52 protein-coding genes (1 of these 52 running past the window's edge) are annotated in these 57,118 nt (G+C 63.4%); 14 read left to right on the top strand and 38 right to left on the bottom strand.

The annotated features are described in order from the left end of the window. Positions 1-35: 35 nt before the first annotated feature. The 8 genes from Harman_RS00520 to Harman_RS00485 form a co-directional block, all read right to left on the bottom strand. Positions 36-755, bottom strand: coding sequence for a DUF4013 domain-containing protein (locus Harman_RS00520; protein WP_137681876.1), 720 nt, complete (start codon positions 753-755; stop codon positions 36-38). A 117-nt stretch (positions 756-872) separates the two neighbouring features. Next, on the bottom strand, positions 873-1,574 hold the full coding sequence (locus Harman_RS00515) for a DUF4013 domain-containing protein (protein ID WP_137681875.1): 702 nt from the start codon (positions 1,572-1,574) through the stop codon (positions 873-875). Between the two features lie 161 nt (positions 1,575-1,735). Next, complete coding sequence (locus tag Harman_RS00510; protein WP_137681874.1) at positions 1,736-2,773, bottom strand: AIR synthase family protein; 1,038 nt, start codon at positions 2,771-2,773, stop codon at positions 1,736-1,738. A 42-nt stretch (positions 2,774-2,815) separates the two neighbouring features. Next, on the bottom strand, positions 2,816-4,969 hold the full coding sequence (gene rqcH / locus Harman_RS00505) for a ribosome rescue protein RqcH (RefSeq protein WP_137681873.1): 2,154 nt from the start codon (positions 4,967-4,969) through the stop codon (positions 2,816-2,818). Between the two features lie 36 nt (positions 4,970-5,005). Then, complete coding sequence (locus Harman_RS00500) at positions 5,006-6,040, bottom strand: NAD(P)/FAD-dependent oxidoreductase (protein ID WP_137681872.1); 1,035 nt, start codon at positions 6,038-6,040, stop codon at positions 5,006-5,008. A 71-nt stretch (positions 6,041-6,111) separates the two neighbouring features. After that, positions 6,112-7,488 (bottom strand): hypothetical protein, encoded by a 1,377-nt coding sequence (locus Harman_RS00495; protein ID WP_137681871.1) that lies wholly within the window; start codon positions 7,486-7,488, stop codon positions 6,112-6,114. 105 nt (positions 7,489-7,593) lie between these two features. Then, entirely contained in the window at positions 7,594-11,676 is a 4,083-nt protein-coding gene (locus Harman_RS00490; RefSeq protein ID WP_235007130.1) for a beta strand repeat-containing protein, read from the bottom strand. A 307-nt stretch (positions 11,677-11,983) separates the two neighbouring features. Beyond that, entirely contained in the window at positions 11,984-13,639 is a 1,656-nt protein-coding gene (locus tag Harman_RS00485) for a tRNA uridine(34) 5-carboxymethylaminomethyl modification radical SAM/GNAT enzyme Elp3 (RefSeq protein ID WP_137681870.1), read from the bottom strand. A 107-nt stretch (positions 13,640-13,746) separates the two neighbouring features. Here Harman_RS00485 and Harman_RS21895 point away from each other — a divergent pair, with 107 nt between their 5' ends. Both Harman_RS21895 and Harman_RS00480 read left to right on the top strand, forming a co-directional pair. After that, positions 13,747-13,881: a hypothetical protein gene (locus Harman_RS21895; protein WP_268812782.1), complete on the top strand. Its 135-nt coding sequence runs from the start codon at positions 13,747-13,749 to the stop codon at positions 13,879-13,881. A gap of 152 nt (positions 13,882-14,033) precedes the next feature. Then, a complete protein-coding gene (locus Harman_RS00480; RefSeq protein ID WP_137681869.1) occupies positions 14,034-15,914 on the top strand; it encodes a methyl-accepting chemotaxis protein in 1,881 nt (626 codons plus the stop codon). A 3-nt stretch (positions 15,915-15,917) separates the two neighbouring features. Here the strand turns inward: Harman_RS00480 and Harman_RS00475 are convergent, their stop codons facing one another. The 7 genes from Harman_RS00475 to glmS all read right to left on the bottom strand — a co-directional run bounded on the left by Harman_RS00475 (position 15,918) and on the right by glmS (position 21,121). Further along, entirely contained in the window at positions 15,918-16,406 is a 489-nt protein-coding gene (locus tag Harman_RS00475) for a cupin domain-containing protein (RefSeq protein ID WP_137681868.1), read from the bottom strand. Between the two features lie 40 nt (positions 16,407-16,446). Continuing rightward, positions 16,447-18,651, bottom strand: coding sequence for a DHH family phosphoesterase (locus Harman_RS00470; RefSeq protein ID WP_137681867.1), 2,205 nt, complete (start codon positions 18,649-18,651; stop codon positions 16,447-16,449). A 64-nt stretch (positions 18,652-18,715) separates the two neighbouring features. Next, positions 18,716-18,979 carry a hypothetical protein gene (locus tag Harman_RS00465; RefSeq protein ID WP_137681866.1) on the bottom strand — a complete coding sequence of 88 codons (264 nt, stop codon included), beginning with the start codon at positions 18,977-18,979 and terminating at the stop codon, positions 18,716-18,718. Positions 18,980-19,005: 26 nt separating this feature from the next. Continuing rightward, positions 19,006-19,638 carry a YIP1 family protein gene (locus tag Harman_RS00460; RefSeq protein WP_137681865.1) on the bottom strand — a complete coding sequence of 211 codons (633 nt, stop codon included), beginning with the start codon at positions 19,636-19,638 and terminating at the stop codon, positions 19,006-19,008. Between the two features lie 90 nt (positions 19,639-19,728). Continuing rightward, positions 19,729-20,307 (bottom strand): NADPH-dependent FMN reductase, encoded by a 579-nt coding sequence (locus Harman_RS00455; RefSeq protein WP_137681864.1) that lies wholly within the window; start codon positions 20,305-20,307, stop codon positions 19,729-19,731. Between the two features lie 109 nt (positions 20,308-20,416). Continuing rightward, positions 20,417-20,587, bottom strand: a complete 171-nt coding sequence (locus Harman_RS21325; RefSeq protein WP_004518074.1) for a hypothetical protein — start codon at positions 20,585-20,587, stop codon at positions 20,417-20,419. Between the two features lie 90 nt (positions 20,588-20,677). After that, the gene (gene glmS, locus Harman_RS00450) at positions 20,678-21,121 is read right to left on the bottom strand and encodes a methylaspartate mutase subunit S (RefSeq protein ID WP_137681863.1); all 444 of its coding nucleotides are present in this window, start codon (positions 21,119-21,121) and stop codon (positions 20,678-20,680) included. 180 nt (positions 21,122-21,301) lie between these two features. On the opposite strand from glmS, the gene Harman_RS00445 reads away from it, so the two are divergent. After that, complete coding sequence (locus Harman_RS00445; protein ID WP_137681862.1) at positions 21,302-21,838, top strand: GNAT family N-acetyltransferase; 537 nt, start codon at positions 21,302-21,304, stop codon at positions 21,836-21,838. Positions 21,839-21,860: 22 nt separating this feature from the next. On the opposite strand, the gene Harman_RS00440 is transcribed toward Harman_RS00445, so the two are convergent. Genes Harman_RS00440 through Harman_RS00430 form a run of 3 tightly spaced genes read right to left on the bottom strand, consistent with a single transcriptional unit; the run spans position 21,861 to position 25,751 of the window. Continuing rightward, positions 21,861-22,868 (bottom strand): sodium:calcium antiporter, encoded by a 1,008-nt coding sequence (locus tag Harman_RS00440; RefSeq protein WP_137681861.1) that lies wholly within the window; start codon positions 22,866-22,868, stop codon positions 21,861-21,863. A 47-nt stretch (positions 22,869-22,915) separates the two neighbouring features. Beyond that, entirely contained in the window at positions 22,916-23,851 is a 936-nt protein-coding gene (locus Harman_RS00435; RefSeq protein ID WP_137681860.1) for an A/G-specific adenine glycosylase, read from the bottom strand. A 37-nt stretch (positions 23,852-23,888) separates the two neighbouring features. Next, positions 23,889-25,751, bottom strand: coding sequence for a HAMP domain-containing sensor histidine kinase (locus tag Harman_RS00430; RefSeq protein ID WP_137681859.1), 1,863 nt, complete (start codon positions 25,749-25,751; stop codon positions 23,889-23,891). 158 nt (positions 25,752-25,909) lie between these two features. On the opposite strand from Harman_RS00430, the gene Harman_RS00425 reads away from it, so the two are divergent. Next, entirely contained in the window at positions 25,910-26,236 is a 327-nt protein-coding gene (locus tag Harman_RS00425) for a hypothetical protein (RefSeq protein WP_137681858.1), read from the top strand. Here Harman_RS00425 and Harman_RS00420 read toward each other — a convergent pair. Next, positions 26,233-27,507: an MgtC/SapB family protein gene (locus Harman_RS00420; RefSeq protein WP_200830803.1), complete on the bottom strand. Its 1,275-nt coding sequence runs from the start codon at positions 27,505-27,507 to the stop codon at positions 26,233-26,235. The two genes, Harman_RS00425 and Harman_RS00420, sit on opposite strands and share 4 nt — an antisense overlap. 117 nt (positions 27,508-27,624) lie before the next feature. Continuing rightward, positions 27,625-27,900, bottom strand: a complete 276-nt coding sequence (locus Harman_RS00415; RefSeq protein WP_004518082.1) for a PadR family transcriptional regulator — start codon at positions 27,898-27,900, stop codon at positions 27,625-27,627. A 211-nt stretch (positions 27,901-28,111) separates the two neighbouring features. Between Harman_RS00415 and Harman_RS00410 the strand changes: the two genes are divergently transcribed. Then, on the top strand, positions 28,112-28,384 hold the full coding sequence (locus Harman_RS00410) for an amphi-Trp domain-containing protein (protein WP_137681856.1): 273 nt from the start codon (positions 28,112-28,114) through the stop codon (positions 28,382-28,384). A 248-nt stretch (positions 28,385-28,632) separates the two neighbouring features. On the opposite strand, the gene Harman_RS21320 is transcribed toward Harman_RS00410, so the two are convergent. Further along, the gene (locus Harman_RS21320) at positions 28,633-28,779 is read right to left on the bottom strand and encodes a hypothetical protein (protein WP_200830802.1); all 147 of its coding nucleotides are present in this window, start codon (positions 28,777-28,779) and stop codon (positions 28,633-28,635) included. Between the two features lie 58 nt (positions 28,780-28,837). On the opposite strand from Harman_RS21320, the gene Harman_RS00405 reads away from it, so the two are divergent. Beyond that, positions 28,838-29,557, top strand: a complete 720-nt coding sequence (locus tag Harman_RS00405; RefSeq protein WP_137681855.1) for a DUF7117 family protein — start codon at positions 28,838-28,840, stop codon at positions 29,555-29,557. Here the strand turns inward: Harman_RS00405 and Harman_RS00400 are convergent. From Harman_RS00400 to glyA, 6 genes are all read right to left on the bottom strand, one after another. Next, positions 29,554-30,039, bottom strand: coding sequence for an NUDIX hydrolase (locus tag Harman_RS00400; RefSeq protein ID WP_137681854.1), 486 nt, complete (start codon positions 30,037-30,039; stop codon positions 29,554-29,556). The genes Harman_RS00405 and Harman_RS00400 overlap by 4 nt on opposite strands. After that, complete coding sequence (locus Harman_RS00395; RefSeq protein ID WP_137681853.1) at positions 30,040-30,933, bottom strand: bifunctional methylenetetrahydrofolate dehydrogenase/methenyltetrahydrofolate cyclohydrolase; 894 nt, start codon at positions 30,931-30,933, stop codon at positions 30,040-30,042. It lies immediately after the preceding gene. Between the two features lie 75 nt (positions 30,934-31,008). Further along, positions 31,009-31,602 (bottom strand): hypothetical protein, encoded by a 594-nt coding sequence (locus tag Harman_RS00390; RefSeq protein WP_137681852.1) that lies wholly within the window; start codon positions 31,600-31,602, stop codon positions 31,009-31,011. 104 nt (positions 31,603-31,706) lie between these two features. After that, complete coding sequence (locus tag Harman_RS00385; protein WP_137681851.1) at positions 31,707-32,075, bottom strand: DUF5615 family PIN-like protein; 369 nt, start codon at positions 32,073-32,075, stop codon at positions 31,707-31,709. Next, positions 32,072-32,347, bottom strand: a complete 276-nt coding sequence (locus Harman_RS00380) for a DUF433 domain-containing protein (RefSeq protein ID WP_137681850.1) — start codon at positions 32,345-32,347, stop codon at positions 32,072-32,074. Before Harman_RS00380 ends, Harman_RS00385 begins: the two co-directional genes overlap by 4 nt. Positions 32,348-32,441: 94 nt before the next feature. Further along, positions 32,442-33,689 (bottom strand): serine hydroxymethyltransferase, encoded by a 1,248-nt coding sequence (gene glyA, locus Harman_RS00375; protein WP_137681849.1) that lies wholly within the window; start codon positions 33,687-33,689, stop codon positions 32,442-32,444. Between the two features lie 153 nt (positions 33,690-33,842). Between glyA and Harman_RS00370 the strand changes: the two genes are divergently transcribed. The 3 genes from Harman_RS00370 (at position 33,843) to Harman_RS00360 (ending at position 38,699) form a co-directional block, all read left to right on the top strand. After that, the gene (locus Harman_RS00370; protein WP_137681848.1) at positions 33,843-35,927 is read left to right on the top strand and encodes a hypothetical protein; all 2,085 of its coding nucleotides are present in this window, start codon (positions 33,843-33,845) and stop codon (positions 35,925-35,927) included. A gap of 212 nt (positions 35,928-36,139) precedes the next feature. Next, positions 36,140-36,958, top strand: a complete 819-nt coding sequence (gene tbsP, locus Harman_RS00365) for a transcriptional regulator TbsP (RefSeq protein WP_137681847.1) — start codon at positions 36,140-36,142, stop codon at positions 36,956-36,958. Positions 36,959-36,989: 31 nt separating this feature from the next. Next, positions 36,990-38,699, top strand: a complete 1,710-nt coding sequence (locus Harman_RS00360; protein WP_137681846.1) for a YcaO-like family protein — start codon at positions 36,990-36,992, stop codon at positions 38,697-38,699. 26 nt (positions 38,700-38,725) lie between these two features. Here Harman_RS00360 and Harman_RS00355 read toward each other — a convergent pair whose 3' ends face one another. The 3 genes from Harman_RS00355 to Harman_RS00345 all read right to left on the bottom strand — a co-directional run bounded on the left by Harman_RS00355 (position 38,726) and on the right by Harman_RS00345 (position 41,098). After that, entirely contained in the window at positions 38,726-39,874 is a 1,149-nt protein-coding gene (locus Harman_RS00355; RefSeq protein ID WP_137681845.1) for a DUF63 family protein, read from the bottom strand. Positions 39,875-39,982: 108 nt separating this feature from the next. Then, entirely contained in the window at positions 39,983-40,825 is an 843-nt protein-coding gene (locus Harman_RS00350; RefSeq protein WP_137681844.1) for an inositol monophosphatase family protein, read from the bottom strand. A 72-nt stretch (positions 40,826-40,897) separates the two neighbouring features. Further along, positions 40,898-41,098, bottom strand: coding sequence for a hypothetical protein (locus Harman_RS00345; RefSeq protein ID WP_137681843.1), 201 nt, complete (start codon positions 41,096-41,098; stop codon positions 40,898-40,900). A gap of 119 nt (positions 41,099-41,217) precedes the next feature. Between Harman_RS00345 and Harman_RS00340 the strand changes: the two genes are divergently transcribed. Both Harman_RS00340 and Harman_RS00335 read left to right on the top strand, forming a co-directional pair. Beyond that, entirely contained in the window at positions 41,218-41,397 is a 180-nt protein-coding gene (locus tag Harman_RS00340) for a hypothetical protein (RefSeq protein ID WP_137681842.1), read from the top strand. A gap of 592 nt (positions 41,398-41,989) precedes the next feature. Continuing rightward, entirely contained in the window at positions 41,990-43,207 is a 1,218-nt protein-coding gene (locus Harman_RS00335; protein WP_137681841.1) for a glycosyltransferase family 2 protein, read from the top strand. A gap of 27 nt (positions 43,208-43,234) precedes the next feature. On the opposite strand, the gene Harman_RS00330 is transcribed toward Harman_RS00335, so the two are convergent. Beyond that, positions 43,235-44,074 (bottom strand): hypothetical protein, encoded by an 840-nt coding sequence (locus tag Harman_RS00330; protein ID WP_394347808.1) that lies wholly within the window; start codon positions 44,072-44,074, stop codon positions 43,235-43,237. Positions 44,075-44,449: 375 nt separating this feature from the next. Here Harman_RS00330 and Harman_RS00325 point away from each other — a divergent pair, with 375 nt between their 5' ends. Genes Harman_RS00325 through Harman_RS00315 form a run of 3 tightly spaced genes read left to right on the top strand, consistent with a single transcriptional unit; the run spans position 44,450 to position 47,345 of the window. After that, on the top strand, positions 44,450-45,889 hold the full coding sequence (locus tag Harman_RS00325) for a DUF58 domain-containing protein (protein WP_137681840.1): 1,440 nt from the start codon (positions 44,450-44,452) through the stop codon (positions 45,887-45,889). Beyond that, entirely contained in the window at positions 45,886-46,389 is a 504-nt protein-coding gene (locus Harman_RS00320) for a hypothetical protein (RefSeq protein ID WP_137681839.1), read from the top strand. The genes Harman_RS00325 and Harman_RS00320 overlap by 4 nt, the downstream gene beginning before the upstream one ends. After that, on the top strand, positions 46,386-47,345 hold the full coding sequence (locus Harman_RS00315) for a hypothetical protein (RefSeq protein WP_137681838.1): 960 nt from the start codon (positions 46,386-46,388) through the stop codon (positions 47,343-47,345). The genes Harman_RS00320 and Harman_RS00315 overlap by 4 nt, the downstream gene beginning before the upstream one ends. A 14-nt stretch (positions 47,346-47,359) precedes the next feature. Here Harman_RS00315 and Harman_RS00310 read toward each other — a convergent pair whose 3' ends face one another. The 7 genes from Harman_RS00310 to Harman_RS00280 all read right to left on the bottom strand — a co-directional run. Further along, on the bottom strand, positions 47,360-48,370 hold the full coding sequence (locus Harman_RS00310) for an AAA family ATPase (RefSeq protein WP_137681837.1): 1,011 nt from the start codon (positions 48,368-48,370) through the stop codon (positions 47,360-47,362). Beyond that, the gene (locus tag Harman_RS00305; RefSeq protein WP_137681836.1) at positions 48,363-49,457 is read right to left on the bottom strand and encodes a DUF4350 domain-containing protein; all 1,095 of its coding nucleotides are present in this window, start codon (positions 49,455-49,457) and stop codon (positions 48,363-48,365) included. The genes Harman_RS00310 and Harman_RS00305 overlap by 8 nt, the downstream gene beginning before the upstream one ends. Then, positions 49,457-49,732, bottom strand: a complete 276-nt coding sequence (locus tag Harman_RS00300; RefSeq protein WP_014040460.1) for a hypothetical protein — start codon at positions 49,730-49,732, stop codon at positions 49,457-49,459. The genes Harman_RS00305 and Harman_RS00300 overlap by 1 nt, the downstream gene beginning before the upstream one ends. A 98-nt stretch (positions 49,733-49,830) precedes the next feature. After that, positions 49,831-52,896 (bottom strand): ABC transporter permease, encoded by a 3,066-nt coding sequence (locus tag Harman_RS00295; protein WP_137681835.1) that lies wholly within the window; start codon positions 52,894-52,896, stop codon positions 49,831-49,833. 7 nt (positions 52,897-52,903) lie between these two features. Continuing rightward, complete coding sequence (locus Harman_RS00290) at positions 52,904-53,605, bottom strand: ABC transporter ATP-binding protein (RefSeq protein ID WP_137681834.1); 702 nt, start codon at positions 53,603-53,605, stop codon at positions 52,904-52,906. A gap of 80 nt (positions 53,606-53,685) precedes the next feature. Then, complete coding sequence (locus Harman_RS00285; RefSeq protein ID WP_137681833.1) at positions 53,686-55,374, bottom strand: sodium:phosphate symporter; 1,689 nt, start codon at positions 55,372-55,374, stop codon at positions 53,686-53,688. Positions 55,375-55,440: 66 nt separating this feature from the next. Beyond that, positions 55,441-57,118, bottom strand: the 3' portion of a protein-coding gene (locus Harman_RS00280) for a hypothetical protein (protein WP_137683102.1). 398 nt of this gene lie beyond the right edge of the window; 1,678 of the gene's 2,076 nt are visible here — the last part of the coding sequence; the start codon falls outside the window, past its right edge; it ends in the stop codon at positions 55,441-55,443.

The following is a 57,118-nucleotide window of genomic DNA, read 5'->3' as shown; positions in this document are numbered from 1 at the left end:
TGCGCTACCGAGGTGGGAAACAGAGACTGGGCCGGTCAAGCGACGGAGCGCGAAGTGTGTGTCTCAGATTCGAGACCGAGAGCTGGGACCTCCCGGACTGCTGTCCCGATAGCGTACGCGCCGGCAACGCTGCCGTAAAAGGAGATGAATGGAATCAGGACCGCGCCGATCACGGTGGCTGAAACGATGCCGCCGACCACCTGCGCGCCGATAGCGATAGCGACGGCGACCACCCACCCGACGGCGTACGTCCCTGAGCCGCCAATCGCACGCAGCGTGCCGGGCGAAAACGCCGCACCGACGCGCCCCGTCACTGCGTACGCGGCCACGGCTGCCGGGAGGAGATATACCGCCCCAAGCGAGACAGCGACGGTGACGACGATAGCGACGAGCGCGAGCAGGAGACCGCCGATGGCGAGACCCGATGCCGGGTCACCGTTGGTCGATGTGACTACAGAGAAGGGAAGGACGAGGGACGCGAACGCGAGACCGAGGACCACCAGCGGGACGAGCGAATACACCAGCGAAATCAGGAACGCGACCAGGCCCTCGACTAGCAGATCCCCCCACTCGTCGAACACCGGCGGGACCTCGTCGTCGCCGGCGTGTACTGCCCGGAGCGTCCGGATGAGATAGCCGTACACGAACAACACCGGGATGAAAAACACGCCCAGCAAACTCAACACGCCGCCGATCAGTATTGTTTCGACCTTCTGCTCGCCGTTCCAGGGGTACCGAAGTGCGTCTTCTAACATGGTGGGTTTCCGTCACTGTGCGGGAGCGGGGTCCGCTATTCCAACCAATTCAGTGACGAGGTAGCATTGTATAAGCAGTAATATAAATCCGCACCCGGTGAGCCGTCGGTGGCCGTATCAGGCTGCAGGCTGGACATCGGGCGTCTCGTCGCCCGCGTCGATGGCGGGCATGTCCCGCACGGCGGTCCCGATAGCATAGGTCCCCGCGACGTTTGCGTAGAACGTCACGAAGGGGGCCAGCACCGCACCGATGACGACGGCGTTCAACACGCCGATGACGACACCGGCCAGCAGGCTGATACCGAACGCGACCAGCCAGCCGGTGGCGTAGGTCCGGCTGAACGCGAACCGGCGGAGTTCACCCGGTGCGAACGCCGCGGCGACGCTGTCCGTGCGGACGTAGGCGACGACCGCCGCCGGAAGCACGTACGCCATGGCGAGCGAAATCACGGTCACCGCGAGCGCGGCGACGAGGACGATGAGGCCGACGGCCAGTCCGCTTCCGGACCCGCCTCCGCCGAGGCCCAACGTCGCGCCGCTGGCGAACACCGCGGCGACGGCGATAGCCGTCGGGACGAGCGAATAGACGACCCCGATGGCGAACACCTTCAGGCCGTCCATGCCGAGGTCACCCCAGTCGTCGAACACCGGCGGTTCGGCTTCGCCGTTCAGCACTGCCCGGAGCGTCCGGACGAGGTAGCCGAGGACGAAGAACGTCGGCACGACGAGGAAGCTCAGGAACAGCAGCACGCCCCCGATAGCGATGGTTTTCACTGCGCTGTCGCCGTCCCGCGGATACAGTAGTGCGTCTTGGAACATGGTGATACTCCGTGACATCGGTCTGACCGACGTGGGCTGGCCCACATCAGTCGCGACAAACAGTCACATCGACATATAGTACGTCTTACAAGTATATATACCAGTATGTGCGCCGTGCTGTCAGTTGCAGGTATCTCCAGAGACGGGCAGTGGACAGCGGGTCACTGCTGGTCGGACGCTTCGTCCGTGCTCGCGGCCGCTTGCAGTCTCGCGAACGCGTCCCACGACGGGTCAGCGCCGGGGTGTGGCTGTCGAGCGCCGTCGACGTACAGTCCCTCGCCATCGGTCACCTCGCCAACGACGGCGGCCGGCGTCCCGCGGTCACGGAGCGCACCGACAACGTCGTCGGCGTCGGCAGGGTCGACAGCGGCCAGCAGCGTCCCGCAACTGCTGACGTGCCAGGGGTCGATGTCAAGGGCGTCACAGACATCTTCGACGCCGTCGGCGACCGGCATCGCCTCGCTGTTCACGTCAAAGCGTGCGCCCGCGCCGTCGGCCATCTCGATGAACGCGCCAGTGATACCGCCCTCCGTGGCGTCGTGCATCGCCGTCACAGCGCCGGCGTTGGCCGCGGCCATCGCGTCCTCGACGAGTGCGGTGTCGGCCAATCGCTCCTGAGCGGTGGCGATACGGTCAGCCGAGAGTCCGATCTGTTCTGGAAAGAGGTTCGCGAACAGGCCCGTGACTTCCGCTCCGGGGCCGGTGCCGACGACCAGTTTGTCGCCCGGTCGTGCACCGTCCGGCCGGACGATGTCGTCGTGGGACCCGACGCCCAGCACCGTCGCACCGCCGACCCAGGAGTAGTCGACGCCAGAGTACCGGGCGGTGTGGCCGGTGACGACGCTCACGCCCACTTCTTCGGCCCGCCCGGCAAAGCCGCGCCACATCGCCGCCAGTTCGTCGTCGGTCATCTCCGGTGGGAGGGTGAACGTCACGGAGAGGTGCGAGGGCGGGATGCCGGAGACTGCCACGTCGGCCAGCACCACATCGAGCGCGAACCGGCCGGCCCGTTCGAACCCCAAATCAGGCAGGACCGACAGCGGGTCAGTCGCCGTGACGAGGGCTTCGCCCCCCACGTCGATGACGCCGAAGTCGATGCCGTGGGTCGGCCCGAGGACCACATCCTCGCGGTCCGCACCGAGGTCCGGATAGATGACAGTATCGAAAACCTCGCGGTCGATTTTCCCGAGGTCACTCATCCAGACAGCCACCTCCTGCCAAGCCGCGCTGTCCCCGCATCGTCAGTCATCGGTCATCCGGCTGCCGCCGGGCGGCAGGAACTCCTGAATCTGGTCCGGGCTGGCGACCTTGCGGACGAACGACTCGTCGGCGAACCGAGAGCGGAACTCCCGGTAGAGGCGCTTGGCGATGTCGTTCTGCGCGTACTGGCCCGGTTCAACAGTGATGCTGGTCGCGGCCTGGCCCTCGATAGCCGCCGGCGGACCGCCGATGACTCGCGTCTCGTCCTCACAGGTGATGCCGACGGCGACGCCGACCGGCGTCGATTCGAAATACGTCCGGTCGCCGCGGATGGCGAAGCCGCCTTTCTCTAGGTACTCGCCGCTTTCGGGCGTCTTCGATACCTGGTCAGGGTCGACCATGTACACGTCGCCGGCGAACTTCCCGTCCTTCCAGACCGAGGAGTACGAGACCGCGAACTGGGCAGCCTGGTCCAGCGAGGACTGCGGGAAGTCCACTTCTTTGGATGGTTCGCTGGGGCCGGTGGCTTTCAGCACCGTGACGGGGCCGCCGTGGGCCTGCGCGTGGAAGAACTTGTCACCGCCCTCCAGGTACTTCTTGACCAGTTCCTCGTTCTCGTCGGCGTCACGGCCGCCGATGACGAGGAAGCCATCCGAGGTGTGAAACCAGCGGAACTGCTCGTACCAGCGCTCGGTCGACCGTGTGGGGATGGACTGCATCGAGAGCCAATCGGTCGGTTCGTCCTCGGTCTCGTCCTCGTCGGTCTCGTCCTCGCCGTCGTCGGCTTCCCACTCCTCGCGGCGTTCCTTGACCGCTTCGAGGTCCTCGCGCGTGTTCTCGATAGCCGCCAGCGCGCCTTCCTTCTTCTCCTCGATCCGTTTGGCCTCCTTGTACAGTTCGTCGGCGTTCTTCTCGACGCCGGTGAAGGCGTCCACTGTAACACGTGTCCCCTCGATATCCAGCGTCACCGTTCCCTCACTTCCGTCGAGTGAGACGACCGCTTCGGCGGCCGCGATACCGCGATCGGCCCCCTCGTCGAACTTCGCCTCGATGTCGTCCCAGGACACGTCATCCTCGCGGGCGGCCCGGACCGTCGAGAGCACGTCGTCGACGAGGTCGTAGTTCGCGTACAGCAGTTCGGCCTTCTCGCGCTCGGCCTCGGCGTCAGCCTCGAAGTCCTCAATGGCCTGTTCCTGCTGCTGGATAATGCGTTGCTGTTTCTCGATTTCTGCCTCGAAGTCCGGGCGCTGCGTCTCGCCACCTTCCACTTCTTCCTCCCGCTGGAAATTGAAGAAGTAGTCATCGAGCGCACTGTTGAACTCGGTGAAAGACTCGCTGTAAAACTCTTCGTACTCTTCCAGCGGAATCGGCGTCACGTCGACGCGATGGCGGTCCGGGTCGTCGTCGCTCTCCGCGCTGCTTGCACCGCCATCGTCGTCTAGTGTCTCGTAATACACTCGCGGGTCGACGTTCCCCTCACGAAGCCGGGTCCCCATCTCGTCGACGAGTTCGTACAGCCGCTCGAAATCTGACTCATCAAGCTCGTCAACCGCGACGTTGTAATCGATGCCGGCGCGGGTACACAGCTCCTCGCCGTAGAGGCCGCCGAAGTTCAGTTGCGTCGCCAGCGTTCGGACGAGGTCGGCGTCGGACTCCTTGATTCGGGCGACGAAGCCGTCGTAATCGACGGTCATCGGATTGAACCGCGCCGAGGGGAACTCGTAGGGCGTCCCCGGCGCGACGGTGCGTGATTTGAGCCGGACTGTTTCCAGACAGTCGATGACCTCGCCGTGTTCGTCCAGCACGGCGACGTTCCCATCGCCGAACAGTTCCGCGACGATAGTGGTCGAAGCGTCCTCGCGGTCGAACTCAAGTTCGATGATGCGGTCGAACTCGAACTGCTCGACGCGGACGAGGTCGGCCCCCGACAGCCGGTTCCGGAGCATCATCGCGAAATCCGGCGGGCGGCCCGGTGCGTCGGGGACGTGGCTCTGGTCGGCAACGTGGGCGCGCTTGACATCACCGACCTCGATGAGGAACTCGACGCGCCCGCGGTCGAAGTCCCGGAGCTTCAGTCTGACGAGGTCGTCCTCGGGGTAGAGGTACGCCTTGTCGAGCTTCGCGCCCTCGTAGCCGGCGAGTTCACCCTCCAGGGCGGCGAGGTCGACGCTCGTCAGTTCCCGCTTGTGGTCCATGTCGGTGGCTGTCGGCGGGCACCCAAAGGCGTTCCGTTAGCCGCTGTCGGCGATTGCCTCACCCGTCTCCAGTCCGTTCCGCAACGCCGCGTGGAGTCGGCCCTCGCCGGCCACCCAGTCGCCGGCGAAGTGGAGGTCGTGTTCGGCCGCACACGACAGCAGGTCGTGGTCGACTTCGCCTTCGGGCTGGGAGTAGCGCCAGTGCTGGTGATCGGTCCAGTCCGGATCGGCCAGTCGGTCGTCGTCAAGCAACCTGGCCGTCCGAGCCACGATGTCCTCGACGAGCGTATCGGGGTGTTCGTCGTAGTTCCCAATCGACCACGGTTCGTTCATCTGGACCAACAGTAGGGACTCGCCGTCGGGGACGTGCCCGTCCTTGCACTCCTCGCGGCCGATCCAGCCGATGTCGTGGTTCTTGTCGCTGTTGACCGCGGCGTACCACGGCACGTCGAGTTCGAAGGGGTAGTGCAGGACCCCGGCGATGACGGTCCGATAAGGGACCGAAGCGATTTCCTGCCGAAGCTCGCGGCAGTCGTCGTGGTCCCACTGGGACTGGCCAAGCAGGTCGGCTGTCTGCGGGGCCGGTGGGGTCAACAGTGCGGCGTCGAAGTGTCCCAGATCAGTCCCGTCGTCGTCCCGGAGCCGCCAGCCGTCATGCTGTCGTTCCAGTCGCTCAACGCGGACGCCGTTCTCGACAGTGGCGTCGGTCGCGTCGAACAGCCGCTTTGCGAGCTGTGTGATCCCCGACTCGTAGGTCCACTTGTGTTCGTCCGCATCCCGGCCGGGGTCAAGCGTTCCGTTCGCGTCGAAGGCGTAGATGGGATCGTCGATATCCACGAGCCCTTCCGTCGGGAGCGTCTCGGTGACCAGTTCCGTCACGCGGTCGTCGTCGGCCTTCAGATAATTCGCGCCGTACTCGTACGTACAGTCCCCGTGTCGACGGGTCGCGGCGCGCCCGCAGACGCCGCGGCTCTTCTCGAACACTGTCACGTTCACCGCTTCGTCGCGGAGCGCGTACGTCGCCGCCGCACCGGCAGCACCGGCACCGACGACTGCGAGGTCACGAGCCATACGTTGCTGTTGGTCGGTACCAGTAAAAATCCACCACACAACGAGTTCGGATCGCCCGCCTGCGATCCGGTTCAGCGCCCTCGCTGGCGTCGGATGCCCCGCCGCGTCCAGCCGATGACGGCCAGAACCGCGACAACCATGCCCGCTTGCACGAGTGAGAATCCTGGACCATCTGCCGCGGTCGTCCCCTGGTCGTCGCCGTCGGTGACGCCGGTCTCAGTAACCGATTGGTTTTCGACTCTGAGTTGGCCCGCCGTCTCGCCGTTGACCCGGACGGTTCCGTCGGCCGCTTCGAACTCGGTTTCGACGACCCGCTCTTCCTCAGGTTCTACAGTCACCTGATCCGTTACCACCGGTTCGCCATCGACCGTCACGGTCAGCGTCTCGTTGACCGGCTGCGAACGTGGGTTCCGGACTGTCGTTCGCACGGTCGTGTTGAAGCCCGACCGAACCCAGTCCGCTGACAGTGACGCGTCCGCTATTTGGACATCAGCGCTGCCTTGCCCCCCGGGAGTGCGTGCCTCGTCGGTGTCGATTTCCGTCCCGAACCCGGCGGTTCCGTTCTCGTCACCGGTCGCGTTATCGGCAGGCGCGCCGCCGCCCGCCGTCTCGTTCTCATCGTCGTCTGCTCCCGTGATGTCGTCGAGGAGTCCGCTGTCAGACTCGTCATCGCTGTCGTCCGAACCGCTATCGTCGTCGGAATCGTCCGAATCATCGGAGTTTTCGGAGCCGTCACTGTCACCGTCTGAGTCGTCTGAACCATCTGAGTCGTCGGCATCGCCATCATCGTTGGCGTCGCCATCGGCGTCAGAATCGTCTCCGTCGGAGTCGTCATTGTCGTCAGAGCCGTCATCCGCGTCGGTTTCCGCCTGGGTTCCGTTCTCGGTTGCGACACCAGTGGGTTCTTCGGTCTCGGTCGGTTGCTCTGTCGCCCCATCGTCAGTTGGTTCGTCAGTTTCGGTCGGCTTTTCGGTCTCGGTTGGTTCTTCGGTCTCGGTCGGTCCCTCCGTCTCTTCGATTGCTGTCGGTTCCGCAGTTTCTTCGGTCTCGGTCGGTTCCTCCGTTTCGGTCGGTTCTTCTGTTTTGGTCGGCTCTTCGGTCTCGGTCGGCTCTTCGGTCTCGGTCGGCTCTTCGGTTTCTGGGGATTCTTCGGTCTCAGTCGGTTCCTCAGTCTCGGTCGACTCAGCAGTCTCTTCGGTTTCCGTTTCTTCTTCAGCCTCCTCGTCGTCCGCTGTGTCCGTTTCGTTGACCTGCGCAAGGACTGTTCCTGTGTAGCGGTCAAAGATAGACGGACCAGTGGTTCCAGAGGTGCCTCCTGTGGTGTCCGACAGGGCGTTCTGGGGACCGGCGTCGGTAGCGACCGCGCTACCGGCAGCGAACACGGACGCGAACGCAACAGTGGCAAAAACCACAGCGACGGCAGTACAGAGTGTTCTGGCCTCGCTCATACAGGGATGTACGCGAGTAAAGGATTAGTTACGTAGCAGCCAAACCGTCGGTAAGGTCTTCCTTCTGCCACTGCAGTCGGTCGATACACCGGAACGCATCAACCACTACACTCGGCGACGAAGCCGGACGAGACCGGCACTCAGCGCGAGCACGATTGCGACCAGTTGGACGGTAAAGCCGGGTCCGGACGCGGAGACCGTTTCCGCGGCTGGCTCGGCACCGCCACCGCTTTGGTCCGTCTCGGCAGCCTCGCTCTCGCCGGCAGCCTGGTCCGAAGTGGATCCGACACGGAGGTCACCGGCACTGACGCCGTTGACCGAGACAGTGCCCTCGACAGCCTCGAACTCCATCGCCACTGTCGTCTGTTCACCGGCGTCAAGCTGGACGGTCCGGGACGCAACCGGGTCGCCGTCGACAGTGACCGTCAGCGTCTGCTCGACGGACTCGTCGGTCGGGTTCTCGACTGTCGCCCGCGCCGACGTGTTGAAGCCAGCACGGACCCAGTCGGCCGTCAGGGACGCATCAGTCACGGTGAGTTCGGCGGGTGTTGTCGTCGGCGCGTTCGAGGACGTGGTTGTCGTCGCGGTTGCCTCACCGTTCGGCGAGACAACGGCGATAGTTGCGAGACGCGGTGATGTGGCCCGTATGGAGTTGTTCGTCGCGGTGACGGTACTGGGTAGCTGACTCCAGGTCCCGTCGTGGTACTGGTACACCTGGACGGCGTCCATTGAGCCACTGGCCGGCAGTGCGGACTCGTTGAGCGCCAGGGTGTAGGTCGCACGGCTGATGTCCGACGGGTTTGTGCCGGACGTGACGGTCACGTACCCGCGCACGCCGTCTTCCTGGAGCGCGGTCATATTGTTCGGCGTGGCGTGTGGGCCGAGCATCGTCGTGTTGAACCCGTCGCTCTCGTTGGTCACGTTGAGTGAGAGCCCGGCGAGCGTAAACGCCGGTGCGGTCTCGGACGGGCCGGAGCGGCTCAGCGACTGGGTGACCGTCGAGTTCGCGGCGTCGGCGGTCACTCGGACAGTCACGCCGTTGCTGATCTCGGACTGTGAAATCGCGGGCGGTACCGCACCGCCGGCGTCATCGGTCTCGTCTGACTCGTCGCCGGCGTCGTTATTGTTGAAACCACCACCACCGCCTCCACCGCCACCACCGCCACCACCGCCACCGCTGCTTTCAGCCTCGACGGAGAGAGTGCCGGCAGTGACATTACCGACAGCGAGCGACCGGTCGCCGGCGTCGTCGAAGGAGATGCTGAACGTGACAGTCTCAGTCTGCCCGCCCGCAATTGGACCGACATCGCGTGACTTGACGACCTGGCCGTCTGCCAGCAACTCGGCCTGGTAGGTACCGTTCTCCGTGCCGACGTTTGCGATTGTCGCCGTCACGTCCGTCGAGTCACCTTCGTCGACAGAATCGCTGGTCAGTTGTGCGCTCTCTACCTCGAAGGTTGCCGGCTGGGTGACCATGACGGTCCCGCCAGCATTACCGTTGACCGACATCTCGTACTCGCCACCGCTCTCGAAGACGTGGACAAACGTCACCTCGGTCTGCTCGCCGCCCGAGAGGGTGACGTTCGCCGTGTTCACGATCTCGTCATTGGCCTGGAGTCGAACCCGGGATTCACCCTCCTGGTCACCGTTGTTCACGACGGTTGCGGTCACTTCGAGCGCATCACCTGCCCGAGCGTCCGTCCGATTCAGTTCGATGGCTCCCGTGTCGAAGGCGGCCGGCTCTTTGACCGTGACCGTGCCGGCCCGTTCGCCGGCGACATCAACCACGTAGTTTCCGCTGGCGTCGAAGGTGTGTTCGTACGCTATCTGAGTCGACTCACCGCCGGCCAGGCTCACCGCTTGGGTCTCGACGACGGAGTTCGCGACGGCGAACTCCGCCTGGTACGTTCCCGCCCGGTCACCGGTGTTCGTAACGGTTGCACTGATTTCGATGGACCCGCCTTCGGTGACAGTCGCGCTCCCGACCTGCGCATTGGTGATCTCGAATGTCGCTGGTTCGGTGACGGTCACGCTCGCCCCGAACTGGTTGTCGACGGCGATGTCCCGGGTCCCCGCCTCGCTGAACGACTGGACGAACGTGACCGTCGTCGACTCACCGCCGGTAAGCGTCACGGACTGCGTGTCTATCGTGTCGCCGTCCTCCTGCAGACGCACGTCTGCAGTGCCCTCCCCGTCGCCCTCGTTGCGGACCGTCGCCGTGACGGCTATCGGGTCGCCCGTATCGACAGCAGTCCGGTTTATCTCTACCGTCGTCGTCTCGAAGGTGGACGGCTCGGACACCTGAACGGTGCCGACGCGCTCACCGTCGAGGTCGATAGCGTAGTTTCCGACGGCACTGAACGTCCGGGTGAACGAAACAGTCGTCGATTCGCCAGGATCGAGTTCCACCTCCGTCGTGTCGACTTCCTCGTCAGATACCACCAGGGGAACCTCGTAGGTCCCCGCCCGGTCGCCGGTGTTCGTCACGGTGGCAGTCACCTCGACACTGTCGCCCTCAGCGACGGCTGTCGAACTCAGTGTCCGGTTGGACACCTCGAAGGACGCCGGCTGTTCGACCGTAATCGTCTCAGTTTCGCCGCCGACGGAAACCTCGAACTCCCCGGTTTCAGTGAACGTGTGTACGTACGTGTCCGTGCCGGATTCGCCCGGACCGAGGTCGAAGGACACGGCGCTGACAGACGCCCCAGCAACGGAGACGAAGATATCTCGCTGTCCAGCAACGGCACCGGTGTTCTCCGCGGTGACGGACAGTTCGACGGCTCCGCCCTCGCCGACCGTCGTCGTGTTCCAAGTGGCGTCCGTTATAGTGATATTCGACTTCCCGACGACCAGCGTGCCGGCGGATTCGCCGTTGACCGTCACTTCGTGCTCGCCATCGTCGATATAGCCGCCGTCACCGGTCTCTAAAACATAGGTTGTGGTGACGTTCCGCGTCTCTCCAGCCCCGACGGTTACCTCGTCAGTGTCGACGACCGTCACGTCCCGGCCGCCGACTGCGACGGTAATCGGGACTGTCGCCGCCGTTCCGCCTGTGTTTTCGAACGTCACCCACAGCTCGGGTTGAGGGGTCTGCATCTGGCCCGTATCGACTCGCGTGTCTATCAGGCCGGCGTCTTGCACCTGGATCTCCGGCGGTCCGGCCCCGCCGCCACTGTCACCGTCCTGTGCTTCAACGGTGAGCGTTCCGGCATTCGCGTTGTTGACCGAGATACCGTACTCGCCGCTGTCGTCGAAGGAGCGGCTGAAGCTCACTCCCTCGGAACTACCGCCGTCGACTTCGACGGACTGCGTGTCGACGACATCACCGTCGACGACCAGTTCCGCTTCGAAGGTCCCGTCCGCAGAGCCGTCGTTCACGACCGTCGCCGTCACGTCGACCGATTCGCCTTCGGTCACGGTGTTACTGCTCAACCCAGCGTTCTGGACAGTAAAGGAAGCGGGGTCGGTTCCGTCTGCGTCACCGACCGTGATGGTCCGTGTCTCGTCGGTGGTTCCGAACTCAAACTCCCCGGATTCGTCGAACGTGTGTACGTACGTGTCGGTCGCGGACTCGCCCGGTCCGAGGTCGAAAGACACCCCACTGACAGACTGATCGCCCACGGATATGAATATCTCCCGCTGTCCGGACACAGCGCCCGTGTTCTCTGCGGTGACAGTCAGTTCGACGGCCTCGCCTTCACTGACCGTCGTTGCGTTCCAGGAGTGGTCTGTAACGGTGATATCTGACTTCCCGACAACGAGCGTCCCGGCGGATTCGCCGTTGACCGTTACCTCGTGTTCCCCGTCCTCGATATCGCCGCCGTCGCTGGTCTCTAATACGTACGTCGTGGTGACGCTCCGTGTCTCACCAGCCCCGACGCTCACCTCCTCAGTTCCGGTGACCGTCACTTCCCGGCCGCCGACCTCGACGGTTATCGGGACAGTCCCTCCTGTGTCACCCGTATTTTCGAACGTGGCCTGAAGTTCGAGTTCCGGCGTGTTCATCTGGCCCGTATCAGCTCGCGTGTCGATCAGTTCGGCATCCTGTATCTGGATGTCCGGTCCCTCGACAGTCGGTGTCTCGTGATTGGACGCGGCCGCGACACCCGGCCCGGCCATCGGTGTCGACACCGCAACCACTGCCAGTAGCATCATCGCTGTCAGCCACAGGCCCGTAATCTTACCCATGGGTGGCCCGATGATATTGTGGTAATTAGTTAGCAGGAGTGAATCGACGGGTAAGGCGAGATTATAGCGCTTTATGGCCGCTATCGGCGGATCTCAACTAATAAGCGCCAACCCCATACATTACTGTTAATGGTATATTCACCCGGATGAATCAAACCAAGCGAAGAGTGGCTATACAGATAGTGACTCAAAGGAACACCATCTGCGCAATCACTGTTCGTCTCCCGTCGCGCGACGATCTGTCCCTGAGAACCCAACGTGTATCTATCGCTACAAGACGGTCTATCACAGCCAGATGGAACAGCGATCAGAGGCGCTTGCTCACGTACGGCCCGTCCTGCTTGTACCCCAGTTTCTCCCGGTAGTACTGCCGGACGCCGATGCCGGAGATGACGGCCAGCTTCGGGAACCCGGCGTCCCGGGCTAGGTCCTCCGCTTTTTCCAGCAGTTTCTTGCCGTAGCCCTTGTGCTGGTGGTCCCCGTCAGCACCCTCCTGTCCGACGCCGACGGCGTTGCCGTAGACGTGGAGTTCGCGGACGATGGCGGCGTCCTGTAGCTCGCGTCGCACCGGGTCGTTCGGGAAGCGAAGCCGGCAGAAGCCCACGAGCACGTCGTTCTCGAAGTCCTCGAAGGAGATGAAATGTTCCGTGCCGCCACAGGCCTCGTAGGTCATCACGTCGAGTTCGATGTTCTCGGCGGTTTCGTCGCTGTGGCCGGCTTCCCGACAGCGGATGCAGTCACACGTCCAGCCGTGTTCGTCCATCCGCTTCCAGGCGAGCTGGCGGAGGTTCGACTTCCAGACCCCGCCCTCGATGAAGTCCGCCGGGATGTCCCGCTGGACGCGCTGAAGGCGGGTGTAGCGGGGAATCATATCCTTGATTTCCGCGACCAGTTCGGCGGCCTCGTCGTTGGAAAGGGGGTCGAACTCGTCCTTTTGCCACCAGTCGTAGGTAACGGTTCCCTCGACGATCAGCGTCGGGTAGATCTTGAGGTAGTCCGGCCGCCAGTCAGTTCCCTCGAAGATGCGCCGGAAGTCCTCCAGACACATCTCCTTGGACATGCCCGGCTGGCCCGGCATCATGTGGAAGCCGACCTTGAACCCCGAATCGCGCAGTCGACGGTTGGCGTCGATAGAAGCCTGGACGCCGTGGCCGCGGTGCATCTCGCGGTTGATCCGCTCGAAAGTCGTCTGGACGCCCACCTCGACTTTCGTACCCCCGAGGTCCAGCATCCGGTCGATCTGCTCGGGGTCACACCAGTCGGGCTTTGTCTCGAACGTCGTGGCGACGTTCCGAACGTCAGCGGTTTCGTTCTCCGCGATAACGTCCTCAAGATAACGGAACTCGTAGTCGTCCTCGGCGAAGCTCACGTCCTCGGCCGGTGTCGGCTCTCCGTCCACGTCGAAGTCGTTCATCGCCTCTAACGCCCGCTTGACGAACCACTCCTGGTAGTCGTGGCTCCGGGCTGTCATCGTCCCGCCCATCACGATGAGTTCAGCCTTGTCGACGGGGTGGCCGATCTCCCGTAGTTGGTTGAGTCGGAGGGTGACCTGGCCATAGGGGTCGTAGTCGTTCTGCTCGCCGCGTGCGGCCGCGGGCTCGTGGCCGGTGTAGGACTGGGCGGAGGAGAACTCCGAATCCGGGCCGCCGGGACAGTACAGGCACTTCCCGTGGGGACACCGCTCGGGCGAGGTCATGATCGCAATCGGGGACACGCCCGAGGCCGTCCGCACGGGCTTGCGCTGGAGGACCTCCTCCAGCACCTCGCGGTGTTCCTGTGGCGCGTAATCGAGCAGCTCGGAGTTTTTCGGCACTTTCGGCGCGGAGTACTCCCGGCATACGTCGATCTTGGCCGACTCAACGTCGTCGCGCTCGACCTCGCCTGCGAGAATCCGGTCGACCAGCTCCGCACACACCTGCTGGAAGGTTTCTGTCTCGTCTGGGTCCGGCGTCTCCGTGCTCATCGGCGTTGTGCGAAATCGGCGTTTCGCCCGAATAAGCGTGTCGCTCGGGTATCGTCAGCGACGGGACGGCCGTGGGGTTCATTGTGCTGTCGTACCAATCAAGGAGTATGAGCGGCGAAACGGATGAAGCCGACACCCTCGACCGCCCGACCTTCCGCGGCTGCGTGTTCTGTTACAGCGCGGAGTGGGCGTACTACGGCGCGAAGAAGGCGGCCAGGTCGGTCTCATCGACCGACACCTGACTGGCTCCGAGCGGTAAATCGTAGTGGGGCGGAGTCGTGGTAGTGAACAACTCCCGTGTCGTTGAAACCGCGTCTCAGACTCTCATTTCCGTTATTTCGAATGATACTGTCGGGCGAGTCTTTTAGTCGGTACTCACCCGTACTGTGGATATATGCCAGATACCGCCAGTGGGACTTTTCGAGAACTGACGCCGAAGGCACGGCTCCAGGAGTTCATTGCATACATTCCGAGTGGTGACACGATCCCCGACGAGACGTGGCGCGGGCGACACCGTACCATCCTGGTTCTCCTGGTGGCCCACGTGCCCTTCCTGCTGGCACTCGGGCTGTATTCGGGAACCGAGTCGCTCGTTACGGGCGCGACCCTCCCCGAGATTGGCACGCTCCACGTTCTCGCCGAGGTCGGCGTCGTCGTTGCCCTCGCCGTCTTGGCGACGTTACCGTGGTTCGGCCGGCGGACGCGGACCGCCCTGGCAACGATGGGGCTGGTAACGACATCCGGCTTCCTCGTTCACTTCTCTGGCGGATATATCGAAGCCCACTTCCACTTCTTCGTCGTGATGGCAGTAGTCGCCGTCTACGAGGACTGGCTGCCGTTCCTTCTCGGTATTGGTTACGTCTCAATCCAGCACGGGATTTTCGGCATGATCGAGCCGAGCCGCGTCTACAACCACTCGGCGGCAATCAACAACCCGTGGGTGTGGGCGTTCATCCACGCGGCGTTCGTGCTTGGGCTGGCCGCGGCGCTGATGGCTCACTGGGCTTCGACCGAGCGGTCCCGCGAAGCGGCCGAAGAACAGCTCCAACAGGCTAAATCGAAGACCCAGGAGGTCGAAAACTTACAGGAGAAGAAAGCCGAGATGGAACGGACCATCGCCGAGGCCGAAGAGGCAAAAGCTGAAGCCGAAGCCCGACAGCGGGAAGTTGAGGAGTTCAACGAGCACCTCGAATCCAGGGCCGACGCCTACAGCGCGGCGATGTCCCGGGCGGCCGACGGCGACCTCACGGTTCGGATTGAGCCCGACAGCGAGAGCGACGCGATGGCACAGATCGCTGCGTCGTTCAACAAGATGATGACGGAGACGGAGTCGGCGATGGAGGAGATACAGTCGTTCTCACGGGAGGTCGCATCCGCGAGCGACCAGGCCACGGCCGGGACAGATGAGGCCACAGCGGCCAGTGAGGACATGAGCGACTCGATTCAGGGTATCGCCAGCGAGGCGGTGGAACAGCGGGAGATGCTCGAAACCGTCTCCGGTGAGATGACCGACCTCTCGGCGACGGTCGAAGAGGTCGCCGCATCCGCCGAGACTGTCGCGGAGCGGTCCCGCGAGACAGCCGAGATATCGGCTGCTGGCGAGGAGACGGCACAGCAAGCCATCGAGGGGTCCCGAGAGGTCCAGACAGCGATCGATTCGACCGTCGAAAACGTGGAGCGGCTGGACGAGAAGATGGCCGAAATCGGCGACATCGTCGAACTCATCGGCGACATCGCCGAGCAGACGAACATGCTGGCGCTGAACGCCAACATCGAGGCCGCACGCGCCGGCAACGGTTCGGGCGGCGACGGGTTCGCTGTCGTCGCGGACGAGGTCAAGCAGTTGGCCGAGGAGACCCAGGCCTCGGCGACAGAGATCGAACAGCTCATCACGGAAACCCAGGCACAGACCGAAACCACAGTTTCGGAGGCACGGGGAGCCAAACAGGACATGCAGCAGAGTACCGAAGCCGTCAAAGAGGTCGTCGATACGTTCACGCAAGTGGCTGAAAACGCCGAGGCGACCGACAACGGCATTCAGGAAATCAGCGATACGACCGACGACCAGGCCGCCACGACCGAGGAGGCGGTATCCATGGTCGAGGAGGCCGTGGACATCAGCGAGGCGACCGCCGCGGAGACCGAGACTGCCTCCGCAACCGCACAGGAACAGGCCGCGTCCATGTCACAGGTCAGCGCCAGCATCGACTCGCTGGCCGAGCAGTCCGAGCGGCTCCAGGCGATGCTGTCGGAGTTCGAGGTCGGCAGCCGCTAAGGGTCACTCCTCCCAGTACTCTTTCTCGGCGTTGATATCCAAATACGTGGACAGCGTCCGGTCTGCTTTCTCGCCACCCGGTGGCGACCCGGCGTACAGCCCGACCATGTCTCGGTCAGGGTAGACGGTGATATCCGGTTCATTCATCGTCGAGACCATCAGCAGTCGGAGTTCCGAGTCGCCGGCTTCGATTTCGTGGGCGCTCTCCTCGCCGGCCGGGAGCGCGACGTAATCGCCCGGTTCGAGCGTGTGTTCCTCGGCATCGGGACCAAGTCGGAGCGTGCCCGTTCCGCCCCGGACGAATATCGCCTCCTCGTTGCCCTCGTGGTAGTGGCGCACCCAGAGTCGCTTGCCCGGCGGGACGGCATAGAGGCTCGCGCCGAGTTGCTCGCCCCCGGCGGCGTCACCGATCTGCTTGCGCTTGAACGTCCGGTCGCCGTGCTCGTGGTCGGTCCAGTCGAGGTCGGCTTCGTTGACGGGGCCGTCGCTCATGCCCGAGCAGATAGCCGGCAGGGAGAAAAAATTGCCTGCGTTACAGCTCTTCGGCCAGCACGTCGAGCGTGGCGTCGAGGACAGCCGGTCGCTCGCCGGCCAGGTAGCGGATGGTGCCCTCGCGGACGCTCCGCGTCGCGACGCCGCCTTCCGGCACGCGTTCACTGACTTCGCTCACCAGCTGGTGCAGGTCCAGGTCGCCGTCGGCGCGGACGTACATCGTGTCCGTCGAGATACCGAGCACGGCGTCGCTCTCGTCGCGAACGTCGCGGTGGAGCTCATCGAGCAGGAGCGATTCCGGCGGGAACTCGTACTGGTGGGTAAAGGCGTCCGTATCGAGGACGGCGATGTCCACGTCGTCCACGGTTCGGTGGTCCAGGTTCGCGCGGGCCGTCGACACCTCTTCGTCGACCTTCTCGCGGAACTGCTCGGCGATGTGGCCGGCCAGACCGCCCACGTCCTCCTCGTCGTCGCCGAACACGAGGTCGGTGATGAGTTCTCGCTTGTCCTCGTAGGACTGGTAGTGGGCCTCCAGTGCGACGGCCTCGCGCAGCTCCGACACCGCAGTCTCGTCGTAGCCGGCCTCGCTGGCGGCTTCGACGTACGGCTCGGGGATATCTTCCCAGAAGCTCACGGCCGGCAGATGTCCAAGGTCGTCACGAACGTCCTCGTTGACGTGTGCGGCGACGTTGGCCGCCAGCGCCGTCGACGTGGTCTCGGAAACGGCGTCGGCCGAGGGCGAGACGACAGCGTCGACCGTGTCGACGACCGCGCCGTCGACATCGATGTCGTCGATGACGACGCTTGGCGCGCCGTAGACGTTCAGCAGGTCGAAGCCGTCGAGGCTCTCGCGCGTGCCGCCGGCGGCGACGAAGACGAACAGCGGGAGCTTCTCCTCGTGGCGCTCCCGGTTGTCGAGCATCGTCGTCGTGTCCTTCGTCGCGTCGTCCATGTCGTAGACGCCGCCCTCGATGGGTCGCCGGTCGAAGTAGTGGTACTTCGCGTCGGCACGCCGGTGCTGGTCGGTGACCAGCGGGAGCGCAGCCCGTTCGAGCGCGCTGCCGGCGAGGTAGCCGTCTGCGGTGTTTGCGTGGCGGACGATGACCGGGCGGTCGGTCAGCACTGCCTTCCGGATCTGGGTTGCCGCTTCGACCAGTTCCTCCGAGAGGTCCGCAACCGCCGTATCGTCGGCGAGCGGTTCGGCCGTCTCGGGTCGTGCCTCGTCGTCGAGGGCGTCGGCGAGTCGCTGTTCGACTGCCTCGCGCTCCTCGGCTTCGAGGACATCGAGTTCTTCGGTCTCAACCTGCAGTTCACCGCGACGCTCGCGGACTTCGCCCGACAGTCGGACGTAGTCGTCTTCCTCGACTTCGGGGTAGGCGCGGACGCCAGCCTCGACGAAAGCCGCACAGTCGACGGTACCGGTCTCGTCCTGCAGTTCGAACACCGTCGGCCCGGAGGTCTGTCGGATGCCGACGACTTCGCCCTCCAGTCGAACGTCCGCACCGACGTGGTCACCGAGGTCGCCGATAGCCGCGGAAACCGGCTCGGTAGCAGTCGCCTCGTCCGTCTGGTCCTCACTTTCGTCGCTCTCTGTGTCGGCTTCGCCTTCGGACTCGGTGACGACAGCCGTGTTCGATCCGCCGTCGTTGCCGCCAACGGCCGCGGTGCCTTCGACGCGGTCGTCGTCGCTGGCCCGGCTGACAGTGCCGGCGCTTGTGGTACTCTCAGCGTCAGACTGGCTCGAATCGGTATCGTCCAAACTCGATTCGTTGTCGCTCTGTGCCGTGGACTCGTCAGTTGAGGGTTGCGACGCCGTCTCGTCCGAATCGTCAGACTGTGACTCGTCCTCGTCGTCTTCGTTCTCCAGCAGGACGGAGTGGCCGATGTCCGGGTCGTCGACGAGGACGCCGCGGAACTCGCGTTCGGACTGGCGGATCGACCAGCCGAGGTCGACGTTGCCGTTGTCCCGTACGTTCTTGACCTGGACGTAGACGGTGTCGCCCGGTTCCCAGTCGAGGGAGTCGAGCCGTTGGTCCAGTTCGCTCCGGTGGAGCAGCCCCGTTACGCTGTCGCCGATGTCGACGAAGACGCCGAACTCGGCGAAGCCGTCGACACTGCCGCGGTAGTAGCGGTCGACCGATAGCTGGTCGGCACGAGAGCCGCGGAACTCGAACAGGGCGTCCTCCTCGTGGAGGTCACAGATGCGTCCTTCGACAGATTTGCCGCAGATGATACACGAACCCATTACACGGTGCAAGCATGTCGGGCCTAAAACGGTTGTCGAATTCCGGACGAGCTAAACGCCCTCTCTAGTCGAACATCTCGCTTTCCTCTTCCAGCAATTCAAGGCCTGAAGCGACCGCTTTCGCCTGCTCCGGAAAGAGAGCGACCTCGACCTCGCTCCCCTGTTCGTCTTCGAAGGCAATTTTCACGCGCTTGTCGCCGTATTCCCGAACGTCAACGCCCTCCACGTCGTACATCTTGATGGTCGCTTCCTTGTTCGACGGCCCGACGCTCTTGAACGCCCCGTCTTTGAGTTCCAGCATGAACTGGTCGATGTCGATACTGAGCATCGTGAACAAGCGCACGCGGGCGGCCCCTAAAACCCGTAGTCTGCGAGCAGTACCGACAGGGCCTGGAAGCCCCGGAAGCCGTAGCCGAAGATAATTGCCGCGGGGACGGCCCCAACGAGTGCGGCGACCGGGAGCCGGATATTGTGGACGACGGCGGTGCCCAATAGATATAGGCCCGCGCCCCAGGCGGTGACGAGCACTCGGACCTCAGCGCTGGGCAGCCCCGCCAGCAGACAGGGAGCCATGGCGTAACACAGCACCTGCACGGTCTCGCTCACGCCGCCGCGGTCCGACGCGACGGGGAGGAGGAGTAGGGTCTGCAACGCCGCCGTCAGATGCACCGTCGCCGGCGTGACGAACACGAGGATGGCAAACAGCGCCAGCACTGCGACGCCGGGCGAGAAGCCGCCGATAGCGGGGTAGTCGAACGGCCCCATCGAAACAACGCCGCGCTCGGCCAGCTGGACGACGGCGTAGCGGCTCACCTCCTCGAAGAGCACCACCGTCGCCGCGAACACCAGTCCCGGAGCCTGGTCGCCCGGCGCGACGCCGGTGCGGAAGAACCGCCGCGGGCGACTGAGTATCTCGACCCACGCGCGGACCAACGCGGCTGGCCCGCGGTCACGGCCCCCGGTCGGATTCTCGACCCACTGAGTCACGGCCGTAGGTAAGGTGTGGGCCGGTTTGACCGTTTCCTTCTCTCGGTCAGCGGACCTGTGTGGAACGGACACGCACAGCGGTCCTCGCGGTTAATCGTCTGCTCCGACGTTCTCCGTACTCTCGAAACACGCCGGGTCCGGTTCGATGTTCGCGTACTGGACCGCCTCCTCGCCGAGCCTCGCGATGCGTTTCTCGATGTCGGGGTCGGTTATCTGCCCGTCCGCGACGTGGTTGCGCGCTTTCGGAATCGCGGCCTGATGGGGGATGACCCAGCAGTTCAGCGCCCGGCAGACCGACCGGAGGTGTTCGAGCGCAGTGATGGGAAAGCCCCCGCCGGCGACCGCCAGCAACCCCACGGTCTTGTGCTCGAACTCGTCGAAACCACAGTAATCGAGGGCGTTTTTCAGCACGCCGGAGTACGACCCGTGATACACCGGCGTCCCCAGCAGAATCGAATCCGCAGCGTGGATTCTGTTTGAGAACGCGACCGCGTCCCCGGCCTCTCGGTGGTCGGCGTCGAACACTGGCAGGTCGAACTCCCGGAGGTCGAGCAGTTCAGTAGTCGCACCCATGCCCTCGGCAGCGCCGAGCGCGCGCTCAATTCCAACTCTGGTGTAGCTCTGGTCTCTGAGGCTGCCAACGACGCCGACGACGTTTGGTTCGGTCATGACGGTACATTGCTCGGGGGCGGTATATCGATGGTGGAGCCCAGAAGCGTCGCTGCTCGTTACTCGCGTGCCGATTCATCACACCCACCGAGTCCAGTCTGGCCGACGCTCAGTTGTCGTGGTACACGTACAGCAGGTTCGGATACGGGATGTAGGCGACCCGTTCGAGCCCGCCGCTGCCGACTTCCTTCTTCAGGTGGACGCCATTTGACCCTTCGACCACGTCGTGGATGTTCTTGATTTCAGTGCCGTCACTCAGCTCGGCTGTCATGTGTGACATATGTTATCAAAGATGCGCTGGCCGTAAAGCACCCGCGGCTGTGTGAGACCTGCACTCGTGGTCAACACAACCACAAAAACCGTCAGCCGTTCAGGAACCCAGCTGAATCCGTTCCGAAGACGCTTCGCGGGAGCGGTGGCCGAGGTCGGCTTTCAGCGCCTCGATGGCTTCTTCGGGGTCAGTTTCCGAGTCGAAGACGCGGTCGAAGCCAAGCGCTTTGAACGTTTCGCGCGTCTCCTCGAAGGAGTCTTGGCCGACGGCGAGGTTGCCGCCGATGTATGTCGTCACGTCTAGGCCCGTCTCGTCGATTTTCTGCTGGAAGCCCTGACAGTCCTGCTCGGCGTGGCCGTACAGCGACGAGACGAGTATCGCTTCGGCGTCGTGTTCATCCGCAGCGTCGATGAACTCCGACTGGGACGACTGGACACCGAGGTTGACTACGTTGAACCCGGCCGCTTCGAACGCTCGTTCGAGAATGGTTATCCCAACGACGTGCGCGTCGGAGCCGATGACACCGAGGATGACTGTCCTCATACAGGACCACCAATGCGTGTCAGCTACATAAACCTAATGATAAACCATGAAGAATTATGCCAACGGTTCGCACACGCCAAGGGATGGATATTAGCCATGATAGCACAAACCACTGGTAGACACTGCATCAATGGTACACGACTCGCTTCAGCGCCCGACCGTATTCCAGATGAAACACGCATGACGACCATCCGCCGGGCTTTCGACGCTGACGCCGATGGCATCCGCCGAGTCGCTCGGGCGGCGTGGCACAACGCCTACGATTCGCTTGATTCCGAGGTCATCGACGAGACGATTTCCGACTGGTACGCCGACCCGCTGGGCAGCGCGCTCCACGGCTGGGCCGGCGGCGTCCCGGCGAACGACCTCGATAACATCGAGGCGACACTGCTGGTCGCGGAACAGGACGGGGAGGTCATCGGGTTCACCCAGGGGATCACCATGCACACGACGGGGACGATGCTGCGGCTGTACGTCCACCCGGACTACCACGGAGAGGGAATCGGGACAGCGCTGTACGACCGCCTCGAAGACATCTTTCTCGAACACGGCGTCGAGCAGTTCCGGGCGCTGGACCTGGCCTCGAACGACCGAAGCCGGGAGTTCTTCGAGAACCTCGGTTTCGAGCAGACGAACACCCGCACGCTCACTATCGGCGGCGACCCCTACGACGAGGCCGTGTATTCCCGCGATCTGTCGCCTGAATCCGACGAATAGCGCGAGCCACTGCGCTACCGATTCAGATACCGCGGACCGTCTCGATGAGCCCCGTGGATTCCAGAGCCATCCAGCCGACGAACACCACGTACAGACCCATCAGCGTGTACGCCTCGCGGTCGGAGAGTTCGAGGTCCGTCCGGGTGAAGATGATGAACACGAGCGTCGCGAACCCGAGAAAGCCCATCGTCGGGATCGCCACGAGGAAATCGATTGTCGCCCGCCCCGCAAGGAGGACGCCGACCGGAATCGCCACGAGCAGATTGAACGTGTTGCTCCCCAGAACGTTCGTCAGGCTTGTGACGCTGTCGTCGTTTTTCGCCGCCCGGACGCTGACGAAGGCGTCGGGGAGGCTCGTGCCGGCGGCGATGACGGTCAACCCCCAGAGGAACGTCGGCGTGTCGAAGATGACGCCCAGCGAGAGTGCGCCCCGGACCATCCCTTCGACGCCGACGGTGATGATGAGCAACCCGACGCCGAGCAGCCCCCACTCACGGCGCGGCCGGATACTGTTGGTCTCGTCTGCGACGTGTTCGCTGGCGTCCTGCTGGTGCAAGAAGACGTAGATACCGTAAGTCACGAGCGGAATGACGGCGAGCGTCGGTGTCAGGATAGCCGCCTGGTTGGTTCCGCCCGGGACGTAGGTCGCTCCGAGCGCGAACACGATAAACAGGATGAGAATGCTAATGACGTAGAACTGGGCGTCCTTGTGGACGATGTCGCGCGTGGACCGGAGTTCCTCGCTTGCGAGCGCCGCGAGGGCCGGAATCACCAGCAGATTGAATATCGCGCTTCCGACGATGGCACCGACGCCGAGCGAGAACTCGTCGTGGACGACAGTGCTGATGACGACCGAACTTATCTCCGGAAAGCTCGACCCGACAGCGACGACGATGGCCCCGTGGACCGCCACTGGCAGCCCGTAGTACCTGCTCAGACGTTCCGCGGCCCGCTCGAAGTACGCGCTCCCCTTCCAGATGACACCGGTTGCGACGACCACGAGGGCAATCGAACCGAGCAGGGCGGCCATTGCCGTGGTATTGACAACAGGGGTTCAAGTCAGTGTTCCACTGGCAGTCAGCGCTGGAGGCGCGCAACCGTCTCGTTGTCGCTGTCCTCAATCTCGACCAGTCCATCATCAGCGAGATCGTCCAAGAGGCCGCGGAGCCACTCACGACCGTACTCGCCGTCGGGAGCGTAGTCAACGCGCACACGCGGACCCAGTTGGTCCAGTTGCAGTCCATCGTACTCCTTGAGCGCCGAGATGACGCGCCCGCGCATCTGGCGGCGGCTTCCCTCGAACTCCGGTTGGGTCGGTACGTCCGGTGCGGTGAAATCGCCCGTCTCGTAGGCCGAACACCACTCGCGCCAGGGACACTGCGCGCCGTCACAGTCGGGCGTCTTCTCGCAGGCGACCCCGCCCAGTTCCATGATTGCGTTGTTCCAGACCCGCGACTGTCCCTCGGGCATGAGCGCGCTCGCGGCTGTCTCGAAGGCCGAATCGTCGTCGGGGACATCGAAGGCCCGATACAGGACGCGCTTGACGTTCGTATCGACGACGGCGTTCCCGTTGTTGAACGCGAAGGAGGCGACGGCGTTGGCGGTGTACGGGCCGACACCCATCAGGTCGCTGAGGCCGTCGGGGTCCCGGGGCCACTCGCCGTCGTAGTCCTCGATAATTTGGCCGGCGGCCTCGTGGAGGTACTTCGCACGGTTGTTGTATCCCAGCGAGTGGCTAGTCCAGAAGCCCACCACATCCGACCGGTCGGCTTCGACCAAAGCCGCTGCGGTCGGCCAGCGGTCCAGGAAGTCCTCCCAGGCGTCGACGACCCGGTCAAGTTGGGTCTGCTGGCTCATCACCTCGGAGACGAGAATCTCGTAGGGGTCAGTCGTCTCCCGCCACGGGTACGAGCGGTGGTCCGCCTCGTACCACGCCACGAGCGCGTCCTGGACAGCCGACGGGTCCGCGGGCAGGCTCCCCGTGTGGTCCGTTGCTGCCGACTGGTCGGTCATACCCGCCCTTGGCCCTGTCCTGATTTGTGCGTGGCGGTCAGTCGTCGGCCGACGAACTGCCCCACTCGAACTCCGTCCCGTACCAATCCGGCTCGTCATCGCCGAACACGTCCGCGAACACGAACATCGCTCCGTCGGGGTAGGTCGTGTCGACGTACAGCCGCCAGCCGTGGGCCTCCGCGATGGTCTTGACGATAGAGAGCCCGAGGCCGGTCCCGTCCTCGCTCGTCGTGTGGCCGTATTCGAAGATGTCGTCGACTTCCTCGGTCGGAATCCCCGGGCCGTCGTCGGCGACATAGAAGCCGTGATCCGTCAGTCCGACCGTGACGGTCACCTCCGGGCCGACGTGGTCGATGGCGTTGCGAAACAGGTTCTCCAGAGCCCGCAGGAGCCGCGTCCGGTCGGCCTCGATGGTTCGACTGCCATCGAGTTCGATACTGGCGTGCTTGTTGTCGATGTTCTCCCACGCCTCGGTGACGACAACCTCCAGCGGGACCGGAGCCGTCTCCTCGACGCTCGCGCCCTTTCTTGTCAGCGTCAACACGTCGTCGATGATCGACTCGATGCGGTCGTGTGCGTCCTCCAGTTTCTCGATGTGGGTCTGGAGGTCATCCGGGTCCGCCCCAGGGTCCGACAGCTGCATGCCAAGCAGTTCGACGTGTCCGCGGGCGACCGTCAGCGGGTTCCGGAGGTCGTGGCTCAGCGTCGACGCGAACTCGTCCAGTCGCTCGTTCTGTCGTTCGAGTTCGCGGCTCGACCGCTCGGCTTCCTCACGGGCCGCCTGTGCCTGCTGGATCTGGCTCCGCAGCGTATCCCGCATATTTCCGAACGAGTCGTACAGTCGACCGAACTCGTCCTGGCGGTTCGTCGAGAGGTCGACACCGAGGTCACCCTGTTCCATCGCCTGCGTCCGGTCACGGAGCCGCAACAGGGGCCGAATCGTATGCCGTCCGAGAAGGTATCCCGCAACGGCCAACGAGAGGACTGCCGTCCCGATGACAGCGACGAACCCCCAGCGGATGGCCCGGTTCGTCTCGTACAGTGACTGTGTCTCCCCACCAGTCATCACCACCCACGACGTGCCGTTGACGGGCGTGTACGCTGCGACACGCCCCTCGGTTTCGACCGTCGTCGTCCGACCTTCCGTAGCGGCCTCAACGCCGTCCTGACTGATAGGCTGCGAGCCGGTCTGTTCCCCGATGAGCGGCTCGCCGTCCTCAGTGAGCAAGGCCGTCTCGAAGCCGTCACGTCCGTCCTGGAACCGGGCAGACGAGACTGGCACAACGAGAACGATGGCACCGTCGCCAGTGGAGACGGGAGCGACGAACGCCATCGAAGCGCCGTCGCCGTCCGCGTAGGGTGTCGAAGTCGCCACTGTCCCAGTGTCGGCCGCGTCCATCGCCGTCGCAAGCGGGGACTCCCATGCGGGCTCGACCGCTGACGGGGATTGGCCCTCGAAGGCGGTCTCAGTGCTGGCGACGATTGTCCGAGTCCCTTCCACCGTCGAAACGTAATGGAGTGACCGGCCCTGTGACGCCTCCGCCGTGGCTGCCGACGCAAGATACTGCCTGATTTCCGCGACTGTTCCGGTGTCGTACACCTGTGCAGCCGCGATAGTGACGGCGTCCGCCTCGGTCGTCGCCCGCCACTGCTCGATGGCGCTGGCCTGGTATGTGGCCGACGCTTCGAGGTCCGCCGCCGCGTCGCTGACGACACGGTCCTGTACCTGTAGGTAGCTGACAAAGCCGACAGCCGCGAGTATGACGGCGATCACTGCGAGCGCGACGGCTACTTTTGCCGCGTAGTTTCGCGTGTACACCGCCGGCATCAGGCCGCGCAACCGCTCAGTCACCCCGTCACGCTGGCTTGACGCCGCGGTCTCGTCCCCACCACCTGTCATTATCAGATCGAATGTTTTCAGTAGTCAACCGCTACCCGCCCTTATGTTTAGTCCGTGATATAATTTATCATATTTTAGAATCACGGATCCCTCGTATTCGAGATGGCGGTTCCAGACGAGTCGTAAGGGGTTTCCTCGCGCTTGTCGTCTCCTTTCGTATGACCCTCGACGATCTACAGGATGATATCGAAGCAGCTTACGGCGACTTCGACGACGAGTACGAGCTATCCATCGACCGCGAGACGCGTAACGAACTCGCAATGTTGTCCGTTGCGCTGGATCCCGACGACCCGGACGAACTCGTTCGACGCGCGGTCCACATGCTGTTTCAGTCGACCGTTGACCGCGGGACGCTGGATTTCCACCTCCGGTCGAGCTACGACTGCACGTACGACGAGTACCTCTCGGGGATGACCTTCGACCAGATGACCGGGAACGACTTCCCACAGCCCCAGGACAACGACGACCGGCGCTACCAGTTCTAAAGCAAGAGTCCGAGCGCCAGCACCGTCGCCACACCCAGGACCACCGAACTCCAGAACGCCACACGGGAGGCAAAGGCGCGGTTCGGTCCCGGGGCCGTCAACGCCGCTTTGACCATGATGCTGGCAGCTGTGGCGATCAGTATAGCGAACATTGCCGTCGGCCCGCCGATAGCGCCGCCGCGGTACAGCAACACGGCGGAGGTCGTCGCGCCCGCGCTTGAGACCAGTCCACTGAGTGCTGACGTGATGTAGAGTCCGGTGGTTCCGAACTGCGTTTCCGCGAATCCGCCGCCGACGACGACCAGCAGGAACACCCCGCCGAAGGTCAGTGCGTTCCGTAGCGAAAAGGGGCTTTCAAGTCCCATCTCGACCGACTCGGACCAGTCAGCGGTGTATGCAGCGACGCCGATACTGCCGACGATGACCGCTCCCAGCGGCAGGACCGCCTCGACAAGAATCCCGCGTTCGATGGTAAAGAACACGGTAATGAGGAGGTTCCGGAGCGCCATCGCCGCATCGGCAAGCAGTATCGCGGCCACGGCGTAGGAGGTGGCGTCGGGCTGCTGTCGGACGTGGTCGAGCATCGTCCCGACGACGGCGGTCGACGACGCCAGGCCGCCGAAGAAGCCGGTGACGGCGATGCCGCGGCCACCGTAGGTCTGGACGATGGCGTAGTTGATGATCCCGATGCCGGCGACGAACACCACCATCAGCCAGATGACCCGCAACTCCACAGCGATGTCAAGTAGTCCACCGGGGACCTCGACCGGCTCGGACGGGAGCAGCGGATAAATGACGAAGGCGATGATGGCGAACTCCGTCGCAGAGCGCAGTTCCTCGCGGGAGAGTCCCCACGCCAGCGAGTGAAGTTCCCGCTTGAGAACCAGCAACAGCGACGAGAAGACGGCAACTGAGACGCCTTCGAGGATGAATCCCTGGGCGACGAGCGCGCCGACGCCGTAGGCGACGAGCATCGACACGGACGTGGTCAGCGACAGCCCCTCGCCGTCTTCCCCGTCGAGGAGTCCCTGGACCGCGAGCAAAATCCCCTGAACGATGACCAGGACGCCACCGACCACGAGCAGGGCCTGGCTCTCGACCAGTGTGAACACCGCGGCCAGCAGGCTGATCAGTGCGAACGTCCGGATACCGGCCGACTTCTGTGACCACTCCCGCTCCAGTCCCAGGAACATTCCGAGCGCTCCCGCAAGCAGGATGCGAAGCACCGTCGCCTGAATCGACGCCGGGGACAGTTGCAGGAGAGTCGACATAACTGCGATAGAGCAGGCGTAGGCTAAAGTGTAGGGTCCGGCGGTACCCAGCGTCGCATGGTATAGACACAGCTACGGGTCAAACGACGGCCTCGGCACAAGCGGCACGTCGACTCGTTACAGATCGACGTACTGATCTTCCCACTCGCGGCGGGCATCGATCTCGCGGCGGCCGCGGCGCGTGAGCGTGTAGAAGTTCGTCCGGCGGTCGCGCTGTCCCTTTTCGACTAACCCTTTGTCGACAAGCGTATCGAGGTTCGGATAGAGACGGCCGTGGTGGATCTCCTTCTCGTAGTACGCTTCGAGTTCCTCCTTGATCGCTAAGCCGTGGGGTTCCTCCCTGCCAGCGATCACGTAGAGCAGATCACGCTGGAATCCTGTCAAGTCGTGCATCGGTTTCTCGTATGTAATGATTTAGTATCTATACTGTTAAATATATCGGCCCAGAGAACTTGGCGTGTTTTCGCTCTTCGAGGGTCCCGAATTTTTCCTACTTACCCACCTCAATCTGCCATAACGATATTTCAATGATACAGTCAGTATTGCGTCATTCTTCGGAAACTGATGGCAACAGTATTATTTGTCAGTGTACCCTACAAATGGTATGGTAGAAACAGTCCTGTTCGAAAACGAGCAAGTACTCGATCGCAGTGCCGTCGCGGCATATTTGCGAACGATGGCCGACTCGCTGGAGGAGGGGTCCGAGATCACGCTCAGTGCAGGGGGGCAGGAAGCCACGTTCGCGCCGCCATCGCAGGTGGAGTTTGAGGTGAAAGCGGAGCGCGAAGGCCCGGAAAACGGCGACGGCGAGCTCAGCATCGAAGTCGAACTGGAGTGGCCCGAGAACGCGACGGACACAGAACTCTCTATCGAGTGAGTTGTAGCGTCCAGCATCCTGTTGTTGATACCGGAGAAATCACTCTTCGACGGTTAGTTGCAGCGAAGTAAGTGGAAAGCGGTCGCGAAAAACGCGACCGCTTGCCGCCCTGAATTGGTCCCCGCTGACGCTTCGGCCCTCCAAGCGAAGCGTCACTTGATCGAATGGGGCAGAATAACTTAAAAGTACCGGCCCCGTCCAGCAGATGTTAGTAATCGAATTACAATCGAATGCAAGCTATAACTAATCTAGATATGTTCTTCCTCGAGTACCCACCCGAGCGCCCGTTTGTAGTGGGTGAACATCATCCGAACCCGTTCGTGGTTCATCTCCTCGTCGTTCAGTTGATCGGTGAGGAACTCGTACTGCTCGCGGATCTCGTCTTCCGAGCGCATACATCCAATAGCGGCTCCTCGCGGAACAATCTTGAGGGCGGCCCCCTCAGCATCGGGTATGAAAGTCCGCGGGGAACGCGAATGCCAGGACTGTGGCACGCGCTGGCGGTACTACGAGACGGGGAGCATCGCCTGTCCGGACTGTGGGAGCATCCACAGCGTCGGCGTCGACGAACACACCGAACACACCGACGCACCGGCCACGCTCGACCTGACGCCGGTCCGGAGCCGTATCGACGCGGACTCGACACGCGAGATCGCTGACGCGGCCGCGGAGCGCTGCCGGGAGTACACGCGCAAGCGGGGGTTCATCGACGCGGGTGAACTTCGCCCGCTGACCGAGACGTACGTCGCTGCGGTCGAACTCCAGCACGTCGGCGCGCACCTCTCCCGGGAGATGCGTATCAGCGATCCGGCAGAGCGGTACTTCTACGAACTGCTTGGCGGGGCCGACGACGGCGACCGCCCACCTGTCGAGGAAGTTCCCTCGGAACTGCGGGTCCCGTACGGCCTGGCGATGGCGGCCGCCGTCGACAGCTATCAGCGCGACGTGCGGACGTATCTGGACGCCAACGCGGACCCCACCGCGCGACAGCTCTCCGGACGCATCCGTGACCACCGAAAGCGGATCGAGGCGCTGGACGGCGATGTCGACCCGGCCGACGCGAACCGGCTCGTCCACGCGGCCCGGGACCTGGGGTCGTACATCACGGGCGACGAGAGCGCCTTCGTCAGAGCCGAGAACTGGCTCGCCGGCATCGAGGACGACACCGTCTAATTTCGGATCCGCCGAATCAGCTGTTCGTCCAAGCAGTCCGTCGGGACCGATCCCCGCCACGCAACCGTCTCGATTGCCTCGCCGTCGAGTCCGGGGTCCGAGTCCAGGCACATCGATTCAGCCGTCCCGCGGTAGGTCCCAAAGAAGAACGTCGCCCCGCGGTTGCCGTCGGTCACAGTGACCTCGGTGACGGCGGCCAGTTCGTCGACCGCGATGTCGACGCCGGTCTCCTCGCGCACCTCGCGCCGAACCGCTTCCTGGCGCGTCTCGCCGGCTTCGACGCCGCCGCCGGGGAGCTTCCAGACCCCGTCCTCGTAGACGAACAGCATCCGGCCCGCCGCATCGGTGACGAGCGCGCCGACCGCCCAGTTGAGGTCGCGGTCGGCACGGGCGCGGACCCCGTTTACGCCCGCCGCGTCGGTTTCACGGGTCACCCGACGGGTGAGTACGTCACGGTCTTCGAAGGCCGCAAGCGTCGGCATTCAGGGGAGGGCAACGTCGATGTCGTGTTGCAGGCTCGTCGCTTTCACGGTGTTGTAGAGCAACATTGCGCGGGTCATCGGGCCGACACCGCCGGGGACCGGCGTGATCGCGCCCGCGACCTCCTTGGCGCTCTCGTATTCCACGTCACCGACGAGTTCGTACCCCTTCTCCGTATCCGCATCGACGCGGTTGATGCCCACGTCGATGACCGTCGCACCTTCCTGAATCATCTCCCCGTCGATCATCTCCGGGACGCCGGCCGCAGCGACGAGGATATCGGCGTTGCGCGTCCGCTCGGCGAGGTTCTCGGTGCGGGAGTGACACACCGTTGTCGTCGCGTTGCCGCCCGGTGCCTTCTGGATGAGCAGGTTGGCCATCGGCTTGCCGACGATGTCAGAGCGGCCAACGACGACGGCGTCCTTGCCTTCGGTGTCGACGCTGGCGCTCTCGATGAGCTTCTGGATGCCGTGGGGCGTGCAGGGCTTGTAGCGAGCGTTCCCGGCCACGAGGCGGCCGACGTTCTCCGGGTGGAAGCCGTCAACGTCTTTCATCGGGTCGATAGCTCGCAGGACCTCCCTGTCCTCGACGTGGTCGGGGACGGGCATCTGGACCAGAATGCCGTTGACATCGTCGTCGGCGTTGAGGTCCTCGATGGTGTCGTACAGTTCGGCGGCGTCCGCGTCGGGGTCGATATCGATGTCGATGGCCTCGATACCGACCTCCTCGCAGTCGTCCTGTTTCATCGAGACGTAGGTCTCGCTCGCCGGGTCCTCGGACATCAGGACCGTCGCCAGCGCCGGGCGCTCGCCGGCGTCGGCGAGGCGGTCGATGGACGCGACCAGGTCGTCCCGAATCGACTGGGCGACGGCGTTGCCGTCGATAATCTCTGTCATTAGGTACAACGGCGGCGCGGCGCGGTATGAACGTCCCGGATTTCGGTCAGCCGCGACAGGCTGGCGCGCTCCCGCTCAGGGACAGTCCGATTCGGCGACCGTCTGGCGCTCCGACCCCTGCTGGATGGCCCGTGTCGCGCCGCCCGGTACGGCCACCGTCATCGCCTGCCCGCCGTAGCCGTGGGTCTGGTCGTGGCCCCGGACCACCACACAGGCCACGTCGTCGGGGACCGCTATCGTCTCCGACCGGGTGAACGGGGCCGTCGAATGGGCGTGCAGGAGATCTCGGCGGCCGAGTTGGTCCCCGCCCAGCGTCTCGACCTGCCACCAGTTCGCGTAGCCCTCTTCGCCATCATCGTCGTGATACAGCGTCACGTCAAAGCGATAGTCGCCGCCGCTCTCGTCCGTGATTTCGACGCCGACGACGTTAGCCTCCCGGAGATCCAAGTCAGGTGCAGTGGTGGTCGGGTTTTCCGTTGTGCCGCCCGTCTGTCCCTCCGGCGGTTCGGTCCGGTCCGCTGTCACAGGGATCTCTGTCGGCTGGTTCCCACCGCCACCGTCGGTGCTCGTTTCTTCACCGGACTCAACCTGGAACCCACCACAGCCGGCGAGCGCAGCCAGGGAACTCCCGAGGACAGCGAGGGCAGACCGTCGACTCACGCGGGGCATGGTCGAGATGTCGGTCCGACGATACAAAAAGCCGACTCGGCGTGGTACGACGTTCGAGCAGCCGATCTGTGGCATGTGAGTTCAGCTGTCGTCGGTACACCGTGTTACTCGTGGAGCCACTCATACCACTCGTCCAGGTCGACAAGTTCATTTTCGATTCCGTCGGACCCGAACTGATTGAACACTTCGTCGACAGTCCGAGCCAAGCCTTCGGGGTCAGTGTCCGGTAGCGTTTGCTGGTAGTAAAGAAGAAGACCTGCGTGGTCGTATGCTTGCGCCAGCCGTTCGAAGTCTTTCGCGTTGTTCGTTAGCAGAACGACCTCGTGCTCACCGCACCACTCTAATAGTTCGGCGTCGGTCGTGTACTCCCCGAACTGATCTTTGGCCTGTTCGACATCGTGCCCGCGCTCGCGAAGCAGTCGTTCGAAGACACGACCGACGTGTTCGTCGAGGAGAATCCGCGTTCCCGTCACTGGATCGTTTCTTTCGGCTTCAGCGACGACTTACGGACACGGTCGAACGCGTCTTCGTTGGCCCGTTCGAACTCACGCATCTCCTCCACGTTGGCGTAGTAATACGAAAGGGCCTCATACACCTGTGATAGAGAGATATCGAACTGATCGGCGACGTGGGCGGGTGTGGCATCGCTATCGATGACCCGGGTCGCAACGTGGCGAACCCCGACCCTTGTTCCGTCGATTCGGGGCTCACCACCGAGAATTTCTTCGTCACGGGTGATACTCATACGGAGAGATAGACCCCGTTGTCAGTTATATGTTTTCGGGGAACTGATCGCTGCAGCAGTCCCACAAAGAATCGAAACTGGTTCGCGGATCAGTTCAGTCGTACAGCGTGTACTCGTCGGTGAGTTCGTCCACGCGGTCGCTGACTTCCGCGACGACATCGTCGTCGTGGGGAGCGTCGACGACTTCGTAGATGAGATCGGCGACTTCGCGGCAGGCGTCCTCGTCGAAGCCGCGGGTGGTGAGTGCAGGCGTGCCGGCGCGGATACCCGAAGGGTTGAACGCCGAGCGGGTCTCGCCGGGGACCGTGTTGGCGTTGAGGACGATCCCGGCTTCTTCCAGTGCTTCCTCGACTTCCTTGCCAGTCGTGTCGGGATGGGACGGCCGAAGGTCAATGAGCACGAGGTGGTTGTCCGTCCCATCCGAGACCAGGTCCAGGCCGTGCTCTTGGAGTCGGTCGCCGAGGGCGACGGCGTTGTCGACGGTCTGCTGGGCGTACTGCTCGAATTCGGGGGAAAGCGCCTCGCCGAAGCCGACCGCCTTGCCGGCGACGTTGTGCATCAGCGGGCCGCCCTGCGAGCCAGGGAAGACGGCGTTGTCGATGTCGTCGGCGTACTCCTCGTCGCACATGATGATGCCGCCGCGGCCGGCGCGAATTGTCTTGTGCGTCGAGCCGGTGACGAAGTCAGCGACGCCGACGGGCGATTCGTGGACGCCGGCAGCGACGAGACCAGTGATGTGAGCGATGTCCGCGAGGTGGTAAGCGTCGGCGGCGTCAGCGGCTTCCTGAATCCGCTCGAAGTCGACCTCACGCGGGTATGCGGAGTAGCCCGAAACGATGATGTCGGGGTCGAACTCCTCGGCGTGGTCGTGGAGGCCCTCGTAGTCGATGTAGCCGGTCTCCTCGTCGACTTTGTACTGTTCGACCTCGTACACTTGGCCGGCGAAGTTCGCCGGATGGCCGTGGGAGAGGTGCCCGCCGTGGGTCAGATCAAGCGAGAGAATCTTGTCGCCGGGTTCGAGCACGCCGAGATAGACGCCCATGTTCGCTTGCGAACCGGAATGGGGCTGGACGTTGACGTGGTCCGCACCCCACAGTTCCTTCGCGCGGTCGATGGCGAGTTCCTCGATGTCGTCGGCGTACTCACAGCCACCGTAGTAGCGCTCGCCGGGGTAGCCCTCGGCGTACTTGTTCGTCAGTTCCGACGACTGGGCTTCCATCACCGCTTCGCTGACGTGGTTCTCGCTGGCGATCATCGCCAGCGTGTCGTTCTGCCGGCCTCGTTCGCCCTCCAGGGCGTCTGCGACTGCCGGGTCCGTTTCTCGCACGGTTTCGTAGCTCATGTATCCGGGTCAGGACCGGCAGGACAATAATCTACCCTTTGGGTCCGTGCCTGTGACATGCTGGCACGCCTTGGCAACAGTCCCGGCGATGCGAAAGCGGCCGGGTTCTGTCACCCATACATATATATCGGATACCGTTCCACATGATGATACATGGTCGCCTGGGGGGTGACAGGCGAGCGGGTGGACCGGGCCGGCAATGGGACGCCGGACTGGGATGGGGAAACGGTCGACCCGACCGCACTGGTGCGCCAGTTACACAGTCGAAAAGCTACTGACGGCGAACAGTTACCACACCGTGTCGACGACTGTTATCGGGGGAACATCACCGAGCTAGCGCTGCCAGCGGTGGACGCGACGGTAACTCGTGTTGACACTGGCGGCGACGACACTTTCGACCCGCCGACGACGCTACAAGAGGGAACGTATCTCCTGACGATGCAGGCCCGTGCCGCGGGGAGCGACGGAGACTCACCGCTGGATATCGACGACGACGTTCGGATGCACGTCAAGTTCGACGGTCCCGCATCGATCCATTCGGCCGGCACCACGTCCGTTATTGCCTTCCACGAGTGGACGAGCGTTACGCTCGGATTCGTCTGGGAGACGAACGCGGAGCGGCCGCATCTGCAGGTCCCCGCGACACCCGTGGGGATCGCAACAGCGATCACGCATCTGAGCGGCGCCCATTACACAATGAAGCCGTCCCGCTCGCATCCGGAACTCCGCGGGCATCCGCCGATAGTGACGACCGGTGAAACGACGCGTATTCCCGAAACTGTTCGGCAGAACCGCCCTGATACCGGTATCACACTCCACGTGCCGGAGTGTGAGGCGGAACTACTCGTCAGCGCACCGCTTGCGTACTATCTCGGGGCCGAGGTGGTCGTCGAACCGCGGGATTCCGCACTGTTGACGACCGAGGACGGGTCGGTCCGCGTCTCCTTCGACGCGTGGCCGTCGCTACAGGAGGGGGTCGCGGCCCTGCTCCGAAAGGTGTTCTACCTGGATTGCCAGGTCAGACGCGTCGATCCCACCGAGAGCGGGAGCCGCATCTCGTCGGCGCTCTCGTTGGACCCGGACACGGTCCGGTCACTGTCGCCGGCTGGACGGCTCGAACGGTACGTCGATGTCTCCGATGAAGCCGTAAACTCTATCTTGCCGGAGTGGCCCCTCTCGACGTACGTCTCGCCGGAGCCGGAGCGAGTCAGGAGTCTGCCCTTCCTGCTCGACCGGCTCAGCCTCATCTATCTGCCGGATAGCTCCCAGCTCGACCGAGAGGAACTGCTTGACAGGACGCTTGCCGATTCGTATCTGAGTCGCGGGGCAGCCGAACGGCCGCCGATCATCCAGCCGACTTTACGCGAAGGCCAACTGCACACCTGGCTCGCCCTCGGAAACCCGATTGACGCGTGCAAGACGCTGCCTGAAGCGTACGTGAACCGCTATCGGTGTCAGACACGCGATAGCAACGACCAGCGGGTCGCAGTCGTCCTCAACGACGAGGAGATGGCCGACGAACACACCGCTGTCACCGAGATATACCGGGCGGCTGATCTCCCGATGGACGTGCGAGTCAGGGAGTCGCTGTCGGTCAGCGAGTTGGCCGACGTGTTCGAACAGCCGACGGACTTCGTCCACTTCATCGGCCACTGCGACGACGCGGGCCTGCGGTGTCCGGACGGCAACCTGGCGCTGTCGTCGCTGTCGAACGCTCGGACGCAGACGTTTTTCCTGAACGCCTGTGGCTCCTACGACGAGGGGCTGGATCTCGTGAGCCAGGGCGCGGTTGCCGGCGCGGTGACACTGACCGACGTGTTGGACAAGCACGCCGCGCTGGTCGGTACCACCTTCGCGCGCCTACTCAGTAACGGATTCAGCATCCAGCGAGCGTTGGAACTCGCCCGACGGCGGATAATGATGTGCAAGGACTACGCGGTCGTCGGTGACGGGACCTACTCGATTATGCCCAGTCCTGCACAGCCAGCGGTGGTCTGGCTCTCGGAGAGTGACGCGGGATTCGACGTACGGTGTACGGTCGTTTCCCCGGAGCGCCCCGGGGAGAGTTACCGGCTACCGTTCGACGACAGCACCGCGCTGAACGGCGAGCAGACGAGCCACTCGCTGAACAGAAGCGAGTTAGTTGCGGCGCTGAACCGGACTTCACTGCCGGTCATCTACGACGGCGAGTTCCACTGGTCCGACGACCTGGCTCCACGCCTCGCGACGGATTTCTGATAGTCCCGATCCGGTCTTGTCCCGTACAGCACCGCTGACACTGATGGCAAGCGCGGACGGTTCAGTCCATCCACTGAACGGGTTCTGCTTAGGATTTGTGACCGATATTTTATCGTTGTTCAGCGGTGGGTGTTGTCGGATTCCTGGAGAAATCAACACCATTTAGCCGGTAAAATTAAATATGCCAATACACTATATACTGGCATCGGACAATGACTGAAAATCTCCTGCAGGACGATGTCGGTTCTATGTTGACGACGGTGTTCGGGTCAACAGACGAGCCGGTCTACGTCGTGAACCCGTCGCGGCGGAGCATCGCAGAGCTTGTATCGACACTGGACGCCGATTCGGACGCACCCGAAGTCCGTCTGCTGGCTGACGAGCGCGCCCTGAAAGACGTGATGGATGACTTCCTCATCGCCAGCACTGCGGCCGATCTCATCGACGAGGAGCGTCTCACGATGCGGCTGCTCGATGATGTGCCGAACCACTCAGTCGCGGTAACCGTCGACGCGGTGTACGCGCTGGTCACCATCAGTGACACGGTCGGCGGCCTCGGGACTGACGACACGGAGTTCGTCGACAACGCCTACGACTACTACGACTCGACGTGGACGGACGCCGACGAGTACTCGCTCCGGACGCCGCCGCTCAACCGCGTCCAGAGCACGCTGGAATCGGACATCGGCTCGGAGACCGCGTCGGACTTCAACGAAGTCCTGAACTCCCTGTCGACGGCCCGCGGCGATGGCGACGGCCTGGACGAGGTCACTATCAGCCTGCTCGTGGCCGCCCGGAACGGCGAACTGCTGTACGACATCAGCAAGTGGGGCGAGGATGTCGGGCTGGCGAGCAAGGCGACGTTCTCCCGGACCAAGACCAAGCTCGAAGACATGAACCTCATCGACACCGAGAAGGTCCCGATCGACGTGGGCCGGCCGCGACTCCGCCTGATGCTCGGCGACGACCGGCTCAAGGACGCCGAGCCGGACGAACTGGCCTCCGTCGCACAGTCCATCCTCGCCGCGTAGATTTTTCCCGCTTCACCACGAGGGCTTCGGCATGCGAACTGTCGAAGTCGTCGGGCGTGGACCGGCCGTCGACGCACTCACCGCGTTTCTCGCCGATATCGACGTGTCAGTATCACAGCCGTCGACACCGACGGACGCCAGTGGCGACCTCGCCATCGTCGTCGATACCGTCGGCGCAGAGATGTTTGGGGCGTGGAACAACCGGGCACAGGAGACCGACACGCCGTGGGTGGCTGTCGAACTCGGCGGTGTCGGCGGCGTCCCGGTGACCGACGCCGCGATCAGCGCATTCAGTCCGGAGACCGGCTGTTTCGACTGTCTCAAAACACGAGTCGAGGCAACGGTCGAAGAAAGCGAGGCGCTCGCTGAAGCCCCAGCAGCAGGTACCCAGCGCTTCGCGGGAGCGCTGGCCGGCCGGCTCGTGACGCAGTTTCTCGACGGCAATGGGACCCTTTTCGGGACGGTCACTGAGCTGCCACACGACCAGCGGCGGTTCCTCCCGGTCCCGGACTGTGATTGTGGCGAGTCGCCGAGCAAGCACCTCGGCGACGGTCGTCAGACGGCCCACGACAGCGAGGCACTGTCGCGGGCGGAACTCGGACTCGACGAGCGGGTCGGTATCGCCACGGAGGTCGGCGAAGTCCACTCGTTCCCGGCTCCCTACTACCTGTCGACGCTCGCCGATACGGCCGGCTTCAGCGACGTGTCGGCCGCCGCCAAGGCCGCAGGTGTCGCAATCGACTGGGATACGGCGTTCATGAAGGCGCTGGGCGAAAATTACGAGCGGTACGCGGCGGGCGTCTACCGCGAAGCCAACTTAGAGGGCGGACCAGTTGGGGACATCCCCAACGCCGTTGAGCCCGATGCGTTCGTCAGGGACGAGGACAACTGGGATGAGTCGACAGCCATTCCCTGGATCCCGGCCGAGGACCTGCTGACCGACCAGCGGCGGTCGCTCCCCGCCGAAACCGTCTACTACCCGCCGCCGTCCAACGCTGTCAGGTCGGCAACGACGACCGGCCTGGGCCTGGGCAACACTGTCACCGAGGCGCTGCTGACCGGGTTGTACGAAGTCATCGAGCGCGACGCCGCGATGCTTTCGTGGTACTCGACGTTCGAACCGCTTCGGGTCGCTGTCGACGACCACGAACGGTACGACACGCTTCGGCGGCGCGCAACGTCCGAGGGACTGGACGTGACGGCGCTACTGTTGACACAGGACGTGGACGTACCGGTCATCACCGTCGCGCTGGAGGGGGACGAGTGGCCCCGATTCGCGCTTGGCACCGACGCGGATCTGGACCCGGGTGCAGCCGCCGTCGGCGCGCTGGAGGAAGCGCTCCAGAACTGGATGGAACTCGACAGCATGGGTCCGGAGGCAGCCGCGGACGCGCAGGGCGCAATCGGACGCTATGCCGACTCGCCCGGAAACGCGGCCGACCTGACCGCGACGGAAACAGCGGTACCGCTGGATTCGCTCGGTCCCGACGCGGACCTCTCCGGTGAAGCGGAGTTAGAGACGCTGTGTGACCGGGCGGCTGATGCGGGGCTGACGCCGTATGGCGCACGGCTGACAACGCGTGATCTCGAACAGCTCGGCTTCGAGGCGGTCCGGGTCGTCTGCCCGTCGGCACAGCCGCTGTTTTTCGGTGCGTCGTTCTTCGGTGAGCGCGCCGAAACGGTACCGGCAGATCTGGGCTTCGAACCGCGACTCGACAGAGACCACCATCCGTTCCCGTAGGAAGGGACGACGCAACGAGAGAGGGTTCAGATACCGAACGTCGCCCGCAGCATGTCCCGGCTCCCGGGCCCGAGTCCGACCGCGGTGACCGCGATGAGCAGGAGGAGCGCGTACCGCGGGCTGTCATCGATGAACTCCTCGTTGAACAGCGAGACGACCAGCGAGGCGACAGCGAGCTTAATGAACAGGAACGGCCAGGACGTGCCGATAGCGGCCGAGAGACTTGCCGGCTGGAGTGACTCGGTGGCCGCGATGATGAACGCGTTGGCCGGGTGCTTCGGGTAGTAGGTCAGCGGGACGTTGAGCACATCAAGCCAGTCAGCCAGCAGGACGTTCGCGACGCCGTCGATGGCGTGGCCCCAGATGACGAGCAGTCCAATGTAGCCGGTGCCGTCGTTCATCGCCGGTCGATAGGTCTCAAAGGCCCAGTAGAGGGCATACGACAGCGCCGACGCTAGCCCCACTGTTGTGATGAGAACGGATGGATACAGGGTCGCGTACTCGCGCGTGAGCGCGACATACGTCAGGTACAGGAGCGTGCCCACAACCAAGACACCGCCGACAGCGCCAGTCGTCCGGTAGTAGCTGTCGATGACGCCGTCGTTGTCGAGTTTCACACAGACGACGAGGACAAGCAGCGTGAGCAGGAACACCGTCCCGTAGATGACCGGGCTGATGATGAGCGAACTCAGCGGGTACTCGACGATGGGAGAGACACCGGCCTCAACTGCGCGGTCGGTCGCGTCCTCGACGGTCCGCAGCGCGCCGCCGAGCAGCATGAAGGGGACGAATGCGAAGTAGAGCTTCGGGTCCTCGGCGATGTCCAGTCGTTCGAGGAGGAAATAGACGCCGACCAGCATGTACACCAGAATCAGCATATAGCCGACCTCGGAGACGATGGTGTATCCCGGTTCGGCGATGAGTCGCCCCTCCTGAATAGCCGCCTGACAGCCCTCGTACAACGGCTGTGGACCGGATGCGGTCATCTCGGCGCAACTGGCCGCCTTGGCGTCCGCGTACACCGGCCCCCAGAAGTACTGCCAGAGGAACCGGTCCCAGACGACCCGTGGAGCGGCCAGAACAGCGCCGACTGCGACGAGGAGAATTGCGACGAGAGAGCCCAGCCAGAGTTGACCAGGCCCGAAATCATCGACGGCCCGCTCGAACGTTTCCATGGCCGTGTGACCGGTGGCAGGCGGTTTTAGCGTTCCGGTCGCGTGTGGACAAAACGAACAACCGCGGGTCGGAAAGATCGATCAGCGAGGAAGGGCGCGAAAGCGCGCTTAGTCCTGCGTGAGCGCCTCGTTTCCAGCCGCTACGAAGGCGTCGTGGGCCTCGCCGTTGGAAGCGACGACCGAATCGCTGTCGTGGGTCCAGGGTTCGCCATCAAGGTCGGTGACCGTCCCGCCGGCCTGTCGGACCATATGAACGCCAGCGATTGTGTCCCAGGGGTTCATCGGGCGCGTACACACGAGCCCCTCAAGCGCCCCGTCGGCGACGTGTGCCAGCGTGGCCTGGAACGACCCCAGACGGCGGATGTCACCGAATCGGTCGCCGATAGCGCTACACAGCCGACCGAACTCCGCCCTGTCGTCGCGGTCCCACCAGCCGACCGGGGCGACTGCGAACGTCTCCGGATCGGTTCGCTTGCTCACCGAGAGTTCGGTTCCATCCCGCGTGACGCTCTCCGGGCCAGCGGCGTAGAGGTCGCCGTAGGAGGGGAGGTACGTGGCCGACGCGACCGGGTCACCGTCGACCACTGTGCTCACACTCGTCGCCCACAGGCGCATCCCCCGGACGTAGTTCGCAGTCCCGTCGATAGGATCGATGACCCACGCCGACCCGTTCTCGGGAACGGTATCGACCGCTTCGACAGCACTCTGAGCGGTTTCCGGGCCAGCCAACGTGGAGAGGTCCTCCTCACAGAGGAAGCGGTCGCCGGGAAACGCCTCCCGGATCGTGGCGACGACCTGCTGCTGGGCGTCGCGGTCGGTCTCCGTGACGAGATCGTTCTTGTTGGCTTTCGACTCGACACTGAGGTCGCCCCGAAACTGCTCGCGGGCGACGACACCGCCGGCACGGGCCGCCCGTTCGGCGACTGCCGCCCGGTGGCTTGCATCTGTCATACCTGTCGCTGGACCGGCCTCGTTCAAACCACCTCGCCTTCCAGCAAAACGTGATCGCCGTTCGGCGTTGGGTCAGTCGTCTTCGACAGCCTTGTCGACGGCGTCGAGAATCGCCTCGGCGATATCCCTGGCCTCGTTCGGTGTGTACAGGACCTGATTCCCCAGTGACTGTTCGATACGGACGTAGCCGTCATCGTCCTCGATGGAGAAAAACGCGGTATTCTCCAGCGGTGGCACGCGCAGGCTGCCCCCCTCGGACTGGTCTGTAGCCATGTTACAACATACCATATGTAGCGGTTTAAATCTACGGTCCAGGCTACAGATCCCAATCTGATTATATTAATTGATAATCAGACCCCAACAGCTTATATTCATCCTGAGAACTTGCCACTATGGCTACGATACGTGGCGGGCTCCGGTTCAGCAAGGACATCTCGATTATCATGCTTTTGGGAGTCGTGTACGTCCTCGGCCTGAGCGTGGCAACGCTGATCGGCGCATCGAAGAACCGGATGCCGCAGCTCCACGCCGCCGGCGGCAAAATTCGGAGCCGGCTTCGCCGCCCAGTGTGAGGGCACTGGCGATTTCACGTTCCAAAGCTGGTCATCGGACGGACAGAGAATCTGATCCTTGTTCACGGCGGATTTGTAGCGATAGTACTACTTGGTAGAACATACACGACACCTGCTGCGACTGTCCCGGAGTCGCTCCGAACCGCCTCCATATGAGGACAGGACGCTGTTGTCATATCAGTTATCGCGGGGCAACAATTCGTGTGAAGATTTCGACAGGGGATCTGCAGCAGACACAGTATACTAGTATGATAAGTCTCCGTTTCGGAGGACACATTACGGTTGGTATAATATTCCAGTACCTGTTGAGCCCTTACAATATACTGCATCAGCCGATGAAATTAGTGACGAATATTGGTGGGATGGGGCTAACGGGTTCAACATTGTGATTAATGATGTATTACACCACCCGACAGCTTTATTATACGCTGCTTTGACATGACATTCTGTGTGAAAGGTGTGCGATACCTATCAGAAATAAATCATTGAACTCAGATAAGATGGGGCCTACTATTGGTATTCAAGCGGACCAGTTCAGGGGGCGTGGAGAGCGTATGCTAACAGACGCATCAGTTACAGCCAGGGTACGGGAATGACGATACAAGCAAATCAGGCAAATCAAGCAAGTCAACAGGGGATCGCGTCCGAAACTGCAGACGAGTTCCTCGTCACGCCGGAGAGCGAAGTCACGCCGGTTTTGAGCGTCGTGATGCCCACACTCAACGAAGAGGAGGGTATCGTGGAATGCATCGACCGGATAAAGACGGCAATTTCGGAGCTGCGCGTGCCGACAGAGATCATCGTGAGCGATAGTTCTACAGACAGAACGCCCGATTTAGCTCGCGAGCGGGGAGCAACAGTTGTGACGCCAGACGAACCTGGGTACGGGTACGCGTATCGCTACGCGTTCGACAAGGCCCGGGGAGAGTACATCGCGATGGGCGATGCAGATACGACGTACGACTTCGAAATGATTCCACAGCTCCTCGACCCGGTCCAGAACGGCGATGCCGACATCTGTATGGGGAGCCGTTTGGAGGGAGAGATACGGGACGGGTCGATGCCACCACTGCACAAGTACGTCGGGAACCCGCTGTTGACGCGGTTCCTGAACACGTTCTATGGGGCCGGGGTGAGCGATGCACACAGTGGGTTCCGCGTGTTCACCAAGGACGCGCTGGAAACGCTAGAGCTAGAGACGACCGGGATGGAGTTTGCTAGCGAAATGATCATGGAGGCCGGTGCGAACGATCTCACCATCGAGGAGGTCCCAATCGTCTACCACGAGCGTGAGGGCGAGGAAACGCTCGACAGCTTCAGTGACGGCTGGCGACACGTCCGGTTCATGCTCGTGAACGCGCCGGACTACCTGTTTTCGTACCCGGCCCTGCTGCTGGTGTCACTCGGTGCGGTGTTGATGTCACTGTCGATTGCACAGTTATCGGTCAGCGGCATCAACTTCGGCATCCAGACGATGGTGGGCGGGTCGCTGTTGACGATCGTCGGGTACCAGGTCTGGACGCTTGCACTGTTCAGCTCCATCGCCGCGAACCCGATCAAAACGCCGGACGGCGTGCTCGTCAGGATGATACGGGAGCAGTTCCAGCTGGAACACGGCGCGTCGATAGGCATCATCGCGACTGCAATCGGCGTGCTGTATCTCGGGACCGTGTTCGGGCAGTGGCTCCTTGGCGGCGAAGCGGCGTTACCGTCAGCCACAGCAACGCTCCTAGCCTCGACGGTTGTGGTCCTCGGGATACAGACCGTGTTCGGGTCGTTCTTCATGAGTATGCTCGCGGACAGCAGCTAACGGCAGGTCCGCGGTTCAGGCGAGCAGTCAGGCCCGGACACACCGGCTCGCACACGTTCCGTTCTCGGCACACTGAACATCGGGTCGGGTTCGGTTCTCGGCGACGAACTGCCACTCGTTTCGACCCACATTGTCAGTGCCGTTCGAGTACGTGAGCTGTCTGTATAGGCCGTTGTAGTTCATCACGCTATCGTACTCCGTTCGTGTGTAGCGCTCCTCGTCGATACCGTCCTGATGCGCGTCAAGCCCCATCGCGTGTCCGAACTCGTGCATGAACAGGGAGGCAGTAATTTTCGTCGAATCGAACCGTTCCATCGCAGCGATTTCGGGCCGTCCCGCCCCGACGAAGTAGTCGTCTCCGTTGTAGGCCACATCGTCTGTGAGCAAGACGTAGTAATACCCGTCCGAGCGGTACTCAGAGTGGTTGCTCCGGAAGTCATAGATATCATTTTCAGGACCCGCACGGCGGTTCGAGTACACGGTTCCGTTCACCGAGAGATTGGTCTCATCCGCGACGAGATGGATATCTATGCCGGTAGACCCGTCGGGGTTCGAGACGGGCGCACTGTCGAAGGTCTCCACGATAGACGCCCGGACGGAGTCACTGAGCGTCGTCGACTGCGTGGAGTCCACTTCGACGTAGATGTCGGTCCGGAGTGGATCTGCGCCCGGAATAGCCTGCCCGCAGCGGACTTCCATGCCGTCCGGATAGCCGTCTCCGTCCGTGTCCGGGTCGGTCGGGTCGGTGCCGTAAACGGACCGCTCTAGCGAATCGGACAGCCCGTCACCGTCTGTATCAGTCGTGTTATCAGCGGCTTGGGCGCCCTGTGCCGTCAGGTTGTCCGGTCCACCACTAGCGGTGTTCACCTGCGGGGCTGTTCCAGCGGCGGGGAACACGACACCGGCGAGAAGTAGCGTGACAAGCGCGATGACGCCCAGACGAAGCGCCGGTAGTCGCTTGAATCGGGTGTCCGCGAGGCGGTGCTTGACAGCGAAGATACCGGGAAGGATAGACTCGAAATTGATATTGATATCTATAGAGGTGAGAGATTTGAACTGCGGTATACGAGTTACAGTCGACCTTACTCCCATCTATACAGCATCTTTCAACGATTGTGGGTTAAGTAAGTAATTCTCCAAATATCAATATCAAGTTCGATATTAAGTGTCGAATAGGAACGCCACTTATGCGCTCTGCGTCCGTCGGTATCTTCAATGGTCTCCGTTCAGTAACGGCAGCTAATGCGTGTTACCCGGCGGTTCTGGCTCACGCTCGCCGCAATCGGCAGTCTTCTCGTCGGTGGCGGGCTGCTCGATGCACCGATGCTAGTCGTCGGTGCTGTCGGGCTTGCAGGCTGGCTGCTTGCGATGCAACTGGCGTTCGTCCGTGGGGTTTCGCGGATAAAGAACGAACTCACGGTCAGCCAGTCACTGGATCGGCCCCGTGTACGCACCGATGTCGAAACGACATACACACTGCAGGCGTCAGTTGACGCCGACAGCGACCACTTGCCGCTGTCCGTCGAGGCAACAGTCCCACTCGCAGCACGGATGGAAGCGGGGCAATCTCCGAGAATCGACCTCGACACCTCGATGCAGTCCTCGTCAGTGACGGTTCCGTTGACCTGGGAAACCGTCGGTGACCACACTGTTCCGGGCCCAACAGTGACAATCACCGACGGAACCGGGCTGTTTACCCAATCGTTCACGACTGATGCAGGCCCGGAGATAAGGGTTGCGTCACCGTCCGTCGGCCCGGTCCACGTCGGACAAGGCGGGAAACAGCTGCTACGTGGCGTCGGCGAACACGACGCCCGCGGGCGGACAGGCGGTCTCTCAGCCGAGGAAATCCGAAAGTACGTCCCGGGCGACGCGCTGAAATACGTCGACTGGAAGGCGACCGCCAGGTTAGACGAGGCCCACGTCCGAAACTACGAAGCCGAGAGCAACCGGAGTGTCGTGTTGCTCCTCGATCACCGTCATACAATGGCGGACGGACCGCCCGGAGAGACGAAGTTGGCTCATCTCAAAGCGGTCGCCGCGGCCTTCCGACAGCGTGCCGAAACGATCCGCGACCCGCTGGGTTATCTCACGGTCGACGACGAGGGCGTGACAGACTCAGTGGTCCCCGTCGCGAGAACCGAGGCGTACAGGTCGGCCCAACACCGGATCAACGACCTCACTGCCGAGGCTGAGACACACGCTGTGGCCACCGGAGCAGCGACGTGGACCGGTTCGATGGCTCACCGGGATCCGACGGTGGAGACACGATCACCGATGGAGATGACGCTGCTCGCGTATCGTGATGCCGCCGGATCGAACCGCCACCTTCCGAACCAACCACTGTACAACGGGTTCCAGGCAGCACCCCTTGAGATACGCAGCGCGGACCTGCTTGTCATCTGTACCGACGACAGTAATCGAACGGAACTACGGAACACGGTTGGGCTGGCCAGACGCAACGCGACAGAAGTAGTCGTGTTCATCACACCGACCGTGGCCTTCGACCCGGACCTCATTACGGATCTCGACGCCGCATACGAGCGGTATCGGGACTTCGATCAGTTCCGGCGAGAACTGAACGAAATCGAGTCAGTGACCGCCTACGAAGTCGGCTCGCCGGACCAGATCTCGGCGATTCTGTCCAGAAACCCGGCAAACACCGAGAGGGGGCACGTATGAGTCTGACACAGGGGACACGGGAACGGCCACGCGATCCGCTGCCAACCGGGATCGGCCTGCTCGGAATCATCGCCGCGACGAGCGGGCTCGTCCTCGGCGGACCGACGTGGCTCGTGTTCACCGGGATTGTACTCGGAGGTCTCTATCTGCTCGGAACACCGGTTCTCGCGGTCGTGTTCGGGCAGATCGGCATCGTCGCAGTCGACGCCCCGTCGCTGCTGACACTCGCTCTCGTCGAGGGCGGCTTACTCGTGACGTTGCTTTCGATGGCCGTCAGAACACCCGACGGCCGGGTCGCCGGTAGCCTGGTCGCGGGTGTCGTGCCGCTGCTTGGCGGGGTCGCCTGGCTGTCACTCTGGCAGTGGAACTTGGAGCCACTTCTGGTCGGAAGCAGCCTCCTTTCCGGGGCCGCAGTTGTCGGCTATCTGCTCCACCGCTATCTCCTGATTGACCTCGATATCGTAACTGCGGACGCAGCGTCGGACAGTGATATCCCATGAGTCAACCCGAGCCCAAACAATCGGACGCGTCGACCGATGAACGCACCCAACAGACAGATGTTGTACCGGACCGCCAAACACTCGAAGCGGAGTTAGAAGTGCTGCGGGAAGAGAACCGACGGTTACGCGACTCCTACGCGCGTGCAAAGCGGACGACGTTCAGGCGGACCGCAGTAGGGTTTTTCGCGGTCGGCGGGCTGTCCCTCATAGCGGCGTTCCTCTTTCCGACCTTGCAGACCGTCTTCATCGCGTTCGGCGGGACCGGCGTGTTCGCCGGCATCGTCACGTTCTATCTCACGCCCGAGCGGTTCGTCTCGGCGTCGGTCAGTGACACGGTGTTCGCCACGCTGGCCGATGTCGAACAGCACCTCGTCAGGGAGCTGGAACTCCAGACCGAGGCGGTGTACGTCCCGACGCCGTCGCGCCCGGAGACGAACGCGCGCCTGTTCGTCCCACAGCACGTCGAGTATGTACTTCCGGACACGGAGCGGTTGGGGGAGCTGTTCGTCACGAGCGCTGTCGAAGCGGGGCAGGGCGTTGCCCTCCCGCCGACCGGCGATCGCCTCTACACCGAGTTCGAGCGCACGCTGTCGGGCGATCTCGGTGACGACACCGGCACGATAGCGACACAACTGACCGCGGCGCTGACCGAACAGTTCGAGGTCGTCGACGACACGACGGTCGAAATCGACACCGAGAATCGACACGCGTCAATCGCTGTCGACAACCCGGCATTCGGCGACATCGACCAACTGGATCACCCGGTGGTATCCCTGCTCGCCGTGGGATTTGCCACGGGCCTTGACCGACCGGTCACCGCCGAGACACACGATGACGACCGGTTCAGCGGTGTCGTGACGGTCTCGTGGGAGTCAGTCAGCGAGAAGGCACCGAACGAGTCCGATGGTGCGATGGCTCGGACACAGGACGCGACAACGACGCCGGGGACCGACTGATAGCAACCCGTTCGCTACTCAAACTCGCCTGTCGTCCCGCCGTCACCGACCGCCGGCTCGACGCCCGCGCTGTGGTCGGTGTCGGATCCGGGCGGCGTGATCGACTGGAGGATTTCCTCGATAACCGCCTCGGAGTTGATCTGGCTCAGTTCGGCGTCGCTGTTCAAGATCAACCGGTGGCGCAACACCGGGAGCGCCATCTCTTTGACATCATCCGGAATGACGTACTCCCGGCCGTTCAGCCGGGCGGTCGCTTTCGATGTGTTCTGGAGCGCAATCGTTGCCCGCGGTGAGGCCCCATGAATGACGTTTCGGTGGTTCCGCGTCGCGCCGACAATACCGAGGATATACTCCTTGACGCTGTCCTCGATGTGGGTCTCGGGTATCTTGTTTCGAGCGCGCAGGAGTTCGTCCCGGGAAATGACCTGAGAGATAGAGTCCGCATCGAGTGTGGGATTTGAGTCGAACCGGTCGAGAATCGCACGCTCCTCGTCGGCGTCGGGAATCTCCGTGACGAGTTTCATCTGGAACCGGTCCCGTTGGGCCTCCGGGAGCTTGAACGTCCCCTCCATCTCCAGTGGGTTCATGGTCGCAACGACCGTAAACGGCGTCGGGAGTTCGAGCGTCGACCCCTCGATGGACACCTGCCCCTCTTGCATCGCCTCAAGCAGCGCGCTCTGTGTTTTCGGCGGTGCGCGGTTGATTTCGTCGGCGATGACCAGATTCGTAAACACCGGGCCTTTCTGGAGTTCGAACTCCCCGTTGCGCTGGTGATACACCGTCGTTCCGGTGATATCTGCAGGAAGGAGATCGGGCGTCATCTGGACCCGAGAGTGCTGGAGATCTGTCGCGTTGGCGACAAGGGTGGCAATCGTGGTTTTCGCGACACCAGGGACCCCTTCCAGAAGCACGTGTCCGCGTGTCAACATCGCTACCGTAATGTGGCGGAGAACCTCTTCGTTACCGATAAGAACTGTATCCGTCTCCTGTTTGAGACGGTCGTACAGTACCGACGGATCAGTCATTACGTTGACGTTCGGCCCGCTGTTTAATAACGGCTTCCGTTACTCGCTCGATCTGGGCGGTCTCCCAGTCCGGATGGCGGGCTCTGAGATACTGCTCGACGCCGTCCGGGGACAGCTGCGGGTCGGTATCGTGGCTGTTGTATTCCCGGAGACGGTCCCGGAGCCGTTCGTCGAGCCGGCGGTCGAACACGAGTAAGGTCCCGACCAGCACGACGCCACAGAACAGTAACAGCGCGTCAGACCGCTGCACAGCCAATATGGCGGCGGCCACCGGCGGGACGCTGCCGGCATGTGAGTAATCCAGCAGTGCGGCGTCGTGATCGGCGAGGAGGTTCCGGACGAACCGTCTGTTGTCACCGCGTTCGAGCATCGCGTTCACGAAGATGCTCGGATCGCCGACGGCGATGACCCGGCCGTCACCGACAGACTCGCTCGTGACGACGGGCCGGGAGGCCAACTGCTCCTCGTTGTCGAGTTCGGCGTTCCCGTTGGTGTCGAGATAGGCGTACTTGGAAGTGTTGACGAGCGTCGTCGCGTCGCCGGCACTGACAGTCGTGCCGTAGTTGAGGACGACGGTGTCAACGCCGGCCGTCTCCGGATAGTCGCCGGCCGGTGTCGCTTCCGGGAACGAGGAGTTCCGGTAGTAATTCCGGTTATCGTACACTGCCCGGCCGTCGAAGCGGGCGTCCGCGCCGACGGCAGCAAGCAGCGTATTTCCGTGTGGCCGGTAGTCCTCGGCGACAATGAGCGTCCCACCGTTTTGAACGAACTCCGCAACCCGCGCCTGTTCGCTCGACGAGTACGACTCCGCCGGCGAGAGCACGACGGCGACGGTACCGTCCGCACCGGTCGTGGGATACTGACTCACGTTCGTGCCCACGGTCACATTTGCGCCGGCCTCGCCTGCGATATCTCGGAGTTCGCCCGCACCGTCCCACTGGGAGTTATACACGCCAAAGGCCGCCGAGGAGGTGCTCGCAGCGTAGACGAGCGCGATGACCGTGAGGACGGTGTAGGCGGTCAAGAGGAGCTGCGGGCGACTGAGCGATGGCAGCCGGGAATCATCAGAGAGCGGTGTCGACGCCATCAGACCAGCCCCGGGGGTAGAATCTCCAGAATCCGTTTGATGACCACGTAGGCAAAGCCCACCAGCCCCAGGCCGATGAGCCACCAAAGTCGCCGTCGCCAGCGCGGCGACACGGCCTGTGGCGCGACCAGTTCGACAGTGACGAGAAACCCGATCAGCGACACGACGAAAAACAACTCCAGCGTCAGCGCATCCAGCAAGGTCAACACGAGAATTGTGCCGAGCACCCACATGAGATGCCCATAAATGAACTGCTGGCGCTGTCGGGTCGCCATACTACGGCGTTCTTGTCGGTAGACAGTCAAACTTCCGACCGACAGCCGGTGACTAAGACTCCCATTGCGCGAATTGACAGTTGATCTAGCAGTTCGGTTCAGTCGTCGCTAGGCTGTCTCGCGTCCGTTGACTCGTCGTCGGGCGTCCGCGTCCGGTCACCGCTGGGAAGCAGCGACACCGGCGACGCCGTCAGATACGGCACCGTCGCGACCAGCGCACCGAACAGCGCAAGCAAGACGCCACCAGCGAATATCGCCGCGAGGATGGTCGGCGGCGTCCGCGCGGAGAGGCGGAACCCGAAGAAGACGAGCCAGCCGGCCCGCTCCAGTACCTGCAGTGCAGCAACCGAGAGTACCAGCGCGAGGCCCGTTGCGGGGATGGCGATACGGGCAATGTCGGCCAGAATCGTCCGCAGGACGCGCCACTGGGTCGCCCCAGTCGAGCGATGGATGCCGATGGCCTGCCGGCGCGCGTGGACTCCCTGTGCGAACGTCGCCGTGGTACTGCCGACGGTGCTCAGCGCCGAGAGGGCGACAAGCACGCCGAGAATCAACTGGACGTTCCCGAACACGCCCTCTACGGACCGCTCGATGGGCGTTCCCGAGGCGTAGGACCCGCTGCTTGCCACCGCGGAGGCCAGTCGCCGGTCACCGGTCACCGTGTAGTCTGTCGTCGTGAGAGTGGTCCCGTTGGCTGTCACCCGGTAGGTGTATGTCCCGGGCTGTCCCCGTCCGCCGTTCGGTGAGAATCGCGTCTGCGTGACGTTTCCGGGCGGCATGTAGACGGTGCGGTTCTGGGAGACCCCGGGGCCAATGACGCCCACATCCCGCGTGATCGGTTCCTGCCAAGGGTTTGCCAGTCCGATTGTGAGCGTTGGCGTCGTCAGGACCGACCCAGAGGACGGTGAGATCGACAGCTCCGCGTACAGTTCCCGTTCGGTTCCCCGGACGATTTGAATGTCGTGTGTGGCCGTCTGATCCCCCGAGCGAGCCGTTATCGTGTAGTTCCCTGGCTCACGGGGAAGGGGAACAACGGCGACACCGCTTGCACCCGTTCTGAGCGACGGCCCGTTCACCGAGACGGTGGCGTTCGAAACGCGGTCCCCGGTTTTCGTGACGACGGGAACGGAAAGTCCCGACCCGGGTGGGGCCTGTGAGGGTAACTGGTTCGGGATCTCGATGGCGTCCGGCGAGACGACAGTCACCGAATGGGTGTACTCCCCGGCAGTGGCGTTTGCCGGCCCCAGTTCCGACGCCCTGAAGGAGACGGTCCCGGTCCGCTCCTGTCCCGGCGGGACGGTCACCGTCGTTGCCTTGCGCGCACCTCGATACCGGACTGTTACCTCCCGAGTCGCCCGCTCGTTACCGACGTTTCGCACAGCCACGGAGAGGTTGATACTGTCGCCTTCCGTGACTCGCTCCGGACCCGACAGCCCCGTCACGACAGCACCCGACTGGTTAGCAGCGACGCCGTCGGCGTCGTCGATCTCGGACACCGGCCCCTTGACGCGAATCATGTGGACCTCTCCCGGCCCGGTCGCCAGATCGGCCGCGGAGTCAAGCGGCAGAATGAGGAGGTCATCGAGCGTTCTCGGGGCGTCGTACCGTCCGACAACGGTGACCCGGCGAATCCCGGGCTTGACGCTCCCGCTGACGGTCAGTTCGTCGCCGACTTCGACATCCAGCGTCTGCGAGAGGTCACTCCCGATGACGGCCTCGTCGTGTCGCTGTGGTCGCTGGCCCTCGACTAGCGTAGCTCCGGTGACGTTCGCGAACTCATCGTACTCCGCTCCGTGGGCCATGTACGGCTGGCCGTCGGAAACCTGCGCGTAGATGATCTCCGGGCTGGCCGGCGTCCCGTCGGCACGGAGCGCCGACGCATACTCGGCGTCGAGGCGGCTGTTCAGGGGATGAGGCGCGCCGGCTTCGGTGATAGTTCCGGAATCGCCCGCCCCACCGCCGAGCGGAGAAGCGAGGCCGGCCAGCGAAACGACGAGCAAGAATGTGATGCCGAACACGGTCAGCGTTGCCGCCGTCGGCACGACCGAGCGCCACGACAGAAACGTCGGCGCGACCCAGTTCCGGACCTTCGCACGCGTCGACTGGCCGGACTGGCCGGACCGGGCGTGACGGCTGCCGAGCGAGGCCGGTGGGCGAGTCGCCGCGGGATAGGCCGCAAACGCGCCGGCGACGAGGCCCATCAGAACGAAGACACCGGCGACGCCGGCGACGACGGTCGCGCTCTGACCCGTAACGGTGACATCGAGCGCGATGGGCAGGCCGACGTAAATCGCGACGTTGACAAGCGCCTTGATGAGAATGAGTCCGGCAGCGTAGCCCAGAACCACGCCCGTCGTCACGAGAAGCCCAGCCCGAAGCGTAAACAGGAGCCCGACGCGCCAGCCCGACGCGCCGGTCGAGCGGATGACCCGGATCGCGTCGAGTCGGTCGCGGACGCTCATCTTCGTGACGTTGTAGACGACGATGAGGACCAACAAGCCGCCTGCGGCAGCCGCGATGCCCAGCGCCCAGAGCACCTGCTCCAGGCCGCCGAGCACGTACAGGAGCGCGCTGACGAGCGGTGACCCCTCGCTGGGCAGGCTTCCAAGGCCGGTCCCGCTCGGGCTGTGGTCGATGACGAAATAGCCCGTGACACCGACCTGCTGTGCGGTCGAGGCGTTCGTGGCGTACCACTGGTTGGAGAGGAACGTCGTCCCCCGCTCCTGTGGCACGACCGAGAGCGAGATGGTGCCGTTGGACCCGCTCACCGTTCGGGTCCGCTGCTGGGAGACCGGTCCCCGGCCGTCAACGCCGTCCGGTATCGTCGGTAACCTCCCCTCTTGCCACTGGGCCGACCCCTCGATAAGGACCCGCGGCGTATCGGGCGGGATGCCGACGAGCCGAACCGCAGTTCCGTTTGTGGTCGCCGTCGCTGTCGGGAGGACGGTGACATCCCCACCGGGGTCCGGCGGGCCGTTCCCCGCGTCGTGGTAGGTGACCGTCCCTGAGTTCGCAAGCGGTTCGGCGAACGTTTCCGAGTACGTGACAGCGGTGAACAACAGCAGGACCGTGCCGATGAGAAACGCGGCCGTCACGGCGACGACGACGACGGTGAGCCGGTCCCGTCTGGACCAGCGAAACAGGAGGGCGTTTCGGTATCCCATCGGTTCGTTAGTTCGTCTCCGTGGACGGACTCGCGTTCGGCGTCGAAGCGGCGTCGGAAACGAGCGTGCCGCCGCGGATGAACAGCCGTTCGTCGAACCGCTGGGCCAACTGCGGGTCGTGGCTGATGACGACGAGCGCGGTTTCCGTCGATTCCTTCATGCTGAACAGGAGATTCAGCACCGACTCGGCCGTGTCCGGGTCTAGCTGTCCCGTCGGTTCGTCGGCGAGGACGATCTCGGGTCTGTTGGCGAGCGCCCGCGCGATGGCGACCCGCTGTTTCTCGCCCCCGCTCAGCGTCGCGGGATACTGGTGTTCGAGCCCGGCGATTCCAAGGCGGTCGAACAGCGTGTCCAGCCAGTCGGGGTCGCGGTCGCCGGCGTGTTCCTGCGGGAGTGACGCGTTCTCGCGGGCGGTGAGGTCACCGATGAGCTGGAAGTCCTGAAAGACGAACCCCAGCGTCGTCCGCCGCAGGCTAGCGCGCTGGCGTTCGGACAGTTTGCTCGCGTCCCTGCCGTCGATTTCCAGCCGACCGCTAGACGGTGGCTCTAGCAGTCCGAGGACGTTGAACAGCGTCGACTTTCCGGCCCCGCTTGGCCCCTGGACGAGCATCGCCGCGTCGGACCCAACCGAGAGTGAGACGCCGTCGAGAATCTTGGTTCCCCGCCGTGTGACACACAGCTCCGACCCGACGAGGACGGGGTCAGTCATTATCGGCCTTTCTGCCGGCCCCGTATTGTATGCCACGGTTACATACTTGGTTCAAGGGGGCGGAGGGTGTCATTGATACCTCAACAGCCCGTTCGGTTTCCGCCCGGCCGAACGAGATACACGGAATCGAGACTACGAGTATCGTAGACCACGTCGTTCTCGTAGCGCCACTCCTCCAGCGCTGCGGGCGTGGTCTTCTCGCTCCCTGCCGGGAACAGGTGCGCCCCAGTCGTGCCCCAGGACGCCCGCGATAGCGTCGGACAGGTGGGTTTTGAGCCGCCCCCAAGCCACCGGGCAACTGGCTGGTACGTTCCGTTGGACGCGCCCGGATAGTACAGGGCGACAATACGGCTAAACGGGTGGTCCGACGCCCACTGCTCGTCGACATGGTCCGCAGTGAACGTCGCGGCGGCGAACTGCGATTCGGTCGCCCCGGTCGGGAACGCAAAGGTATCGAGATTGACGAACGCGATCGGCATTGTCACGACCGCGGCCACCAAGATTACAACTGTCAGGACGGTTGCGATCCGGTGGCTGTGAGTCCGTGACGTTCCGAGCCCGCCATCCGGTGTCGGCGACCGGTGATAGGCGACTGCTGCGATGCCGATACCGGCGAGGACGAACACGGGAAGGTGAACGAACGTCTGGCCCCGGAGCGCGGTCCCGTAGTACTCCGGCGTCAGGGAGGCGGTCAGCGAGAAGTACACGATGACGACCGGCGCTAGCAGCAGCGCTAGCACGACCGGACCGATCCGCCGGCGGTCGCGGCTCGCATGCGGGAGTCCGACGACCGCAAACAGCACTGGGACGGCAAAGGCCACGACGAGCACCAGGAGTCCGACCGGTGTAGTCTGTGTCCCGGGAAACACGGTCTGTGTGGCGTTGGCTGCGAGCGTCAGGAACCAGAGACCGACTGCGCCGCCCAGTGTCGCTCGCTGCAGGCGGGCGCTCGTCCGCTGGAACCAGATCAGCGTCGCCACCAGCACGACGACCCAGGCCAGGAACAGCCCCGGATACGCGCTGATACGGTCGACGTACGGGACCTCCAGAAGCGACCGTTCGGCGAACCGGTAGTACCCCCACATGTACACCCAGAAGCCAGCGACGACTGCCAGAGCGGTAACGGCGTCACGGCGCGACGGAATCCGGGCAAGATGTGCCGCTAGCACCCCCGTGAGTACCAACCCGACGATGAGCGAGCTGAACGTATGCAGGAGCGGGAAGGCAGCGAACAGGACCACCACGACCGCGCCCCAGCGGCGTCTGTAGCGCTCGGTCCTAAGCAGCCGATGGACGGCAATCGCAAACAGCGGGAGCAACAGGAACGCCAGTGCCTCCTCGTCCGTCTGCCCGGTTCGCCGGAGATAGATACCCTCGACCGCGAGCCCCATCCCGACGATACCCATTGCGAGAGTCGTTCGGGAGTGCCGCCAGCGAATCGATTGTGCGAGCCGTTTGACAAGCGCCATGGCGGTCAGACAGGACGCCGCCCCGGTGACCGCGACGACCGGCTGAGCGATATACAGCGGCCGCTCGCCGGTGATGGCGCCGGTGAGCGTCAGCACAGCGGTAAACACGATGTTGTCCGCGCGGAACCGCGTGAGCGGAAACGTCCCCGTCTCGAGCGTGTCCCTCGCCAGAGCGACGTAGCCGAATCCGTCTAGCGTTGAGGGCAGCGGTGTCCAGTGAAGCGTCGTCAGTCGGGCCGCGACCGCCACGGCCACCACAGCCACGATGAGCAGCAATCGCCCCTTACGGCCGTCACTCATTGCCCGGCCCTACAGCGGGTGGGTGTAAGATAGTTACCGCATTCCGACGGACGACTCGGGGGTTCGTTACCGGCTGTCGGCCTGGAAGTCCTGGGCGCGCTCGACGGCCGCCTGGGCTCGCGACGGCTCGACTGAGGTGGGTGCGAACGCCGCCATTTCGAAGGCTTCGACGACTGTCTCGATGTCTGCCACTTGGTCCTCGGGGACACCGTGTTCCCGGCTTTCCCGGAGCAGTTCCCAGTGGGTCGTCCCCTCGTCAATCCCGTTTTTCGTCACCAGTTCGTCGTGGACGGCGGTGTAGGCCAGCACCGTTGCGGCGTCGTAGTTCCCGCTGTCCAGATATGTCTCGATACGCTCCTCGAACGTTGGGCCAGCGTCGTCCAAAATAGTCGGCGGCTTGTCAGGCTCAGTCGACGGCGGGTCGGCCGTCTCCACCGATGCAGTCGTGTCTGTGTCCTGAGTCTGATTAAACCGCGCCACGACGAACCAGGATGCGCCGACGACGATCAACGCCAGACCGCCGCCAAGGACCGGCAGCCAGCTGTACCCGATGACTCCGTTCCCGAAGCCGATTCCCGGGTTCTCGTCTGACCCGAACAGGATCCCCAGCAACGTATCGATGAGGATATCGCGGTCTGAGCCGGAGCCGACCGGTGGGTTCCCGCCGCCGGTCCCTGCAGCCACCGTCGCCGTTGCTGTGGCGTTACCGAGGTTCGAACGCGGCTCGGTGTACGTCGCAGTAACGGTAACTGACTCCCCAGTCTGTGGGTCCGCAACCACAGTCTGGAATGAGCCGTTCTGGGTTGTTTCGACGACCTGGGCCTCGCCGTCGCCAGCCTGAATCTGGACCGGGCGGTCAGCGACAGGGTCTCCAGCAGCGGTCTGTAGCTGGCCGCGGGCGACAATTCCATTGTCCGTTCGTGACGCACTCACTGAGAGGGTTGTCTCTGTCTCGACGACGACCACTGGGTGTTCAGACTGCGAACCGGCGATAGCGCGGTCCTGGTATGGAATCCGGGCGACGACCTGCCGGTCACCGTCGTCTACCGACGCCGGGACCTGAACCGCTGCCGTGACAGTGCCGTTCGGTCCGGTCGTCGTCCGTGCGACGACAGCATCGCCCACGAGAAATTCGACCGGAATATCCGACACACCGGTCGAATTGACCGCCACGGACACCGAAACGTCAAGTCGGTCGCCGTAGCCCACTGCCTCCGGCGAGATATCGTTCGTCACGTCGGGTGTCACCTGCTGGACAGTGATCGTGAACGAGGCGTTGTCTGTCAGGTACACTGAGTCGGCACTCGGGATATACTCGACCGGCACGGACTGTGGCCCGAGCCCGACCGATCGTGGTCGATACTGCGTTTCGAAGGTTCCGTTGGAGTCAGTCTGGACCGTTCGCGTCCGGTTTCCGACCCTGAGTTCGACCGGCTCGTCAGCGATGACCGACCCGTTCTCGGTCTGTATCTGGCCGGAGATGGTTCCCGGATCGCTGAACGATGCGGTCTGGTCTATCGCCTGCACCGTGAGCGTGGTTCCGACGAGCGTTTCTTCCCGGACCGCCGACTGCGTCGCCGTGATGTTTTCCGTCGTCTCGTTTATCTCGCCCTGTCCGTTGGAGAGATCGACCGAAGTTGTGTTCTCGATCTGTTCGAAGTTCCGATTCAGTCGCTGGCTGCTGTCGGAGATGTTCGCTGCTGTCCGCTCCATCGCACGGGCAGTGATGCGTGCTTCCCGCTCG

The organism is Haloarcula mannanilytica (assembly GCF_005406125.1).
In the GTDB taxonomy this organism is placed as follows: Archaea; Halobacteriota; Halobacteria; order Halobacteriales; family Haloarculaceae; genus Haloarcula; species Haloarcula mannanilytica.
Note: the sequence above shows the minus strand (reverse complement) of the source record. Positions and strands in the feature narration are given on the sequence as shown.

Excerpts from the sequence above, each read along its gene's own strand:
- Harman_RS00520 (WP_137681876.1), bottom strand. The coding sequence starts at position 755 with ATGTTAGAAGACGCACTTCGGTACCCCTGGAACGGCGAGCAGAAGGTC.
- Harman_RS00515 (WP_137681875.1), bottom strand. The coding sequence starts at position 1,574 with ATGTTCCAAGACGCACTACTGTATCCGCGGGACGGCGACAGCGCAGTG.
- Harman_RS00510 (WP_137681874.1), bottom strand. The coding sequence starts at position 2,773 with ATGAGTGACCTCGGGAAAATCGACCGCGAGGTTTTCGATACTGTCATC.
- rqcH (WP_137681873.1), bottom strand. The coding sequence starts at position 4,969 with ATGGACCACAAGCGGGAACTGACGAGCGTCGACCTCGCCGCCCTGGAG.
- Harman_RS00500 (WP_137681872.1), bottom strand. The coding sequence starts at position 6,040 with ATGGCTCGTGACCTCGCAGTCGTCGGTGCCGGTGCTGCCGGTGCGGCG.
- Harman_RS00495 (WP_137681871.1), bottom strand. The coding sequence starts at position 7,488 with ATGAGCGAGGCCAGAACACTCTGTACTGCCGTCGCTGTGGTTTTTGCC.
- Harman_RS00490 (WP_235007130.1), bottom strand. The coding sequence starts at position 11,676 with ATGGGTAAGATTACGGGCCTGTGGCTGACAGCGATGATGCTACTGGCA.
- Harman_RS00485 (WP_137681870.1), bottom strand. The coding sequence starts at position 13,639 with ATGAGCACGGAGACGCCGGACCCAGACGAGACAGAAACCTTCCAGCAG.
- Harman_RS21895 (WP_268812782.1), top strand. The coding sequence starts at position 13,747 with ATGAGCGGCGAAACGGATGAAGCCGACACCCTCGACCGCCCGACCTTC.
- Harman_RS00480 (WP_137681869.1), top strand. The coding sequence starts at position 14,034 with ATGCCAGATACCGCCAGTGGGACTTTTCGAGAACTGACGCCGAAGGCA.
- Harman_RS00475 (WP_137681868.1), bottom strand. The coding sequence starts at position 16,406 with ATGAGCGACGGCCCCGTCAACGAAGCCGACCTCGACTGGACCGACCAC.
- Harman_RS00470 (WP_137681867.1), bottom strand. The coding sequence starts at position 18,651 with ATGGGTTCGTGTATCATCTGCGGCAAATCTGTCGAAGGACGCATCTGT.
- Harman_RS00465 (WP_137681866.1), bottom strand. The coding sequence starts at position 18,979 with ATGCTCAGTATCGACATCGACCAGTTCATGCTGGAACTCAAAGACGGG.
- Harman_RS00455 (WP_137681864.1), bottom strand. The coding sequence starts at position 20,307 with ATGACCGAACCAAACGTCGTCGGCGTCGTTGGCAGCCTCAGAGACCAG.
- Harman_RS21325 (WP_004518074.1), bottom strand. The coding sequence starts at position 20,587 with ATGTCACACATGACAGCCGAGCTGAGTGACGGCACTGAAATCAAGAAC.
- glmS (WP_137681863.1), bottom strand. The coding sequence starts at position 21,121 with ATGAGGACAGTCATCCTCGGTGTCATCGGCTCCGACGCGCACGTCGTT.
- Harman_RS00445 (WP_137681862.1), top strand. The coding sequence starts at position 21,302 with ATGACGACCATCCGCCGGGCTTTCGACGCTGACGCCGATGGCATCCGC.
- Harman_RS00440 (WP_137681861.1), bottom strand. The coding sequence starts at position 22,868 with ATGGCCGCCCTGCTCGGTTCGATTGCCCTCGTGGTCGTCGCAACCGGT.
- Harman_RS00435 (WP_137681860.1), bottom strand. The coding sequence starts at position 23,851 with ATGACCGACCAGTCGGCAGCAACGGACCACACGGGGAGCCTGCCCGCG.
- Harman_RS00430 (WP_137681859.1), bottom strand. The coding sequence starts at position 25,751 with ATGACAGGTGGTGGGGACGAGACCGCGGCGTCAAGCCAGCGTGACGGG.
- Harman_RS00425 (WP_137681858.1), top strand. The coding sequence starts at position 25,910 with ATGACCCTCGACGATCTACAGGATGATATCGAAGCAGCTTACGGCGAC.
- Harman_RS00420 (WP_200830803.1), bottom strand. The coding sequence starts at position 27,507 with ATGTCGACTCTCCTGCAACTGTCCCCGGCGTCGATTCAGGCGACGGTG.
- Harman_RS00415 (WP_004518082.1), bottom strand. The coding sequence starts at position 27,900 with ATGCACGACTTGACAGGATTCCAGCGTGATCTGCTCTACGTGATCGCT.
- Harman_RS00410 (WP_137681856.1), top strand. The coding sequence starts at position 28,112 with ATGGTAGAAACAGTCCTGTTCGAAAACGAGCAAGTACTCGATCGCAGT.
- Harman_RS21320 (WP_200830802.1), bottom strand. The coding sequence starts at position 28,779 with ATGCGCTCGGAAGACGAGATCCGCGAGCAGTACGAGTTCCTCACCGAT.
- Harman_RS00405 (WP_137681855.1), top strand. The coding sequence starts at position 28,838 with ATGAAAGTCCGCGGGGAACGCGAATGCCAGGACTGTGGCACGCGCTGG.
- Harman_RS00400 (WP_137681854.1), bottom strand. The coding sequence starts at position 30,039 with ATGCCGACGCTTGCGGCCTTCGAAGACCGTGACGTACTCACCCGTCGG.
- Harman_RS00395 (WP_137681853.1), bottom strand. The coding sequence starts at position 30,933 with ATGACAGAGATTATCGACGGCAACGCCGTCGCCCAGTCGATTCGGGAC.
- Harman_RS00390 (WP_137681852.1), bottom strand. The coding sequence starts at position 31,602 with ATGCCCCGCGTGAGTCGACGGTCTGCCCTCGCTGTCCTCGGGAGTTCC.
- Harman_RS00380 (WP_137681850.1), bottom strand. The coding sequence starts at position 32,347 with ATGAGTATCACCCGTGACGAAGAAATTCTCGGTGGTGAGCCCCGAATC.
- glyA (WP_137681849.1), bottom strand. The coding sequence starts at position 33,689 with ATGAGCTACGAAACCGTGCGAGAAACGGACCCGGCAGTCGCAGACGCC.
- Harman_RS00370 (WP_137681848.1), top strand. The coding sequence starts at position 33,843 with ATGGTCGCCTGGGGGGTGACAGGCGAGCGGGTGGACCGGGCCGGCAAT.
- tbsP (WP_137681847.1), top strand. The coding sequence starts at position 36,140 with ATGACTGAAAATCTCCTGCAGGACGATGTCGGTTCTATGTTGACGACG.
- Harman_RS00360 (WP_137681846.1), top strand. The coding sequence starts at position 36,990 with ATGCGAACTGTCGAAGTCGTCGGGCGTGGACCGGCCGTCGACGCACTC.
- Harman_RS00355 (WP_137681845.1), bottom strand. The coding sequence starts at position 39,874 with ATGGAAACGTTCGAGCGGGCCGTCGATGATTTCGGGCCTGGTCAACTC.
- Harman_RS00350 (WP_137681844.1), bottom strand. The coding sequence starts at position 40,825 with ATGACAGATGCAAGCCACCGGGCGGCAGTCGCCGAACGGGCGGCCCGT.
- Harman_RS00345 (WP_137681843.1), bottom strand. The coding sequence starts at position 41,098 with ATGGCTACAGACCAGTCCGAGGGGGGCAGCCTGCGCGTGCCACCGCTG.
- Harman_RS00340 (WP_137681842.1), top strand. The coding sequence starts at position 41,218 with ATGGCTACGATACGTGGCGGGCTCCGGTTCAGCAAGGACATCTCGATT.
- Harman_RS00335 (WP_137681841.1), top strand. The coding sequence starts at position 41,990 with ATGACGATACAAGCAAATCAGGCAAATCAAGCAAGTCAACAGGGGATC.
- Harman_RS00325 (WP_137681840.1), top strand. The coding sequence starts at position 44,450 with ATGCGTGTTACCCGGCGGTTCTGGCTCACGCTCGCCGCAATCGGCAGT.
- Harman_RS00320 (WP_137681839.1), top strand. The coding sequence starts at position 45,886 with ATGAGTCTGACACAGGGGACACGGGAACGGCCACGCGATCCGCTGCCA.
- Harman_RS00315 (WP_137681838.1), top strand. The coding sequence starts at position 46,386 with ATGAGTCAACCCGAGCCCAAACAATCGGACGCGTCGACCGATGAACGC.
- Harman_RS00310 (WP_137681837.1), bottom strand. The coding sequence starts at position 48,370 with ATGACTGATCCGTCGGTACTGTACGACCGTCTCAAACAGGAGACGGAT.
- Harman_RS00305 (WP_137681836.1), bottom strand. The coding sequence starts at position 49,457 with ATGGCGTCGACACCGCTCTCTGATGATTCCCGGCTGCCATCGCTCAGT.
- Harman_RS00300 (WP_014040460.1), bottom strand. The coding sequence starts at position 49,732 with ATGGCGACCCGACAGCGCCAGCAGTTCATTTATGGGCATCTCATGTGG.
- Harman_RS00295 (WP_137681835.1), bottom strand. The coding sequence starts at position 52,896 with ATGGGATACCGAAACGCCCTCCTGTTTCGCTGGTCCAGACGGGACCGG.
- Harman_RS00290 (WP_137681834.1), bottom strand. The coding sequence starts at position 53,605 with ATGACTGACCCCGTCCTCGTCGGGTCGGAGCTGTGTGTCACACGGCGG.
- Harman_RS00285 (WP_137681833.1), bottom strand. The coding sequence starts at position 55,374 with ATGAGTGACGGCCGTAAGGGGCGATTGCTGCTCATCGTGGCTGTGGTG.